Raw genomic sequence first — 55,140 nt, 5'->3', positions numbered from 1 at the left:
CTGGCTGTCGACGAGCGTCCCGTCGACGTCGAAGACGACGAGCTTCACGGGACCGTCCCGCATGGCCGCATCACGGCTGGCGCCCCTGCGGCGATTGCTGGGCCGGAACCTGTCCGGGCTTCTGGCGCTCGTAGCCGAGCTTGCAGCGGATCAGGAAGCGACGTCGCACGCCGCCGCGCAGGCCGCGCGCATGCGACAACCGATTACAGCTGGCATAGGACCGTCGCCTGCGGTCGCCCGCCCGCACCTGCGATCCATGGCGGCCTACGGAGGGAGGCGGCGGTGCCTGATTCTGCACCGCCGGAGCGGGAGCCGCTTTTGCCGCAGGACTCGGCGGATTCTGCTGTGGACCCGCCGCCTGCGCGACAGCCTCAGACGTCAGCGACGCTGATCCGAAGCACACGAACAGGCCGATCAGGGCGGTGCTGGCCATGGTCGCGAACGTCATCGGCATGGGTTCTCGCTGCAACGACGGGTGAGGTCGACCACAAGGATAAGGCATGGCGCCCGATTGCCAAGGCGCATCCGCGGATCCTCCCCGCCGATGCGGCCAAAGCGGATCACGCCTCCGGCGCCTCGACGATGGGATCGTAGCGCGAGGCGTCGAAGCCCAGCAGGTTCCAACTCTGCGCCATATGCGGCGGCAGCGGCGCCGTCACGTCCACCGGCTTCAGCGTGCGCGGATGCGGGATGACGATGCGGCGTGCCAGCAGGTGTAAGCGGTTCTGGATACCTCCCGGCAAGGCCCAGTTCTCGACGCTGAAATATTTCGGATCCCCGACGATGGGATGGCCGATATGCGCGGCATGGGCGCGGAGCTGATGCGTGCGCCCGGTCACGGGCTTCAGTGAAAGCCAGGACAGCTTCTGCGCCGCATTGTCGACCATGGCGTAATAGGTCAGCGCATGGGCGGCGCCGTCGTCGCCGTGCTGGGCTACCCGCATCCGGGCGTCGCCGTCGGGGGCTTCCTCCTTGGCAAGGTAGGTCGAGATCCGGCCCTGAGGCACGCGCGGGACACCGGCGGTGAGCGCCCAGTAGACCTTGCGGGCGGACCGCGATCGGAAGCTCTTGGCGAGGGTCGCCGCCGCCAGGCGTGTCTTGGCGACGATGAGGCAACCGGCGGTGTCCTTGTCGAGGCGGTGGACGAGGCGCGGCTTCTGCCCGTCCGGCCCGGTCAGGGCCTCCAGCAGCCCGTCCACGTGGCGCACGGTGCCGGAGCCGCCCTGGACCGCGAGGCCGAAGGGCTTGTTCAGCACCATCATGTCCGCATCCTCGTAGAGGATGAGCGAGCGCAGGAAGTCGGCGTCGGTGGCGTCACGCGCGACACTGCGCGGCCGTTCCGCCACCGGGTCGAGCTTGAGGGGCGGCACGCGCACGCTCATGCCCGGCAGGAGGCGGTCGTTCGGCTTGGCGCGCTTGCCGTCAACCCGCAGCTCGCCCTTGCGGACGATGCTCTGGACACGGGTGAAGGGCAGTTGCGGAAAACGCGTGGTCAGGAAGCGGTCGATCCGCATCTCAGCCTCGTCCTCCTCGACGATCAGCGTCTGCACGCCGGAGGCGAGGGTCGCGGAGGCGGCCGCGCGCTGCTCGCGCCGGGTCGGTCCCTCGACCGCCGGTTCCGGGGGCTTGGCGCCGGTACGGCGCGGACGCGGCGTGTCGAAGGCTTTCGCCGCGACCTCGTTACGGGGCGACCGCGTCCGAGGAGCGCGGGGAACCGAGGCTTGGTCGTCGTCCGGCGTCTCAGGGGCATCGCCGGGCCGCCAGGGCGCGCGCTTGTCGGCCTCGCCGCGCAACTGCGCCGCGCGATGGGCGGCGTCGAGGGCGCTCGTGCGCGGGCCGGTGCCTTCGCGGTCGGGCCTGCGGAACGCGCCGGGCTTGCCGGGACGGTAGGGCTTGCCGCCGCTGCCGGGCGGCCGGCCCTTGCCGGCGCCGGAACCTTTGCGTCCGGCATTGCCGCGTGATGGTGGTCTGGTGGTCATCGAGTGCTCGTAACACCCTCGCCCCTCTCGGCAAAGCGCTTCGAGAATGGGGCGCTGCATGAACCGGAGGTCAGGCCGCGCGGCGACCCGCCTCAATCGTGAGGCCCGTCCCGACGGAGCCGAACGTGTCGCCGTCGACGACGCGGGCGTTCGGCACGCCCGCCACCAAAGCGGCGCGGACATGCGGCAGACCCGTCGACCCGCCGGTGAGGAACAGGGCGTCGATGCCCTCCGCCGGCAATCCCGCCTGGTTCAGGCAACGACCGATTCTTTCGGCGATGCGCCGCGAGAGCTCCTCCGTCTGAGCCACGAGGCCGGCATGGTCGAGAGTGGCGGCGAGGCCCGGCTCGACCCAGCCGAGGGCCACGCCGCCCTGGCCCGCATCCGAGGCTGCGATCTTGGCGCCCTCCACCTCCATCGCGAGGGAATGCCCGCGCTCGGCCTCCACGACGGTGTAGAGCCGAGCGATCAGGTCCGGCCGACGCGCGTCGCGGCGGACTTCCTCGATCTCGCGCAAAGTCTTGGCGTTGTAGAGCCGATTGATGCTCGACCAGGTGGCGAGATCGTGGAAATAGCCGCTCGGCACGTCGAGATCGCCCCGGTTCATCGGGCTGCCGAGGCCAAACAGCGGCATCACCGTGCCAAGGCTGAGACGCCGGTCGAAGTCGGTGCCGCCGATGCGCACGCCGTCATTGGCGAGGATGTCGCCGGACCGGTCGACCTTGGCATGGCGCTCGGGGGAGAGCCGCACGATGGAGAAGTCCGACGTGCCGCCGCCGATATCGGCGATGAGCGCGATCTCCTCCCCCGTCACCTGCTGCTCGTAATCGAGCGCCGCCGCGATGGGCTCGTATTGGAACGAGACGTGGCGGAAGCCGATGCTCCGGGCGATCTCGCGCAGGGCATCCTCGGCACGGGCGTCGCCCTCCGGGTCGCCATCGACGAAATGGACCGGGCGGCCGTGGACCACTGTGTCGATGGCCGTTCCGGCCTGCGCCTCGGCCCGCGTCTTCACGGCGGAGAGATAACGGGCGATGACGTCGCGGAAGCGGATGCGCTCACGCCCCACCGGCGTCGTCTCCTCGAGCAGGGAGGAACCCAGCACCGATTTGAGGCTGCGCATCAGCCGGCCCGGCGTGCCCTCGACATACTCCGCCATGGCTGCGCGGCCGACGAGGGGCGTCCCCCCCGGTGGAAAAAAGATCGCGCTGGGAATCGTGACGTGGTCGCCCTCCAGCCGCAGCAGGGCCGGCCCTCGCTCGGTGACGAGGCCGAGCGTGGTGTTGGACGTGCCGAAATCGAGGCCACAGGCCGCCATGTAGGATCTCCGGACGGTCTGTCCGCTGGAAAGGGGGGGCCGCCGACCTACAGGCTGCGCTCCGCCGGGTCCACCGGTCTCAACGACCGAAATCGCCGGCCCGGCTCGCCTTCAACGCAGGGCTCCCACCGGTGAGCCGGCGCTTGAGCCGCACGATCGCTTCGCGCTGCAGCTCGCTCGCGGCCGAATGTGCGCTGGCGACTTGCGAGAGCATGTCGATGAAGTGCAGGCGCTCGGCCTCGGTCAGGTTGTCCCGCAGCAGGGGCAGCAATTCGTCGGCCACCAGCGAGAACGGCCGCCGGGCCTCGGTATAGGTCCAGGCTCGCTCGAACATGGCTGAGATCGAATCGATCTGAAGCGGAGAATCCATGAATTCCAGAATCTTGGTTTTCTCGGCGGCGGTGACGGGGCTGCCCGTGCGCACCAGCTGGATCATGAGGATCACTGCAGCGAGCCTGACGTCCCGCACTCGCTTCAGCGGCGTGCCGATGATCTCCTCCAGGGTCGACTTTGCCCGGCGCTGAAGTCCCTTCGTGTCGCGATTGACCTCCCTCAGCGCCGTCGCGGTGCCATGTGCGCGGATGATCCAGAACAGCACGGCACCCACGATCCCGATCACTGCGACGATGACGACCATGTAAACGCGCCTTTCCCCGGAGCCGGGCCGGTCGGATGGTTGAATCGGCCATGAGCATAGCGCCCTGGCTGCAGCGGCAAACCCCGAGGGACGTCCGACCCCGCGAAGGATCGCCACGCCGCAACCGATTCGCAACCAGCCGATGCGAGCGTTCAGCCTTCCCCGAGATAGCGGTGGCGCAGGTGGCGCATGTAATCCTCGGCACCCAGGGGCTTGCCGGTGGTGGCCACGAAGAGTTCGTCCGTCTCCAGGAAACTGCCGCGCTGGTGGACGTTCTCGCGCAGCCACCCGCGCAAGGCGGTGAAATCGCCTTGCGCCAGATCGGCGGGGATGCCGGGCAGACTTTCGCGGGCGGCGCGGAACAGCTGCGCCGCCGCCATAGCGCCGAGGGTGTAGGTCGGGAAATAGCCGAAGCTGCCGCCGGGCCAGTGGATATCCTGAAGGCAGCCGAGCCGGTCGCTCGGCACGACGATACCGAGCAAATCGCGCATGCCTTCGTCGAACGCGCCCGGCAGATCGGTGATGGCGAGGTCGCCGGAGATCATCGCCGTTTCGAGGTCGTAGCGCAGGAGGATGTGCGCCGGATACGTCACCTCGTCGGCATCGACCCGAATCAGGCCCGGCTCCACCCGCGTGTAGAGGCAGTGCAGGTTCTCCGCGTCCCAGGCGCTCCCCTCGCCTGCGAAAACATCGCGCAGACGAGGCGCAAGATAGGCACAGAACTCGGCGGAGCGGCAGGCTTGCATCTCGATCAGAAGCGACTGGCTCTCGTGCAGGCTCATCCCTCGGGCATTCCCCACGGGCTGGTGCAGCCACGTAGGCGGCCGGCCCTGCTCGTAGAGGGCGTGACCCGTCTCATGCAGCACGCCCATGAGAGCGCGGGTGGCGTCGGCCTCGTCGTAACGCGTGGTGATGCGCACGTCGTCGGTGGCCCCGCCGCAGAACGGGTGCAGGCTAATATCGAGCCGTCCGCGCTCGAAATCGAACCCGGCAGCGCGCATCAGCGTCAAACCCAGGGCCTTCTGCGCCTCCACCGGGAACGGTCCCGGCAATGGCATCGGCGCCGGCATCATCGCCTGTCGGTCGCGGATCGTCCCGATCAGGCCCGGCAGTGTCGCGCGAAGCTCCGAGAAGAGCGGGTCGATCACCGCCCGGCGCATGCCGGGATCGTAGCCGTCGAGGAGCGCGTCGTAGGGCGCGAGGCCCAGAGCGGCGCCCTTCGCCTCCCCGACCTGCCGTTGCAGGCGCAGGGTCTCGGCGAGATGAGGCGCCAGCATCGCGAAGTCGGATGTCGCCCGCGCTTCCCGCCAGACCATCTCGGAGCGGGACGAGGCCTTGGAACTCGCGGCGACGAGATCGCCCGGCACGGCCGAGGCATGAAGGTAGGCGCGGCGCATCTCACGCAGGTTGGCCCGCTCCCAGGCACCGAGGCCGGCCTCGTCGTCCGAGGCCTGTGCGATCAGGTCACCGGTCTCGGTGGCGGTGAGGATCTCGTGGGCAATGACCCGCAATTGGGCGAGCTGCTCGGCCCGGCCTTCCGCCGCGCCATTGGGCATCAGCGTCTGGGCGTCCCAACCGAGGATGCCTGCGGCGTCCTCGACGGCGCCGATGCGGGCAAAGCGGGTGGCGAGGCTACGATAGGCGCGCATGGTCGTGGGTGGCCTTCTGCATGACTGAGCGCCGCCCTATCACGGGATTTAGGAGCTGACGAAGAGATCAGCGCTCCTCGTCACGGCGTTGCTTCCTCAAGGCTTCCCAATGGTCGAGGCGGTCGCCGTAGCGGGTTTCCATGCCCCGGTCGGTGGGCTCGTAGAAACGCTGCCGGCCGAGCGCTTCGGGCCAGTAATCCTGGCCCGAGAACGCATCCGGCTCGTCGTGATCGTAGCGGTAGCCCTCGCCGTAGCCGATCTTGCGCATGAGCTTGGTCGAGCCGTTGAGGATGGTCCGGGGCGGCGGCAGCGAGCCGTGCTCCTTGGCCACCCGCGTCGCGGCCTTATAGGCATTGTAGACCGCGTTCGATTTCGGCGCGCAGGCGAGATAGACGGTGACCTGTGCCAGTGCGAGCTCACCCTCCGGCGAGCCGAGGAAGTCGAACGCATCCTTGGCGGCGGTGGCAACGACCAGGGCCTGCGGATCGGCGAGCCCGATATCCTCCACCGCCATGCGCACGAGACGCCTTGCGATGAACAGCCTGTCCTCCCCGCCGTCGAGCATGCGGCAGAGATAGTAGAGCGCCGCATCGGGGTCGGAACCGCGCACCGTCTTATGCAGGGCACTGATGAGGTTGTAGTGGCCTTCCTGGCTCTTGTCGTAGATCGGCGCCCGGCGCTGGACGATGTCCTGCAGGGTCGCGGCATCGAAGATTTCGTCGCGCTTGGCCGAGCGCCAGACCTCTTCCGCCAGGGTCAGGCAGGCGCGCCCATCGCCATCTGCCATGCGGACGAGGACGCCGCGCGCTTCTTCGTCGAGAGGCAGCGGCCGTTCGGTCAACGCCTCGGCGCGAACCAGGAGCTTGGCGATGGCCGCATCGTCGAGGGAGCGGAACAGCAGGACGCGGGCGCGCGAGAGCAGCGCGGCGTTGAGCTCGAAGGACGGGTTTTCGGTAGTGGCGCCGACGAGCGTCACGGTTCCATCTTCCATGACGGGAAGGAAAGCGTCGAGCTGCGCCCGGTTGAAGCGGTGGATCTCATCCACGAAGAGCAGCGTCCCCTGCCCCATCGTCCTGCGCTGGCGCGCCGCTTCGAAGACCTTCTTCAAGTCGGCGATACCGGAGAAGATCGCCGAGATCTGCTCGAACTTGAGATCGGTCTCGTGGGCCAGGAGACGCGCCACCGTGGTCTTGCCGGTGCCCGGCGGCCCCCAGAACACGAGCGAGCCGAAGGATTTTCCGCTGAGGAGCCGGGTCAGGGAGCCGTCCGGCCCGGTCAGGTGCTCCTGTCCCACCACCTCGGCGAGGGAGCGAGGGCGCAGTCGGTCGGCCAGCGGGCGCGGCGCATCGTTCTGTAGGCCGGCGGAAGCGAAGAGATCGGACATCGACGCATAGAAGACGTGGCCTGCGTCATCCCGCAATCCGCAAATGGCTCCGTCCCCGCGTTTCGGCGGGTCTACCCCGGTGCAGCGGGTGCTCCTTACCGTGGTCGAGGAGTGACCCGCCCGCCCCGTGGATGATGCATCTGGGCAGCCTTTTGGCTCACCATGAGAACAGGATGAACAGGGTTTGGTCGATGGTCAGGCGCGGCCATGCGACGGCATTATTGTCGTCTCCGTCCGCCATGAGTTCGGCATGAGCCAGGCCGGGACCTGAGCCGCCTGGCTCTCCGCGAGCGTATCCGGACGGGTGGCCCCGGATGCCGGCCGCGTGAACCCACGTCGGACCCTACCCTCCGAACACCGACGTCAGCACGGCGCCGCCCCGATTGATCGCGATCTCCCACATGCCCGAGCTTGACCGGGTCAGGCGCTCGAGGTCCTTGGTGGTGGTCACCGGGACGCCATTGATGGCGACGATCACGTCGCCGATCTGGAGGCCGGCGCGGGCCGCCATGGACCCTTCGTCGATGGACGAGACCGCGACGCCTTCGCTGGCGAAGTCCTTCTGCAACTCCTCGGCCACGGCCGGCGAGGTATTGACCAGGGTGGCCCCGAAGAAGGGCGAGCGCGTGCGCACCTTCACCGCGTCGCGTGGCCGCGTCTCGGGGGCGGAGGCAAGCTTGACCGAGACGGTGGAGCGGGTGGTGCCGCGTAGGATGCCGAACTTCGCGGTGCCGCTGATGCCTTTGAGGGCGAAGCGGTAGCCGAAGGCTTCCGGATCGTCGACGACCTTGTCGTCCACCGTGAGGATCAGGTCGCCGCGTTTCAGGCCGGCCTCTTCGGCCGGGCTCTTCGGCTGCAGGCTCGCAACCAGGACCCCGGTCGGATGGTCGAGGCCCATGCTCTCGGCGATGTCGGGCGTGACGTTCTGCACCCGTGCCCCAAGCCAGGGGCGACGCACGGTGGTGGCGCCACCCTTGGCCGTCTCGACCACGGCGCGGACCATGCTGGTGGGAATGGCGAAGCCGATGCCGTGACTCCCCCCCGATTGCGAATAGATCGCCGTGTTGATGCCGACGAGCCGACCCTTGAGATCGACGAGTGCACCGCCGGAATTTCCCGGATTGATCGCGGCATCGGTCTGGATGAAGAACTGATAGTCGGATGAACCGACCTGGGTGCGCGCCAGGGCCGAGACGATGCCCTGCGTCACCGTCTGGCCGACCCCGAACGGGTTGCCGATGGCCATGACGAAGTCGCCGACCTCGAGAGCTTCCGAATCGCCCATGGGCATCGGTACGAGCCCGCCGACGGGGCTCTTGATCTTGATCACGGCGAGATCGGTGCGCGGATCGCGCAGGACGATGCTCGCTTCGAACTCCCGCCGATCTGAGAGCGAGATACGAACTTCGTTCATGTTGTCGATGACGTGGTTGTTGGTGATGACGAGGCCGGACTCATCGACGATGACGCCGGAGCCGAGCGACTTCTGCGCCCGCTCGCCCGGCATGCCCTGGCCGCGGCCCGAGCCCTGCTCACCGAAGAACCGGCGCATGAATTCGTCCATGGCGCTGCGGGATGTGCCGCGCTGCTCCACATGCGAGGCGTAGACGTTCACCACCGAGGGTGCCGCCCGCTTCACCACCGGCGCGAAGGAGAGATCGACCTCGCCCTTCGAACTCGGCACGGCCTTGGCCGGTGCATGCGCCTCCGGTGTCTTCATCATCTGCGCCTGGGCAGTAGGCGAGACGGCGATGGTCGCGGTGACGAGGCAGGCGAGCAGCGGCCGATGAAACATCGCGATCTCCCGGATGGCAGGCGGCGGAGCCGCTGCAGAATCCGGGATATCTAGACGCGCCGGGGCGTCAGCGCGAGGGGTGTCACGGACGGCGGAGCGTTGCGGCGATGCGCCCTGCCCGGCGTGCGAGACTCGCGATGCAGCTCAACGAGGCATCGGCTGCCCGCTGCATCTCCGTAACTTGAAGGCGCAGGGCATCGGCCGGATTCTTCGCCGTCGACAGGGCTCGCCAATGCGCGAACGTGGCGATGCTCTCGTTGCGGACATAGGTCGTCAGCGTGTCGTTGGCGGCCGTGATCTCGGTAAACGCCGAGGCGGTGACGGCGACGGTGTTCGTCGGCGGCGAGGCGAGGTCCTGGGCCGAGGCGATGGCGCTTTCGATCTCGGCGGGCAGAAGGGAATCCTCGGCCGCCTCGCTCTCGCCTTGCGGGCTGTTGCCGGTAGGAGTGTGGCTCGTCGCCTCCTGCTCAGTGGCTGCGGTCACCACATCGGTGGCAGGTGGACTGTCCTGAGACGGGGCGTAGCCCGCGGGGGCGGTTTCCGGAGCGGCGTGAATGACGTCCGCCACACCCTGTCCGGTCAACAGCGCATCCGGTGACACGGTCTCCATCAAGGTCTCAGGCGCCCGCAAGGTCTCGCTCACGGGCAAGGCCTCAGGCTCGGTGGCAGCGACGTCGAGCGTGGATACTGAGACCGTCCCATCGTCCACAGCCAGGGTCTGCGAAACCGGCACCGAGTCGTCGGCGGTCGTGGTAGCCGTCTCAGCGTTTGAAAGTCGCGCCGATTGTCCGGCTTTGCTTCCCCCGCGACCGATCGAGCGTGCTTGTCGGCGTGTGGCCATGATTCGCGTCCCCTTCGTGCACAATCGACCGCGCATGGCCCGGCCTCGGCGTGCGCCCGTGTTCCAGGCACGTTACCGCGTCCATGCCATTTGCGCGAACCGGCACCGGGCCAGTCCGCGCGGAGGGGCTAGGATCAGCCGCTTTTGGCGGCGGACTGAGCCAGAGCGCCGAGATCCTTGACCTGAGATTGAAGCGTCGAAATCTGGCTGCGCAGGAACTCGCTCTGCAACTCGAATGCCTCTTTCAGATCGCGGGTGCGCACCAGCTTCTGGGCGAAGTCGAAGGTCGTGCTCGCATTGGTCTGAACCTGGTCGAGGCCCTTGGCGATCACGGATTGGATCGCCCCATGCGCCGTCGTCGACGAGGTCTGGAACTGTTCGGCGGATTTCACCACCGTGCCGAGCAGGTTGGTCACAGCGGTGCGGGCCTGATCGACGCTCTTTTCCGCGAAGTCGCGCAATTCGGCCGGGATCTCATAGGTCGGCGCGTTCATGTCGTTCCTCACTGAATCAACGGGAGCGACACGGAATGGCGCGCCGCACCATCGATATGTTGCGGCGCAATATAAGAGTCAAGACGGGTTTCGAGCAAGTGCCCGTCTGTAGCTGCGCAATCCGGGCTCTCGTTCGCAATCAAACGAGAAGACGATAGGATTTGAACGTGCAGTCTCGGCAAGCACAGCGAGGGCCGTCAAACGAAAGGCGCGTAGTAATGACACGCCGGCGGCTGTGTTGTGAATGCGGGCAAGCAGGATGATTCCGCGCGACGGAGTCCGGCCGCAAAGCACCACCGCGCGGGGCTTGGGCGACGGCAGCTATCCTGGTTTTCGGAGAACGTCGGTCGGTATGGGCGATACGTTTCGCGCGATCCTTCGATAAAGTTCGCCGAGCGCATCCGCATGGGCGTCGATGGACATGGGAGTGTCCCAGTAATGGGCGTGAGCGGCGCGCCCGAGCGTTTGCGCCTCGATCACGTCGAGATTCCGGAACGCGGTCGCGAGGGCTGCCCGCTCCGGCGCGACCACATAGCCGGTGACGCCGTCGATCACTTTCTCCGCGGCCCCGGACCTATCCGACGCGACTACCGGCAGCCCGACAGCCAGGGCCTCGTAGACAGTCAGAGGGCCGGTCTCGAACCACCGAGACGGCGCGGCCAGTGCCCTCGCCCGCCGAACGAGGATGGCCGATACCTCGTTCGGTGATCGCCATCCGAGCATTTCCACATGTGGCTGCGCCCGCAATTCCGCCTCCAGCGGGCCGGTGCCGATGAAGAGCGCCGGCATACCGGCATCCCGCGCCGCCTCGGCGACGAGATCTGCGCCTTTTTCGCGGGTCAAGCGGCCCACATAGGCGATGGCTTTCCCTGCCGCCGGATCGGCCCGCACTCCCGTCTCCACGCGCACGGGATTGTCGATACGATGATGGGTGACGGCCAGGGAGCCGAGAAGCCCACCCATGCGGCGGATACTGGCATCGCAGACATGAATCACGTGGAGATGGTGGTCATGCACGGCGCGGTTCTGGGCAATGCTCCGCCCGACCCGGACCGCTTTGTGGAAACGGCTTTTCGGATCGCAAGGAGCCGCGACGCAGGAGGCGGAGAGCGGCGTCAGCGTGCAAGGGCGATCCTGATCGAAGCGGTAATAAACGCCGTTGGGGCAGGCCAGGAAGTAATCGTGCAGGGTCACCACCAGCGGGATGCCGCTGTCGAGCAGGACGGGGAACACGCTTGGAGACAGGCTACGGGTCCATTGATGCAGGTGGACGATATCCGCCGGTTGCGGGAGGGCGCTGAGCACAGCGCGCAGACGAGCGGCGGAATTCCGGCTCCAGATGCCGGACAGTGCCGCCTCCAGGACCGGGCGGTTCCAGATGTCGGTGTTACCGAGGCAGACCCGCCGAATTTTCGGATGATCGAGGAGCGGATCCGCCGGTCCCTCGACCGCTTGGATGAAGGTGACGTCCATTCCCGCTCTGGCGAGGCCATGCGCGGATTCCACCGCGACCTTCTCGGCACCGCCGCTCGCCACGGCGAACTCTGCGAGGATCACGATATGCATGGCCTGCCCGGAACCTCGGCCGGCCTCGGGGCCCGTCATGCCCATGCCGCGAAAGCGACGCTAGGGGCTATCGCCTCACGTCCGGTAAACGCCACCGACGGAGCGGCAAGCCGCCATGACGGCGGCGACGGAAGGGATCGGGCATCGTCTCCTCGCGTTGGTCAAGGTGATTCCGCCGCCCCTGGCGGCGGTCAGGCGAGCCAGAGGAGGCACCCATGTCAGACCCCAAGCCAACATCCACGTCGGACACCGACGAGAACCGTCGTGTGGATCCGGCGCCCAGCAATGACAAGACGAATCCCGAAAATCATCAGGACGAAATGAGCCAGCGACTGGACGAGGCGCTGGAAGAGACCTTTCCGTCCAGCGACCCGGTCTCGGTGAAGATCACAAAGTAATCGGCCATAGGGACGAAAAATGCCAAAGCCGAGATGCGGGGCATCTCGGCTTTGGCATCAATGCGCTGTCATGAGGTCGCGCATCAGACTTCGCGCGACACCATCATCTTCTTGATCTCGGCGATGGCCTTTGCCGGGTTCAGGCTTTTGGGGCAGGCATTGGCGCAGTTCATGATCGTGTGGCAGCGGTAGAGCCGGAACGGATCGTGAAGGGCATCGAGGCGTTCGCCGGTATTCTCGTCACGGCTGTCGATGAGCCAGCGGTAGGCCTGCAACAGGGCCGCGGGGCCGAGGAAGCGGTCGCCGTTCCACCAGTAGCTCGGGCAGGACGTCGTGCAGCAGGCGCACAGAATGCACTCGTAGAGGCCGTCGAGCTGGGCCCGATCCTCCGGGGTCTGCTTCCATTCGCCTTCGGGCGCAGGCGTCTCGGTCTGGAGCCACGGTTCGACCGAGGCGTGCTGGGCGAAGAAGTTTGTGAGGTCGGGGACGAGATCCTTGAGGACCGGCATGTGCGGCAGCGGGTAGATCCGCACCGCGCCGGTCTTCTTGCCCTTCGCATGCTCCTGGCATTCGTCGATACCCATGGTGCAGGCGAGCGCATTCTGGCCCTCGATGTTCATGGCGCAAGAGCCGCAGATTCCCTCGCGGCAGGAGCGGCGGAACACCAGGGTCGAATCGACCTTGGCCTTGATCCATAGGAGAGCGTCGAGGACCATCGGCCCGCAATCGTCCCGGTCGACCTGATAGACGTCGACCCGCGGATTTGCGCCGTCATCCGGGTTCCAGCGGTAGATCCGGAATTCCTGGAGATTGTTGCCCCCCGTCGGCCGTGGCCAAGTCTTGCCTTCGGTGATCTGGGAGTTTTTGGGAAGGTTGAATTGGGCCATGGTTCGGGGTGCCTAAATCCGTCTCGTGAGTACCATCGTCGGGAGGAATTTCAGTCTTTTCCCTAGTAAACACGAGCCTTTGGTTCGATGTACTGAATTTCGTTTGACATTGTATACGTATGAACGGGGCGGTAATCGATATTCACCTGCTGGGACTTGTCGTCGAGCCACGAAAGGGTGTGCTTCATCCACTCCGTGTCGTCGCGATCGGGGAAGTCCTCGCGGGCATGCGCCCCGCGGCTTTCCTTGCGGTTGGCCGCCGATTCCATGGTGACGACGGCCTGACCGATCAGGTTGTCGAATTCCAGGGTCTCGAGCAGATCGGTGTTCCAGATCAGCGAGCGGTCGGTGATCTTGATATCGGCTTCTCCCTGCCAGACCTTGTGAATCAGAGCCTTGCCTTCTTCCAGCACTTCGCCGGTGCGGAAGACCGCGCAGTTGTTCTGCATGGTCTTCTGCATCTCGGCGCGCAGTTCCGCCGTCGGCGTGCCGCCATTCGCGTAACGGAAGCGGTCGAGGCGGGCGAGCGCCTTGTCGGCGGAATCCTTCGGCAGGTCCATCTGGCGGGCGCCGGGCTCGACGATCTCGGCACAGCGCAGGCCGGCGGCCCGGCCGAACACCACGAGGTCGATGAGCGAGTTCGAGCCGAGGCGGTTGGCGCCGTGCACGGAGACGCAAGCCGCTTCGCCCAAAGCCATCAGACCCGGCACCACCGTATCGGGATTGCCGTTCTTTAGGGTCAGCACCTCACCATGATAGTTCGTGGGGATGCCGCCCATGTTGTAATGGACTGTCGGCAGGACCGGGATCGGCTCCTTGGTGACGTCGACGCCCGCGAAGATCTTCGCCGATTCCGAGATGCCCGGCAGGCGCTGATGCAGAATCGCCGGATCGAGGTGGTCGAGGTGCAGGTAGATGTGGTCGCTCGTCTTGCCAACGCCGCGGCCGGCGCGGATCTCCATGGTCATCGAGCGCGAGACCACGTCGCGCGAGGCCAGATCCTTGGCGCTGGGAGCATAGCGCTCCATGAAGCGCTCCCCCTCGGAATTCGTCAGGTATCCGCCCTCACCGCGTGCGCCTTCGGTAATGAGGCAGCCGGCGCCGTAGATGCCGGTGGGATGGAACTGCACGAATTCCATGTCCTGCAGCGGCAGGCCGGCGCGCAGCACCATGGCGTTACCGTCGCCCGTGCAGGTATGGGCAGAGGTCGCCGAGAAGTAAGAGCGGCCGTAGCCGCCGGTGGCCAGGATCGTCATCTGGGCGCGGAAACGGTGGATCTCACCCGAGGCCTGATCGATGGCGATGACGCCCAGACAGCGGCCCTCCTCATCCATGATGAGGTCGAGGGCGAAGTATTCTATGAAGAAGTTGGTATGGTTCTTCACCGCCTGGCCATAGAGCGTGTGGAGCATGGCGTGGCCGGTGCGGTCAGCCGCCGCGCAGGTGCGCTGGGCGGTGCCCTTGCCGTAATCGGTGGTCATGCCGCCGAAGGGGCGCTGATAGATCTTGCCTTCCTCGGTGCGCGAGAACGGCACGCCCCAGTGTTCGAGCTCGTAAACCGCTGCGGGCGCATTGCGCACGAGGTACTCGATCGCGTCTTGGTCGCCGAGCCAGTCCGACCCCTTCACGGTGTCGTACATGTGCCAGCGCCAATCGTCGGGCCCCATATTGCCGAGGGAGGCCGAGATGCCGCCCTGCGCCGCCACGGTATGCGAGCGCGTCGGGAACACCTTCGAGATGCAGGCCGTACGCAGGCCGGCCTGCGAGCAGCCCACGGTGGCGCGCAGACCGGCGCCGCCGGCGCCGACGATCACAACGTCGAACGTATGGTCGATGATGGAATAGGCCGGCGCGCCGTTGCCGTTGGTTCCGTTGGTGGCCATGGGCAGATCCTTCGGGTTCTGGGGCGGGTCAGACGAGCTTGCCGAGGCTCACGCGCAGGATTGCGTAGAGGCAGGCAACGGCGACGACGACCGCGTAGGCATTGTTGGCGAACAGGCTGGCGAGCTTCAGCCCCTTGGCGTGGACGTAATCCTCGATGATGACCTGCATGCCGATCCTCATGTGGAGCGTGACCGAGATCACGGCGAGGATCAGGACGAGCGCGACGAGCGGGTGCGACATCAACGCGACCGCTTCCGGGTACGAGCGGTTGGCCATCATCGCGACGATGACGATGAAGGCGAGCATCAGTGGCGCGTTGGCGGCGGCGGTGAGGCGCTGCTGCCAGAAGTGACCGGCCCCGTGGCCGGAGGCACCGAGGCCTTTCACCCGGGCGCGTGGGGTCCGCATGGTCACGTTCGTGTTCTGACGGTTGTCTGCCATGGCGATCGCTCCTCAGCGTAAGATGAGGGCGAGCGCCCAGATCAGGACGGTCAGGATCACGGAGCCGATCAGAGTGGCGCGGGCGAGGCCCATGCGCTGCTCGCGGTCGAAGCCGTAGCCGAAATCCCAGATGAAATGGCGCAGGCCACCCAGCATGTGATGCATCAGGATCCAGGTGTAGACGAATAGGACTAGCTTCCCGATGATCGAGCCGAAAAACCACGCTACCCAGCCATAGGCCGCCGGACCGGAGGCGAGCGCCACGAGCCAGATCGCCACCAGGGCGGTGCCGCCATAGAGGGCGGTGCCGGTGATGCGGTGGAACACCGACATCGCCATGGTCCAGGTCCAGCGGTAGATCTGGAGATGAGGCGAGAGCGGCGGAGCGACCGTGGGTCTGACAGTAGGTGCCATTCTGCGAAAGTCCTCGGCGCTGTAGAGCCAATGCCAGCAGGGATGCTGCTCAGATTGGACCGTCTCTAAAGGGGTACGGCCCACGCGCCAATGCGCAAGCCGTATCGATGTGCATTGCGGTGTGACACACTCAACCGATCGTCATTCGGCTCGCGCTCATGGAAGACGGCCCAGAATGTTCCACCAGAGGTAGTCCAGCGGAGCGATGACGAAGAGTGAGGCGAGGCCAACCACGAGGGTCAGGATCGTCGCCGACCGGAGCGGTACCCGCCCCAGATCCATTGCCATCACGATGGGTGGGGCTTGGTAGGGCAGGAACAGGGTCGAGTATCCCACGACCTGGATCATCACCACGTTGGCGAGGTCCAGTCCGCTGGCGCGCGACATCTCGCCGGCCAAGGCCGTGTAGAGGGCCGGTGCGCCGTTGGCCGTGACGACGATCGCGAAGAGAGACGCGATGGCCGTCAGCACGCCGAAATTCTGGGCCGGCGCTCCGGGTTCCAGGGGCGCGACCGCGAGCAGAGCGTGGCCCAGCCTAGAGCCCAGACCCGTCTCGTTGACCACCGCCACCAGTCCCAGGAGCGCGGCCACATAGAAGCAGGTCCGCAGGTTCACCGCCCCGAAGGCTTCCGCAGGCAATACGCCGATGCGGGGAAGAAGGCAGATCACCGCCGCCGTCAACCCGACCCAGGCCGGGGCGATATGGTGGAGGCTGTCCGTCACCCAAAAGGCCAAGGTCAGACCAAGAATGATCGTGAGTCGCCGCTCCTCCGGCGAGAATGCCGGCGCGGGCTCGTCCGTATCCACGGCGGCGGCGCTCATCCGGTCCGGGAACAAGCGCACGATGGCTGCCACGAGGATCATGCCCTTCACGCCGGCGAGGACGGGTGCGTGGAGCAGAAAGTAGGGCAGATAGGCGAGGTGCAGGCCGTATTGGGTCTCTGCGGTGCCCGCCATGACGAGGTTGGGGACGTTGGCGGGCAGGATCGCCGCGGACAGCAGCGGCGTCGCCAGGGCTACCGCGAGAACCGCCCCGCTCCGGCCGGGGCGACCGGGCCCCAGGCCGAACGCGTCACAGAGCGCCAACACCACCGGGATCATCAGCGCAATGCGCCCGAGGTTCGAGGGCATCACGAAGGCAAGGGCAAAGGACAGGGCGACGACGGCGCCGATGAAGCCCGTGTAGGAGCCCGATAGCCGGCCGGCGAGGCTGCGCGCCAGGCGGGTGCCGAGGCCGGTCCGGGTGATCGCGAGGCCGACCACCATCCCGCTCAGTACGAGCCAGAAGGCCGACGAGGAGAAGCCGGAAAAGACAGTCGATGCAGGCGCGAGCTTCAGAAGCATCGCGGCGGCAAAGAACAGCATCGCCGTGACCACCTCTGCAACGATGCCGGTCGCCCACAGGCCCATGCAAACGACGAGCAGCATCCCGGTCACGAGAACCGTCTGTTCATCTGCGAGGATGGACGCCGCCTGCATCTGCGGGGAATGCTCCGCTGGAGCCGGGCAGAATGAGTCTCCCGTCTCACCGCGCGGACATTGATCTCGAAATGGAGTGGTTCGCAATTCGGATGTCGCCGACCGATCCTTCGCAAACGGCGAAGGATGGTCGATGCGTCGGGTGTCGAGAACGCGGTTCAGCGCACCCGTTTTTCCTGGTCCACGGCAAAGCGAATGAGATCGGCCAAGGTCCGGACGCCGAGCTTCTGACGCATGGCGGAACAGGTGTTGAGGACAGTGCGGTACTTGATCGACAATGTGTCGGCGATGCTCTGATACGAGGTCCCACGGCTGAGGAGGGAAAGGATCTCACGCTCTCGGTTGCTCAGATCCGCCAGGGGCGAGCGGCGGGCTCCGGCCTGCAGCACTGCGATCTCTACCGCGAGGTCGTGATCGAGGTAGCTTCGCCCGGCGCGTACCGCTTCGAAGGCCTTGAGGAATTCCGCTGTCCGAACATCCTTGAAGACGTAGCCGATGGCGCCGCTCTCCAGGGCGCGCGAAACGATCACCGGGTCGTTGTGCATGCTGAAGGCGAGGATGCGCGTCTCCCGCGCGAGGGTGTGGATCCGCCGGATCAGCGACAGGCCGGACAGCCCCTCCCCCTGCAGGCTGAGGTCGGCCACCACCATCGGCGGGCGCAGGCGGTGGAAGATCCGGTAGGCGGACATGATATCGGTGGCTTCGTGGATGGTCTCGACGCCGGCATCCTCCATGAGGCGCCGGAAGCCGCGCAGGACCACGGGATGATCGTCCACCACGAGAACGGCGGTCACGGCGAGACGCGTCCCTCGCCCTGGAGCGAATAGCGCTCCTTCAGCCTCGTGAGGGCGGTGGCCCGGTCGGCTCCCTGCTGGCGGGTGTTGTAGTAGTGCTGGCACATCTCGCCGAAGAGCTGCTTGCGATGGGTCGCGGCGGCGACCTCCTCCAGCCCGTCGAGAAGATCGGCATAGGGTTCGGGCTTTCCCGCCTCGGCCAGCATCTCGCCGAGCTGGACGATGCGGTTGGCCATCATGCGCGGATCCTCAATGAAGACCTCCTTGGCACGGGCGAGGCTGTGGCGGAGATGCTCGGTCTGCGAACCCACCTCCGCGGCGGGCCTGCCGATCTCGCGGCTCGCGAGCCACCGGGCCGGCTCGGTCGGGTCCGTATGCGAGAGCCAGGTCGGAACGTCGGCGTCGGATTTCGTGGCGACGAGGGCCTGATCGCCGGTGCTCGCGGCCTCGCTGCCGGCCTCGTCGCCCTTGTCGCAGGCCGCCAGGGCGAGGGGGAGGCACAGGATCGCGTGGCTGATCCGTTTCATCGCACCGCCTCCGAGTTCGAGCCGACGGCGAGGCTGCGTGGCCCTTCCGCCACGGGGATGCGGGCGGTTTCCGTCAGCGATTTCAGGTCGATGACCGAGACCGAATCCGAGAACCAGTTCGCCACATAGGCGAAGGCCCCATCGACCGCGATCCCTTCGGGGTAGCGCCCGACCGGGATCGTCGCCTTGAGGCCGAGGCTGCCCGAGTCGAGCACCGCGACGGTGCCGGCCTGCTGGTTGGTGACGAGGACGAGGCTGCCGTCCTCGCTAGTCGCGACGCCGTAGGGCATCCCGCCGATCCTCACCGTGGCCGTCACCGTCAGGCTGCCCGTGTCGACGACGCTGAGGTCGCCGCTGCGGACATTGGCCACGTAGAGCCTGTCTTCGGCGGGGCTCAGCCCGAGGGCGAACGGCCCCTCGCCCACCGGCACCGTCGCCACCCGCTCCATGCGCGCGGCGTCGATGACACTGACCTGCCGGCTCTCGCGGTCGGCGACGTAAAGCCGTCCCTTGCGGTCGAGGACGAGGCCGGCCGGGTCCTTGCCCACGGGGCAGTCGCCCTCGACGGCGCCCGTCGATGCGGAGAGGCGGACCACCCGTCCCCCGGCCCAGTCGCCGACGAAGAGGCTCAGCCCGTCCGCCGAGGCGGCGATGCCGAAGGCCTGTCCCGGAAACGGCAGGCGTTGCAGGACCACACGGGTTCGCCCGTCGACCACGTCGATCCCCGCGTGGTCCGGTTGACTCAGGTAGAGGCGGCCGTTCGGCCCGGCCGCCACCTGCGCGATCCCCTGCCCCACCGCGATGGTGGCCGCGACCGTGGTGGCCCCGGCCTCGATACGGCTCAGCGTCCCGGCTCCCTGGCTCGCCACATAGACGGGCCCGGCCTCCACCCGAGGGGTGGAGAGCGTCAGGACGAGACCGGCAAGGAGCATCGGGCGCAAAGGAGTCATCGCGCCGTCTTGCCCTCCAGGCGCGCCTTCAGACCCTTGAGCCCGTTGCTGAAATAGAGGTTCATCGCATCCTTACCGGCGGCGTCGCTGAGCTCCTCCGGTGGCTCGTTGCCGGTGTCGCCGCGATAGAAGCGGCCGAGCCACTCGACCTTCGAGCCCTCGCCCTCCGGCGTGACGGTGATCGTGGCCGAGTAGGACGAGACCGGCAGCGCCTTCAGGTCGGCATCGCCGAGGCGGTAGGAATAGCTGCGCTTGGCCGCGTCCCACTCGTCCAAGCCTTCGTCGAGGGTGCCGCCGTTCTTCAGGGTCAGCGTGCGACGACCGCCCGAGGCGTTGCCGCCGGTGCCGACGCTTTTCGCCACGTCCGGATGCCAGTTCGAGATGCCGGCGAAGTCGCCGACCACGGCCCAGACGGCATCGGGCTTTGCCGCGATGGCGATGGACTGATCCACCTTCTGCGGCGTCGGGCCGTGCGCGAGGGCCGTGGTTGCGAGGAAGGCGGTGGCTGCCAGGGGGGCGAGGAACGCGGACGGCAGGGCAAAACGCATCGATCAGACCTTCTTTACCAGGACAAAACGGCCGACCCCGAACAGAGGGGCGGCGAAGACGGCGAGGATCAGCGCGAGAGCGATCCCGCCGAAGACGGGGCGCAGGTCGAGGCTGCCGGGGAGCGGGCGCGGGGTCGCCGCGCGGACCAGCGCGGGGCCGAGCCCGGCAGGGCCGTCGAGATGGGCGTAGGTCAGGCCCGTCGCCTGAGCGAGAGTCTTGAGGTAGGGCTCGCGCACCGAGGAGAGATGCTCGGTGCCGGAGGCCGCCGCGGCGCCGAAGGGGGCGTTGCGCGGGTTGTAGCCCTCGCGGCTCTCGGCATCGGCGGGGGGCGGTCCGAACCGGTTCTCCTGCTGGACGTCGCCCGAGCCGTAGAACCCGGTCTCGCGGCCGCGATCGTTGTAGCGCGGGATCGGCGACAGGGCGTAGGCCCCCGCTCCGACGATGAGGCCACGCACGGCGCCCGGCTTGCCGTCGAAGGCGGGGCCACCTGTGCTCGGCAGGGGCGGCGCTTCCTGGCCATCGGTGATGAAGACGAGGTCGGTGCCGAGACTGGCGGCCATCTCCACCGAGCGGAACAGCCCGGCGGAGATGCGGCTGTCGCCTTCCCAGGCCATGCGCCAATCCAGGGCGCTCAGCGCCCCGTCGAGGGGGGCGAAATCGGCGCAGACTTCGATGGGGGTGAACAGGAGGAACGGCCGGCGCTCGGTGAACAGGCCCAGTGCCACCCGCGACCCGCAGGGCAGCGAGGTGACGAGTTCGCGCAAGGCCGCCTTCGCCGTCTCCAGACGACTTGCCGGTTTGCCGTCCGCCCCGACGTAGTCGCGGACGTTCATGCTGCCGGTGATGTCGAGGACCGCGAGGATCTCGACGCCGTTGCGGGTCAGCGGCAGGGGGCGAGCGACGAAAGTCAGCGCTACGAGAGCCAGTGCGCCGGCCAGGAGCTGGAACCGCCGGTCGCGCAGGTTTCGCCGGACCAAGCCGGGCGCGCTCACGGCTCGCCCCGCGGCTGGCCGGGGATCTCGGTCCAGATCTTCTTCGGTTCGGCCTTCAGCTCGTCGCCGGTCTTGCGGTCGAATTCGGGGAAGTCGCGGAGCAGGCGCGAGGCCACGTCGAGGTTGAACTTGGCGTCCCACAGGTCCGGCCGGCCCTGGAGCGCGCGCCGATAATCCTGACGGGCCAAGGTGATGAGCGGTCCGGCCGGATCGAGGTTGCTCCGTTCCAGATGGTCGAAGGCCTGGCGCAGGCGGGCATTGCCGAGCGCATAACGGGCGCGCGCGGAAAGTTCGGTCTCGCCCCGGCGGTCGAGGGATTCGATCAGCGGCTCGATCTCCTCGGTCACGCCGCGACGGGCGAGATGCTGAACCCGCGCCAGCAGGAGCTGAGCCGGGGCGTCGAGGGAGACCGGGACGTCCCGGCCGGCGGCGAGCGCCGCGATCGCGGCGTTGTCGCGCGCCGCCCGCCAGGCCGCCGCGCCGAAGCCGAGGGCGATGACGAGCAGAAATATGGGAAGTACGACAAGGAGATGCGGGCGGGCGCGGCGCAGGGCGTCGCCCAGTCCGGCACCGGCTCCCCCTCTCCCCTCTGCGGGAGAGGGTGGCCCTCGCGTCAGCGAGGGTCGGGAGAGGGGAGCGCGCTGTCCGGAGAGGTCGCCCCCTCTCCCGGTCGCTCCGCGCCAACCCTCCCCCGCAGAGGGGGGAGGGTTGGCGCGCTGCGGCGAGATTGGTTGTACAAACGCCTTCATGCGGCGAGCCTCTGGGGCTGGGGAGCCGGCGCGGCGGGGGCGGAAACCTCCGGCCGGCGCAGGCTGAGATCCGCCTCGGCGAGCTTGGCCGCGACGAGCAGGATCAGGCCTAACAGGCTGATTCCATAGGCCCATCCCGCGAGGTCGCGGCGCGGCCGTTGCTCGATATAGGGGATCGGGTCGCGCTCCAGGCGCTCGATCTGGCCGATGGCATCGGCCACCGCCTCGGCGCCCTCGGCCTCGAAGGCGCGGTAGGGTGTCCCGAGGCTCTTGAAGAACAGGTCGAGATGACGTTCGGGCGCCGCCTGAGGGGTGTCCTCGCCCGACGGTCTGTCGGAGATGGAAGGAGAGCCCTTGGTGCGCAGGAACAGCCAGTAGAGGTTCGGGCGAAGTCGCGCGAATTCGGCGCGCAACGTCCCCTGGACGCGGGGATCGATCACCGCCGCGCCGTCGGAGACGATGAGCAGGGCGCGCGAGACATTGGCGGTACTGGCGCCGAACTGCGAGAGCGCCATGCCGAGGCCGCGCGCCACGTTGGTGTAGTCGAGGCCCGGCCGGTCGATGGCGGCGATGGCCGCGCGGACCGCCTCGTGCCGATCGGTCATGGGCACCACCAGCATGGGGGCCGTGGAGAAGGCCGAGACGGCGAACTGGTCATGGGCGCGGCTGCCGACGAACTCGCCGAGCAGCCGGCGCGAGGCCGCCGCCTTCGATTCCTCGGCACCGGAGGGCTGCAATCCGGCGAAGGTCTCGTTCATGCTGCCCGAGCGATCGACGAGGATCGAGACCTGGGCGCCGATGCCCGTGCGGGTGATGGTCTCGCCCTGGCGATAGGGACCGGACAGGGCGACGACGAGGCCGCCGATGGCGAGGATTCCGGCCGCGCGCAGGCCCCAGCCGATGAGGCGCGACAGGCCGTCGACGGGGCTTGCCGCGATGCTGGATAGCGGGGTGACCCGCTGGCTCGACGCGGCGAGCGGCAGCAGCGCCAAAGGCAGCAGCCACAAGACCCAGGGAAAATCCGCCATCAGACCCATGCTTCGACCGCCATCGGACGGGTTTTCGGCCCGTTCATGATTCCCGCTCGATGGCGGTGAGTTTCCGGGTCAGGGCCACGATGTCGGCCAAGGGAAGACGCCGCATGGCCCCGGCCGGACCGGGACCGAAGAAGCTGTGACGCGAGGCGTCGAGGAAGGCGGCGAGGCCGGCCCGTTCCCGCGCATAGGCGGGATGGCGGGCGAGGAAGGCCGGCAGGTCGTCGGCCAGGACCCGGCGCCCGTCGGTCTCGTCCAGCGCCCGGTGGAGAGCGAGAAGCGCCGTCTCGTAGACCGCCTCGTCGTCTCCCCGTCCGGCCAGGGAGCGCAGCCGTCGCAGGCAGCCGGCGAAGGCCCTTCCTCCGCGTTTGGCGAAGGGCCACCATGTCCGGTCCCAGGCGAGACCCGCGAAGGCCAGCAGGGCCATGGCCATGAAGCCGGCGCTTCCGACCACGAGGGGTTGCGTGTCGAGGGACGCCACCCGCCCGTCCGGACGCAGGTAGTTCCTCGGGTCTTCGCGGGCCGGCGGCTGGACCTCGCGCAGGGGCGAGATGTTGAACGACCAGGGCGGGACCTGGGCCTTGGCCGTGGTCGCGCCCTTGTCCGTATCGCTCACGAAGGTGACGGTGAAGCCAGGGATCTCGAGGGCGCGCGCATCGAGGGCGGCGTAGAAGTTCTGATAGGTGAGATCGAGGCGCACCCGGCTGCCGCCGCCCTCGGATGCCTGCGTGACCGCGACGGTGCGAAGGTCGAGCCAATAGGTGATCGCGCCGGGCTGGGGCAGCGAGGCGGCCTGCAGGGCAAAGCCCGGCTCGACCACGATATCGACCTGGGCGCGGACGAGATCGCCGAGGAAGTAGCCGAACGGGCGCGGCGTGCGCACCTCGACGGTCCGCACCTGGGACTGGGCGGTGAGCGACGAGCAGAGCAGGAACAGGAGCGGGGCGAGGCGGCGCATGGGATGCCTCAACTCGCCAGGAGGTGGCGGCTAATCGCGTCCGGGTCGAAACGGCCCGCGAGGCGGAAGGGCGGACGACCAAAGGTGGACGCGATCCGGCGCAGGGTCTCGGCCCGCTCGGCTTCGCGCGCGATCCAGCGGCGGCGCAGGCCGGGGCGCATGAAGACCACGCGGCGGCCCGCACCTTCGAGATCGTCGAGTTCCATCAGGCCCCATTCGGGCAGGCCGTCCTCCTCGGCGGAATCGGCCAGGACCACCGGCACGAGGTCGTGGCGCGACAGGCTCGCGAAAGTCTCGGCGATGAGTGCCTCCGGCCAGCGGAAGTCGGAGATCAGGAACACGATCTTGGGACGGCCGACGAGGCGGCGCGCCGCCTGCTCCATCCCGTCCGTGCGGTTCCCCGTACAGGCGGCGCCCGCCAGCCGGGAGGCGACGTCGCCGGCAATGCTGCGGCGACGGCTCGCGGGCAGGAACACGTCCTCCCGCAGGGTGGCATCGCAGCCGATGAGGCCGAAAGCGTCGCCGATGCGCGTGGCCGAGGCGGCGAGGCAGCCGCAGAAGGACGAGACGAGCCCCATCCTGTCCGCCTCGCCGGAGAAGCGCATGGAGGCGGAGAGGTCGACCAGCGCCCAGACTTCGAGCGCCGTGCGGCTCTCGAAGCGCCGGACATAGGTGCCTTCGAACGGATCGCGCAGGGTGGCGCGGACGTCGATGCGGCGGGCATCCGGCATGCGCAGGAACGGCACCTGGTCGCGGAAGGTGCCGAGGCCGCCGGCATCGCGACCGCGATGGGCGCCCGCCACCGTGCCGGGCACGCGGCCGCGCGGGCGGTAGACGATGTCCGGCGTCGGCTCCTGGGGCGTTCTCTCGGGCGCCGTCACGGGGCGGGCACGGTGTCGAACACGGCGCGGCAGAGTTCCGGCACGATGGTGCTGCGGCGCATCTCGTAGATCGGCTCGAGGAAGACGCGGTGGGCCATCACCTCGGGAAAGATCGCCCGGATATCCTCGGGCACGAGCCAGTCGCGGCCCTCCAGCCAGGCGCGGACGCGGGCGGCGCGGACGAGGAAGGCGACGCCGCGCGGGGAGGCCCCGCCCTGGATCAGGGCCGACATGTCGATGCCGGGCAGGCGGATGCCGGCCTCGGCCGGGCGGACCAGGGCCTCCCACAGGCCGACCACGTAGGCCTCGATGGCCGGGCTCGCCTGGATGCCGTGCTGGATCGCCGCGCCGATCCCGGCCATGGCCGCGTGATCGAGGACGCCGCCGTCGATGCCGGCGATGAGGGCGTCGGTGTCGTGGAAGCGCGGATCGAAGACGAGGGCGCGGCGCGCCTCGGCGTCGCGCGGGGCTTCGAGGCCGATCTCCATCAGGAAGCGGTCGCGGGCGGCGGCCGGAAGCTCGAAGGTCTCCTCGCGCTCGACGCGGTTGCGGTCGGCGAAGACCTGGAGATTGGGGAAACGGTATTCGCGGTTGAACGCGGTGAGACTCCGCTCGGCCATGAGGCGGAGCAGGAGCGAATGGACCTGCGGACGCGCGCGGTTGATCTCGTTGAAGAAGAAGATCGAGAGGTCTTCGGATTGCCGCAGAACCGGCCCCGGCTCCACGCGCGGGCGACCGTCATCGGCGAGGTAGGTGTGATAGATGAGGTCGGACGGCATCATGTCCACCGTGCCCTCGATGCGCTCGTAGGCGCCTCCGAGCGCCCGCGCCACGGCGCGCAGCAGGGTGGTCTTGCCGACGCCGACATCGCCTTCGAGCAGCACGTGGCCCCGGGCGAAGAGCGCGATGGTGAGGAGCCGGATCGCCCGGTCCTGGCCCACCACGGCGCCGCGGACCGCGCGCTCGAAACGGCCGGCCGCCTCGCGCCAATCGGTGAGCATCGCGTCGCCGGAGCGGATGTCGTTCATGGGGTTTGCCTTTGAGGACAGCGGCCGCGATCCCCGGACGGAGCGGTCCAGGCGCCTGAGGGGATCGCGGTCACCGTGATGGCCGCCCAAAGCGATGGGCGGCGACGACGTCAGTTGGAGGAAATCTTGGTGACGTCGTATTCGAACTTGCCGGTCTTCTTGGCGGCTTCGATGCGCTTCTTGTTGCGCTCTTCCATCAGCCTGATCGACTCCGACTGCTTGTTCAGCTCTTTCGGATCGTGCTTGGGGTCGTATTTCGTGCCGGCGATCTTCTCGGGGAAGCCGGGCTTGGGCTGCCAACAATCGCCGGCGGCCTTGCACTTGGTGCCGTCATAGGCGAGCGCGGGAACGGCGAGCAGCGCGCCCGCACCGATTGCGAGAGCCGTGATGAGTGTCCGCATGGTCGTCTCCTCTGGTTTTGATTGCTACGGCGTCCGCCGCTTCTCGCTCACCGCGCGAGGCATCCCCGCGCGACGTGACTTCCCAAGACCGCTACTCCAGCGGTGGGCACTGGCCCGGAGCGTCCTTGGGGAAGGTCTCGCCCTGCTTGTAGGGCGTGTATTTCTTCTTCTGCTCGTCGTTGAGCCAGACGGCGTCCTTGACCGGGCCGGTATAGAGGTGCCGGATCCAGGCGATCGTCTGCAGCATCTCGTCGGGCGTCAGGTTCTCGTTGTGCGGACCCATCATGCCGTTGGCGCCGCCGAAGATGGTGGCGAACAGGCCGGTATCTTCGGTGTTGGACGGATAGGTCCAGTAATTGTCGTTGAGGCCGGGGCCGAGCTTGCCTTCGGCGAGATGCCCGTGACAGCCGGAGCACGAAGTCGCGAACAGCGACTCGCCGTTACGCAGGCAGGACTTGTCGTCGATGTAGAGGTTCTTGCCGGTCTGGAAGAACTCCTTGACGGCGGGAGTGTCGCGGCCACCCTCCTTGCCCTCGGAGGTGTTGAGTTCCTCACCGGTGACGGTGTTGCGGAAGGTCATCCCCGTTGACGGGCCCGCATTCGGCTGGGCCAGGGCCGCCACGCCGATGGAGGTAAATCCGAGGGCGAGGAAGGCGGCGAGGACACGGTTCGTGTGACGCATCGATTTGCTCTGTTTATCCCCGGACTTGCGGCCGAGGTGGGCGTACCGGTGCTCAGCGCACCGGCGACGCGGGACAGGGTTCGGAGGATCAGTTGGAGACGGGGGTGACGGGCACGCCGTCCTGGCGCAGGATCGCCTCGATCTGCGGGCGGGCCTTGGCGATCGCGGCATCGAGGGCCGCCTTCAGGGCCTGGTCGTCGCGGCGGACGCCCATGGACTGGTCGAAGCTCTGCGGCACCTTCTGGCCGTCGCTGCGCACCGTATCGTCCGGCACCGGATTCATGCGCAGGGGCTGGCTCGAATCCTTGACGTAGCGGGCGACGTCCGGCGCGAAGGCCACGGCCACGTCGGCCTTGTTGGCGACGACTTCGCTGACCATGCGGGCCGGGTCGATCTGCGTGTAGGTGTTGCGGGCCGCGCGGAAGTTCACCAGCGAGTAGAGGTAGGCCATGTCCTCCTCGTAGCGGCCGATATCCTTGAGCATCGCCTCGCCGGGCGTGCCGAAACCGACGACCATGTGGTCGATGGTCTTCAGGCGCGGGTCGGTCCAGGACTTGATGTCGAGGTCCCGGTCGGCGCGGGTGATGAAGACGTAGCCGCTGCGGTAATACGGCTTCGTGGCGAGCACGCGGGGGTCGTCGCTGTCGAGGCCGACCACCACGTCGCACAGCTTCTTGTCGAGGCTGTCGCGCACGAGATAGATCGCGGCCTTGTCGGACCAGACGAACTGCGCCTTGCGCCCCATGGCCTCGGCGACGGCGGAGGCGATGCGGTTCTCGAGCCCGGAGCCGTCCTTCATCGAGAGCGGCGGCTGGTTGGCCGCGCAGACCCGGAGGACGCTGTCGTCGGGCGCGGATTTCGTGTCGGCCTGCGCGAACGCGGCACCGCCCAAGGCGAGGACAGCCGCGACGGACAGACATCCTTTGGCGAAGGACATGAGAGCGTTTCCGTTGTTTTTTATGGGTCGGATTCGTTGGGATCGAGGCGGCGTGAGCGGAGCGCCGCTCTCCTCCCCAGCGGATCTCGGGCCTGCCCGAGATCCGTCGAGATTGCGGGGAGGAGTTGGGGTGGGGGTGGCTCCGCCGGCCTCCGCGGCCTGCGGGTCACCCAACCACCCCCACTCCTGACCTCTCCCCACAAGGGGGAGAGGGACGCGCTCGTTTCCCGATGCAGCCGTTACTTGGCTGCCGTCTGGTACTCGCCGACGCTCGGATCGTCGTACGGACCCTTGCCGTTGAGCGAGAACACCATCACGCCGCCGCCCATCTGGGTGTAGTTGGCGAGCTTCTTGAAGGCGCCCACCGCGCCGAGACCGGCCGTCGGATCCTGAAGGTCGAACACGAGGCCGACACCCGGCCAGCCGCCGACGCCGTAGTAGATGGCGACGTACTGATCACCCTTGTGGCTGTAGGTGATCGGGTAGCCGATGGCGCCCGACGGCATCTTGAACTTCCAGAGAAGGTCTCCGTTGTCCGAGTTGCGCGCCTTGATGTAGCCGTCCAGCGTTCCGTAGAACACGAGACCGCCGGCGGTCGCCGTCGTCCCGCCCCACACGGCGAAGCGCTCCATCTTCTCCCATTTGAACTCGCCGGTGATGGCGTTGTAGCCCTTGATCTGGCCCAGACCTTCGTAGTTCTGGCGATCGCCCTTCGGGCCGGGATACATGTTCAGAGTGGCGCCGACGAAGAACTGACCGGCACGGTAGGGAAGCATGAAGGGCTCCCAATCCATGCAGATGTGGTTGATGCCCATGAAGAAGAGCTTGCGCTCGGGATCGTAGGAATCGTGGCCCTGGTTGTGGTAGCCCATTGCCGAGGGACAGATGTCCTTGGCGAGGTGGTCCATGCGGGTGCCGTATTCGGGATCGCGCACCGGCTGGCCGGTCTTCAGGTCGACCGACTTGAACACGTTGACGGTGTCGTCGATCTTGTTGGCCGAGACGAGCGAGCCGTCCGTCCGGTCGAGCGTGTAGACGATGCCGTTCCGGTCCGGATGGGTCAGGAGCTTGCGGTCCTTGCCGTCCTTGTCCTTCTGGTTCGACAGCATCATCACGTTCACGCCGGCGTAATCCCACTCGTCGTGCGGGGTCTTCTGATAGCCGAACTTGGCTTCACCCGTATCGGCGTCGCGGCCGAAGATGGTCATCGTCCACTTGTTGTCGCCGGGACGCATGGTCTCGTTCCACGGCGCCGGATTGCCGGTGCCGAAGTAGATCAGGTTGGTGCCCGGATCGTAGGCGTACCAGCCCCAGTTGGTGCCGCCGCCGATCTTCCAGGCATCGCCCTCCCAGGTGGAGGTGCCGAGGTTCTTCTGGCCGTAATGGGGGTTCTTGATGTTGAAGTCCGCACCCAGCAGCAGGTCCTTGTCCGGGCCGGTGGCGTAGGCGCGCCAGACCTGGGAGCCGGTCTTCACGTCGTAGGCGGTGAGGTAGCCGCGCACGCCGAGCTCGGCGCCCGAGGAGCCGATGATGACCTTGTCCTTCACCACGTAGGGGGCGATGGTCAGGGTGGAGCCGACCTTGATGTCGGAATTCTCGACCTTCCACACCGTCTCGCCGGTCTCGGCGTTGAGCGCCATGACGTTGCCGTCGAGCAGGGTCTTGAGGATCAGCGCCGGGGTCTTTCCGTCGCCGGGCCAGTAGGCCAGACCGCGGTTCACGAGATCGCAGCAGGCGACGGCGCGGGCGGCCGGGTTCTGCTTGGGCTTGTCCTGCCAGAGGATCTTGCCCGGATCGTCGAGGGCGAGGGCGAACGTGTTGTTCGGGAAGGAGGTGTGGATGTACATCTTGTTGTCGACGACGACGGGCGCGCCCTCGTGGCCGTTGAGCAGGCCGGTCGAGAACGTCCAGGAGACCTTGAGGTCCTTCACGTTCGTCGTGTTGATCTGCTTGAGCTTGCTGTAGTTGTCCGAGTCGTAGTTCTTGCCCGGCATCACCCAGTTTTCATCGCTGTTCGACAGATCGATGAGCTTGTCGTTGGCTGAGGCGATCCCTGACAGTCCGATCGGTGCCAGGGCCAAGACGGCCAGCACCGAGACTGAATTCAGTAACCTGTTCATTCTGCGTCTCCTGCCCTTCTGCCGCGTGCTCGACCCCAGGGGATCGGCCGCAGCCATTGCTTTCGCCGGTTCAGCAAACAGTCAGTCGATCGATGTTATGAACGTATTTATAAGAATAACCTGACGCTGGCCGCTCTTATAAAAGACTTATTACTGATCCATCGGCTAGCTATATAATCATTTGCTTTGCCTGATGTCTTTAGCCACTTCAACCTTTTTTTACAGGACGATTTGGCAACTTGAACCATACCTTTGTGCAGCTGTTCCGGGTCGATCCGGAAGGCATCCGTCGATGCGCCACATGCGGGCGGGGCCGGTCTTTCCCTGCGGGTCGAAGGGCTTAGCCGGCTCGGCGATGGCGATCCGCGCGATGGGGCGATCCGGCGTCCGGCAGGGCATCATGCCTGGGCGCAGAGGCCCGGCGGTCATAATGCGCAAGATTTTTGCACCGTTCCGCGTCAGGAAAAGCGTCCTGTGCCCTCGAACCCACGCTTTACTCAAGGTGGACCGGCGCTAAACTAAGCCCGGGTAGGAAACAAAAACGAGACATGTCGATGATCAGAAGAACAACTGCGCTCGTGATTTGCCTGATTGTCCTGCCATCCATTGCCAATGCGGCACGGTTGACCATGGATGACAAGGTGTCGCGCTGGCCCCGTGCCTCCACGGACGAGAAGATCGATTTCGCCACGCGCATGGGCAAGGCCTTCTCCAGCCTCAACGCCGAGCTCGACAAGAACTACTTCATCCGCTGCCTGGAAGAGACCGCGAACATCGGCAATCCGGGCGAGATCAAGCTGGAATCGGCGGTGAAGATGTGCGTGTCCGTGAAGAAGGACCCGCCGGAATAGGCGGCCTTGGCGCAGGCCCGTGTTCAAGGCGCGAGGCCACGGATTCCGAACCGCCCTCCTCCCCGGATCGAGCGGCGATGGCGCAGCATCAGCATCGGTTCACATCGCAGATGACCCATGTCGCAGCCGACAACTCGATCCGCCGGAGGCACCGTGCCCGGTTCCGCCTGACACCCGGAGCGGCCCTGGCCGGCCTCGCGCTCATGGTGGCGGGGGCGGCGTCGGCGGAGGAAGGGCGCATGGCCGCTCTCTATCCGCATGACGGGCGCCGCGACCTGACCGGCGCCGACATCACACGCTATCCCGGCGCGGGCGTCCTCTTCTGCCATCGCCGGCCGGACGGCATCCCCCAGAAGGCGGCGGCGGCCTGGCTCGTGGGGTCGCCGCGTCTCGTGGTGATGAACGCGCACAATTTCCGCAACCGCCGCATGGAGGTGACGCGGGAGGTGGAGGATTGCTTCTTCCAGATCGGCGGGCGGAATTACGGCTTCGTGCCGGCGAGCCTGCGCCTCGGTGCGGCGCCCGACGCCAAGGCCCTGCACATCACCGACGATTGGGCCCTGCTCGATCTCACCGAGGCGGTGGTCGGCGCGCCGCCGCAGCCGGTCCCCGACGCGCCGATTCTGGCCACGGGCATCGCGGAGATCCCGGTGGTGATGGTCTCACCCGGCGGGCACGAGAACTATCGCGGGCCGAGCAGCACCGAGACCTGCGCGATCCACCAGATCGATCCGCCGACGGAGGACGACATCCGCCGCGCCCGGCACAATTGCAACGACGGGTTCGGCGGCTCGGGCTCCGGCCTGTTCGATCTGTCGGGCCGTCTCGTGGCGATGCAGAGCGCCTCGCTCTCCATGAACTCGCGGCGCCCCTTCGATCTCGAGTTCCATTACGGCTCCGCCCTGCTGTTCGAAGGCGCCCTCCTGGCGGCGATCCGGCAGGCCGTGACGGCGGAGGGCGAGGCCGCGAAGACCCGGTGAGGCGCGGGGGCGTCTCACCGCCTGAGTCCGTCGTTTTTCCAGGGCTTTACCTCATCCTGAGGTGCCGCGAAGCGGCCTCGAAGGAGGCTTCCAGGGATCGCTGTGGCGTCTGGAGGGCTCCTTCGAGGCCCGCTGACGCGGGCACCTCAGGATGAGGTGGTCCGCTGGGATGATCGGCTCCGGCATGAGCATCCGATTAAACCGGCGCTCAGTGCACGGTCGGCGCCGGCTCCTCCGGCGCGAGGGTGACGACTTCGGAGAACGGGAATTCGAGAACCGTTTCCCCGGCTTCGTCGGTGACCACCAGGATGGCTCCCATCAGGCGGGCCTGGGCCTCCGATTCGGCCATCGTCGCCTGGATCGTGTCGCGGGCGACCTCCCAGGCATGGTCGGCATCCCGCAATTCGGTGCCGGTGGGATCGGCGATGACCTCCCGGCCGATATGGGTGTGAAAGAAAAATCGGGGCATCGGCGCGTTCGATCCGCTCGAGGAACAGCTGCCATCACCTGTAAGCTGCGGCGCGGCGGCGCAAGGCCTGACGGCCCAACCTATAGGGCGAAACGATCGTCCGCGCCTCCTCAGCCCCGAGCCAATCGCGAATGGCGCTGGGAATAGGCGGCATAGATCACCAGGGCGGCGCCGATCCAGAGCGCGAAGAGCAGGTAGGTGTCCCGTGGCAGTGCCGCGATGAGCGCGAGGCAGCAGGCGAGGCTCGCGAGGGGCACGAGGGGGTAGAACGGCACGCGAAATCCCCGCGGCAGGTCGGGCCGCGTCCGGCGCAGGATGACGACGCCGAGGGAGACCGCCGTGAAGGCCACGAGGGTGCCCATGCTGGTGAGGTTGGCGAGCACGTCGAGGGGGACGAGGGCCGCCAGCGCGGCGACGAAGAGCGCCACCACCAGCGTGTTGGCGTTCGGGCTCCGGGTCCGCCGGTCCACCCGCTGGAACAGCGCCGGCAGCAGCCCGTCCCGGCTCATGGCGAAGAGGATGCGGGTCTGGCCGTACATCGTCACCAGGGTCACGGAGAAGATGGAGGCCACCGCCCCGATCGACAGGACGAGGGCCGGCCAGGCCGTCCCGGTGACATTGCGCAGGATCACCGCCAGCCCGGCATCCTGCCCGGCAAAGTGCGTCCAGGGCTGGGCTCCGATCCCCGCGAGGGCGACGAGGAGGTAGATCGCGGTGACGATGACCAGGGAGAGGAGGATGCCCAGGGGCAGCGTGCGGGCCGGGTCGCGCACCTCCTCGCTCGCCGTGGAGATCGTATCCAGGCCGATATAGGAGAAGAAGATCGTCGAGGCGGCGGTGCCGATGCCGGCAAGCCCCAGCGGCGCGAAGGGCGTGAGGTTCGCAGGCCGGAACGCCGTGAGGGCGACGACGGCGAAGAACACGAGGACCGCGAGCTTCAGGACCACGAGAACCGCGTTGATCGCGGTGGATTCGGCGGCACCCCGCAGGAGCAGCAGGGTGCACAGGCCGATGAGGACGATGGCCGGCAGGTTGACGTAGCCGCCCCGGCCGGGGGGCTGACTGATGGCATCCGGCATGGTCCAGCCGATGAGCGCACCGAAGACCTCGTTGAGATACTGGCCCCATCCGACGGCGATGGCGGAGGCGGCGACCGCGTATTCGAGGAGGAGGCAGGCCCCGACGAGGAAGGCCGCGAGTTCGCCCAGCGTCGCATAGGCATAGGAATAGGACGAGCCCGAAAGCGGAAGTGCCGAGGCCAGTTCGGCGTAGCAGAGCGCCGTCAGGCCCGCCGTGACGGCGGCCAGCACGAACGAGACCAGGATGCCGGGGCCGGCCTCCGGCACCGCCGCGCTCAGGATCACGAAGATGCCGGTGCCCACCGTGGCGCCGACCCCGAGCATGACGAGGCGGAACAGGCCGATGGAGCGTTCGAGGGGCCGGGCTCCGGCGTCGGTATCCTGTGCCGTGGGCGAGACGGGTTTCCGCCGCAGCACCGCCCGGCGCCAGTCGCTTCGTCCCTCGTCCGATCCGATCACCGACCCCATCGCTACACGACCTCACAGCGACCGGGACGAGGGGTGCCGATCTTGTTTCTTTGCTAACGGCAGCAAGCGCCATGCCGCCTCCCACGACTCCGAGGGCGTGATCGAACGGATGCCGAGACTGGTCCCGATCCTGCCACGCGACCGTGACCCCTCCTCACACGGGTGTCGTGCGCGGCCCCTATGCTGTCGGCGGACCGGAGAATGAACCCATGGACGAGAAACGCTGCATCCTCATCGGCGTGCCGGTCCAGGAGGGGACGAGCCGGCTGGGCTGCGACATGGGCCCGAGCGCCTACCGGGCCGCCGGTTTGTGCGGCGCCCTCACCGCCCTCGGCCTGGTGGTGGAGGATCGCGGGAACATCGCCCCTCCCCCCGGCGAGGCCGTCGCCCATCCCAATCCGAGCGTGACCAACCTCTCCGACTTCGCGCGCTGGACGTCGGCGCTCAGCGAGGCCGCCTATCGGGCCGGGGGCGAGGGCCTGCCGATCTTCCTCGGCGGCGATCACAGCCTCTCGGCCGGTACGATCTCGGGCATGAGCCGGCGGGCGGCCGAGGAGGGAAGCGAGTTGCACGTGCTCTGGCTCGACGCGCATCCCGATCTCCACACCCTGGAGACGACGACGAGCGGCAATCTCCACGGCGTGCCCATGGCCTATGCTCTCGGCCTCGCGGGGTTCGGTCCCTACCTGCCGCCGCCCGTGGCGCCGGTGAAGCCGCACAACGTCTGCATGATCGGCCTGCGCAGCGTCGATCCGGCGGAGCGGCGGACGATCCGCGAGGCCGGGATCACCGTGCACGACATGCGCGCCATCGACGAGTTCGGCATCGGCATCCTGCTCAAAGCCTTCCTCGAACGGGTGGCCGCCGCCGGCGGATGGCTGCATGTGAGCCTCGACGTGGATTTTCTCGATCCCGGCATCGCGCCGGGCGTCGGCACCACGGTTCCGGGCGGGGCGACCTTCCGCGAGGCGCATCTCGCCATGGAAATGCTGCACGACAGCGGCCTCGTCCGCAGCCTCGACCTCGTGGAGCTCAACCCCTTCCTCGACGAGCGCGGCCGCACCGCGATCCTGATGACGGATCTCGCCGCCAGCCTGATGGGACGCAGCGTCCTCGACCGGCCGACGCGGAGTTTTTGACCGACGGGGTTCACACCACTCCTCGGACAGGCGGAGCGCGTCCCTCTCCCCCTTGTGGGCTACTCGCTCTATCCAACCGGGGTTCGACATGAGGCGCGACGGGCTTCCTCTCCTTCCAGGAGAGGGGACCCGAGGTGCCCGCCAGATGGGTGAATATCGGCGGCCGATTTGGATCGGCGTCGCGCAGGGCGAACGAAACGGCGTTCAGAGCCGGTCGCGGGCGCCGGTCAGGAATGCGCGCAGGTCCTGCGCGGTGGGGAAGTAGATGTCGGCGTCCGTCTCCTTCCACAGCTGCTTCAGCGTCTCGTCGGACGCCTCGCAGAGGGCGCGGTCGATGAACTGCCGCAACCGGACGCGCTCCTCGCCGCGGAAGAGGTTGAGAACGAAATCGTACATCTCGTCGAGCGTCGGCGCGCCGCCACCGATGTCCAGCATGAACCAACGGCCGAAGGCCAGGAATTCCGGGGACGCCTGCATGTCAATCTCCGTCGTTGCGCCGGTGTGTCGGTGACATCGCTGCTCCCTGAGATCCTCCATCGCCCGTTTTGGCAATTGCACGACCGGGCGGGCTAGCGCCTCCGGTCTCGATCACGTCCGCGAAGCGCGAACAATGCGCTCAGAGCCGGTCGCGGGCGCCGGTCAGGAATGCGCGCAGATCCTGCGCGGTGGGGAAGTAGATGTCGGCTTCCGTCTTGTTCCAAAGTTGCTCCAACGTCGCGTCGGACGCCTCGCGGAGGGCACGGTCGATGAATTGCCGCAGCCGGACGCGCTCCTCGCCTTGAAAACGTCTGAGACCGAAGTCGTACATCTCCTCAAGCGTCGGCGCGATGCGATCGATGTCCTGTATGTACCAGCGTGCAAAGGTCAGAAATTCCGGGGAGGCCTGCATGTCAATCTCCGTCGTTTCGCGGATAAGCAGTATGGATGCGATATCCGCGGGGACTGCCCGGATCGTGAACGATATACATTCCGACACCGTAGGTCGTGCGCAGATACGGCTCGAGCTGCCCCGCCGTATAGGCTTCCCGCCCGGTTCTGTATCCGAAGCGGGATTTTATGAATGCATCGTCCCTTTTACCGGTCGCGACGTCGTCAACCTCCGAAGCATTCTGTTCCAAGGTGCGATTGACGAGATCGTTCGCAGTCTCAATGGATTCGAAAGAACCATCTCGCCGCAAGCCGTAGGTTACAACGGGGAATGTTCGTTTGCTGGCCTGGACGCGAGCTAGCAGTTGTGCATCTGTTTTACCGACATGCTCGCGAAGCGTATGGCCGCCGCGCACCTCTTCTTCGGAGATCTCGACCGTGTACCGACGGTTGAGGTCATCCGAGACGTAGACGATCCGCGCATCGTCACCGGAATCATATCCGTCGCCCGCACCGCCGTCCGTCCATTGGCCGCCGTCCGGATGTCCGGCCGGCACGCGGGGTTGATCGGCGTGCTACGCACGGAGCGACAGACGCAACCGCTGAAACGCGACCTGAACACGGCACGACCTGATCAGCCATCTCGCCCGCAGAAGGGCCGTTGCGCTCGACGACATCGGATTCACCCCCTAGATCAAGCTATTATACCTATAAGGGAATAATAGCTTGATCTTGATCACGAAACAGGGGCGCTGAGACGCGAAACGCCGGAGCCCCTGTCGAGGCCCCGGCGTCGCGCATTGTCCGAAAGGCCGGGCGAGTCGCCCGGCCGGCCTGCTTTCAGAGCGAGTAGTACATCGTGAATTCGACCGGATGCGGGGTCATCTCGTAGCGCATCACTTCCGTCATCTTCAGTTCGATGAAGGAGTCGATCTGGTCGTCCGAGAACACGCCGCCGGCCTTGAGGAAGGCGCGGTCGCGGTCGAGGTTGGTGAGCGCCTCACGCAGGCTGCCGCAGACGGTGGGGATCTTCTTCAGCTCGCGCGGGGGCAGGTCGTAGAGATCCTTGTCCATGGCCGGGCCCGGATCGATCTTGTTGATGATGCCGTCCAGGCCGGCCATCAGCAGGGCCGAGAAGGCGAGGTAGGGGTTCGCCATCGGGTCGGGGAAGCGGACCTCGACGCGCTTGGCCTTCGGGTTCGTCGTCCACGGAATACGACAGGAGGCCGAGCGGTTGCGGGCCGAGTAGGCCAGCAGCACGGGGGCCTCGTAGCCGGGCACCAGGCGCTTGTAGGAGTTGGTGGACGGGTTGGTGAAGGCGTTCAGCGCCTTGGCGTGCTTGATGATGCCGCCGATGTACCAGAGGCATTCCTGGCTGAGATCGGCATACTTGTCGCCGGCGAAGATCGGCTTGCCGTCCTTCCAGATCGACTGGTGCACGTGCATGCCCGAGCCGTTGTCGCCGAAGACGGGCTTGGGCATGAAGGTCGCGGTCTTGCCGTAGCTCTGGGCCACGTTGTGGATCGCGTATTTGTAGATCTGCATATGGTCGGCGAGCAGGGTCAGCGTGTCGAACTTCATGCCGAGCTCGTGCTGGGCGCTCGCCACCTCGTGGTGGTGCTTCTCGACCTTGACGCCCATGGACTGCATGGCGGCCAGCATCTCGCCGCGCATGTCCTGCGCCGAATCCTGCGGCGGCACCGGGAAATAGCCGCCCTTGGTGGCGACGCGGTGGCCGAGGTTGCCGCCCTCGTAATCGGTGAAGCCGTTGGTGGGCAGTTCCACCGAATCGAGCTGGAAGCCGGTATGGTACGGGTCGGAGCCGAACTTCACGTCGTCGAACACGAAGAACTCGGCCTCGGGGCCGACATAGATCGTGTCGCCGATGCCGGTGGACTTGAGGAACGCCTCGGCGAGCTTGGCGGTGCTGCGCGGATCGCGCGAATACGGCAGGCCGGACGAGGGCTCGAGCACGTCGCAGACGATCGACATGGTGGAGGCCGAGAAGAACGGGTCCATGCAGGCCGTCGCCGGGTCGGGCATCAGCAGCATGTCGGATTCGTTGATCGCCTTCCAGCCGGCGATCGACGAACCGTCGAACATCGTGCCTTCGGCAAAGATTTCCTCATCGACGAGGGACACGTCGAACGTGACGTGCTGCCACTTGCCCCGGGGATCGGTGAAGCGGAAATCGACGTACTTGACGTCGTTGTCCTTGATTTCCTTGAGGACCTGATCGGCGGTCTTTGCCATCCCTGTGTCTCCTTCGAGGCTCGGCCTGTTTCGGCCGTGGTTTTGCCGCACCACGCGGTGGCGTGCCGCGGATTGGGAAGGGGCGTGCGCGAAGGGACTTAGCTTCTGGTGCGGCGCGAGGCTAGAGCCGTGCGCCACCGTATCGTGACAGGTCGACGCCTTCGCACCCCGTCATGCCGTCGGATCCTTGCCGTCAGATCCTTGCCGTCCGACCATCGCCGCCGGCCGGCCGATGCCGTGCCGGGAGGACGCGTCAGATGGCGTCGGTGCCGGTCTCGCCGGTGCGGATGCGGATGGCTTCCTCGATGGTCGAGACGAAGATCTTGCCGTCGCCGATGCGTCCGGTCTGGGCCGACTTGCGGATGGCTTCCACGGCACCCTCCACCAGGGCGTCGGAGAGGACGATCTCGAGCTTCACCTTGGGCAGGAAGTCGACCACGTATTCGGCGCCGCGATAGAGCTCGGTATGGCCCTTCTGCCGGCCGAACCCCTTGGCTTCGATCACGGTGATGCCCTGAAGGCCGACCTCTTGCAGGGCCTCCTTCACCTCGTCCAGCTTGAATGGCTTGATGATCGCTTCGATCTTCTTCATGCCGAACGGGCCTGACCTGAATGCTGCTCCGGGTCCTTTTCCTACCATCGCGGCTCGGCCTTCGCCACGCCGTTTTCCCGGAGACGGGTGTTAAATTGCCTATTCGGTAGGCATTGAATGCAAATCGTTTCAGCCACGACCGCTTTGCGCCTGAAATAGCGGCGCGGCATGAGCGGTGCGCAGGCATGGTCACACGAGACAAGGCGAAAGTTCGCAATGCCGTCACACCGTCTCATCACCGTCGACGCGATGCGCAGGATGGATGCCGCCGCCATAGCGGCGGGCGTTCCGGGAATCGAGCTGATGCGCCGGGCGGGCGCCGCCGTGGCCGCCAGGGCCGCCGCGATGGTGGCCGCGCCCTCCCGCATCCTCGTCCTCTGCGGACCCGGCAACAACGGTGGGGACGGTCTCGTCGCCGCCCGTCTCCTCGAACGGAACGGCTACGCGGTCGACCTCGTCTGCACCGTGCCGGTGGACAGCCTGACGGGTGATGCCGCCCTGGCGGCGGCGGAATGGCAGGGGGTGGTGCTCACCGAGGCCGATCCGGCGGGCGCCGCCCTCGTCATCGACGCCCTGTTCGGGGCGGGCCTGTCCCGCGACCTCGACGGCGCGGCGAAGACCCTGGTCGAGCGGGTCGCCGCCACAGACGTCCCGGTCCTCGCCGTCGACATTCCGAGCGGGATCGACGGCGATACGGGCGCTTTACGCGGGGTGGCGCTGAGGGCGCGCGAGACGGTGACCTTCGTCGCGCTCAAGCCCGGCCACCTGCTGCAGCCGGGCCGCGACCATTGCGGCCATCTCCATGTGGCCGATATCGGCATCGGCGATCCCGCCCTCGAACAGGGGCTGGCCGGCACGCCGAGGGTCTGGCGCAACGGACCCGATCTCTGGGGGCACGACTTCCCGAGGCTCGACGCCGTCAGCCACAAATACACCAGGGGGCATGTGCTGGCCCTGTCCGGTCCCGCCTTCAAGACGGGGGCGATCCGCCTCGCCGCGCGGGCGGCGTTGCGGGTCGGGGCCGGCCTCGTCACCATCGCCTCCCCCACCGCCGCGATGCCCGAGAACGCCGCGCATCTCACCGCGATCATGCTGACCCCGTGCGAGACCGCCGACGACCTCGACGATCTCCTCGTGGACGAGCGCCTCAACGTCATCCTCGCCGGCCCCGGCATGGGGAGCGGCGAGGCGACCCGCGAGCGTGTCGCCGTGGCGGCCGGAATCGGGCGAAGCCTCGTCCTCGATGCCGACGCGCTCACGAGCTTCAAGGGCCATGTCGACCAATTGGCGAGCCTCATCGCGGATGGCGGGGGCCAAGCGGTGCTGACCCCGCATGCCGGGGAGTTCGGCCGCCTCTTTGCGGTCACGGACGCCGTCGATCCGAAGGCGAGCAAGCTCGAACGGGCGCAGAGGGCGGCCTCCCTCGCTGGGGCGGTGGTGGTGCTGAAGGGCGCCGATACCATCGTCGCCGCGCCCGACGGACGCGCCGCCATCAACGACCACGCCACGCCCTATCTCGGCACCGCCGGCTCCGGCGACGTCCTCGCCGGCCTCGTCGCCGGCCTGCTGGCGCAGGGCATGCCGCCCTTCGAGGCCGCCTGCGCGGCGGTCTGGCTCCACGGCGATGCCGGGCTGCGGCACGGGCCGGGCCTCATCGCCGAGGATCTGCCGGAGATGATGCCGAAGGTGCTCGCCGGCCTGCTGTGACGGCGGAGCGACTTGGCAAGGGGGGCGATCCCGCTCGTCCGGATCGACGACCCCCTTTGTCCCTCTGCGGACGGACCGCTCGGGGGCGAAAGGGCTTTATCAATGAATCTAAAATAAATAGGGCGGGGGCGCAGCTCTTACCCTTTGGAAATGCCGCATGTCGACCTTTTATTTTACGTATAATGGCGATTATAATCCTCTAGATAAAGTAGATATACTGCAGGATGGGTCTTCCGCGACGGATGGACCAAGCGGCGTTCATGCTTTTGGACCCGAAGATGGATTCAACTTCATCTTCAATAATACTTCTAACCTTGTTAGCGGTGGAAATTTATTTATCGATGCTAACAGAATGAGTGGAGATAGCGTTGGATACGTGATGGGCGGGACCGAATACTCTGTCTCGGCCGATATGTCCGACAACACGGCGTCGGTCTATCTTGAGGGCGGTAGTTTCGGCGACATCCTGCGGTCAGGCTCCGGTGCCGATACCCTGAAGGGCGGAAGTGGAAACGACGTGCTGGAAGGCGGCGCGGGCGCCGATACGATCCGAGGCGACCTGGGTATCGATACGGCGAGCTACGAGCATGCCACCGGCAGGGTCTACGCCAGCCTGGAAGCGCAGATGGGTTATGAAGGCGATGCCAGCCAGGACACACTCATCGACATCGAAAACCTGACCGGGAGTACCTTCGACGATTCGCTGGTCGGAGACGACAACGACAACACCCTTCGCGGCAATGGCGGCGAGGACGACATCGCCGGTCGGGGTGGTGACGACCGGATCGTCCTGTCTTCGACGCCCCTCTCCATCAGCGGTGGCGACGACAAGGACGTGCTCATCGTAACGGGCGGCGGCACCGTCAGTCTCATCGAGAGAACGTTCTCCGGCATCGAGACCGTGTATGTCCGCAACGACACCCATCTCGATATGACCAACGTGCTGGCCGGGAGCAAAATCGTCTCGCAATCGACGTCGGATCACGACGTGAGGATCGTCGGCACGTCGGGCAACGACACGATCAAGGGCGGCAAGGGTGGTGACACGATCGACGGCGGCCTAGGCAACGACACGATCAGGGCCGGCACGGGTGGTGACACGATCGACGGTGGTATCGGCAGCGATAAGCTCTTCGCGGGCACGGGTGCCGACAGCTTCCGGTTCCAGGCCGGCTTCGGCCGCGACAACCTCTACGGCCTGGACCTGAACGCCGATCACATCGTGGTCGACATCGCCGGTGTCGATGCCACCGATATCCTGCTTCGCCCCATGAGCGGCGGTCGCCATACGCTGGTGACGTTCGAGGGCGTGGAGGCCGGCAACAAGATCATCCTGCACGACATGAACGTCGACGATGTCCGTGACGTTCAGAGCGAGCTGTTCCTGTTCGGCGCCTGAGGGGCTGTGGATTGGAAGTCTCGGCGCGCAGCCGCTCATCCCAGCAGACCACCTCCGGATGAGGTGACGTCTTGGGGAAACCACTCGGACAGGCTCCGAGCAGGTCGGCGGAGGCCGTAAAAGGCGGCCCTTCGTCCCTCAGGTCACCTCGAAGCTCGTCCACAGCCCGGTGTCGAACCGCTCCAGCACCGTGGAGCCGATGACCCAGCGGCCCGGATTGTCCGCCTTGAAGGCGATCCGGGCCGTGCGTCCCTCGAGCAGCTGGAACGTGTCGAGCCAATAGGGCTCCCAGCCGTCGTCCAGGGGGTGAAGCAGCCGGAAGGCGTGGCCGTGAAGGTGCAGGGCCTGCGGGAAGGCGGTGTCGTTCCGGATGGCGAGCACCACCACCTGGCCGCGCTTCACCGTGAAGGAGGGAGCCACGCCGGAGGCGCCCGTGATGCCGTTGATGGCCCAGACCCGGTTCGGGTCACCCGAATAGGCCGGTTCGGCGCCGGGCTTGTCCTTGTCGAGCTTGGCCCCGCCGGTGATCGCCATGTCGCGGCGGACGGCGTTCTGGAGCTTGACCTCGGCGGGCAGGAGCTTGTTCTCGCCGACAGGCGCGATCGGCGGGCGCTTCTCCGTCGCCGGCTGGCCCTTGGCGGTCAGCGTCGCCAGGACGAGGCCGTTGCCGACCAGGGCGTTGACGGTGACGCTGGCGCCGGCCTCCGCCGGCATGTCGAGCATCAGGTCGTAGCGGGTGCCGGGGGGAAAGGGCAGCGTGGCGCGCAGGGGCTCGAATGTGTCGGTGGGCTGGCCGTCCACCGCCACCACGTAGACCTTGGCGCCCTCGAACCGGATGCGGGTTCCGCGCGCGTTGCAGACATTGCCCAGCCGCAGGCGGATCCGCGATCCCGGACGGACCTCGATCGCCTCCGGCACCGGCTTGCCGTTGATGGTGACGAGGTTGCCCAGGCGCCCGGAGGCCGCGGCGAAGGCGGCCTGCCCGAACGGCATCAGCGCACCGTTCTCCTCCAGCCGCCAATCCTGCATCAGCAGCGCGAGGTCCTGGTCGAGGGAGGGCGGCGCGGTCTCCTCGACGATCAATGCACCGGCGAGGCCCCGCCCCGAGGGTTCGCTCGAACCGCCCACGACGAGGGGCCGGATCAGGAACGTGCCCGCATCCGGCGGGACGAAGGAGTAGGTGAAGTCCGCCCCCGGAGCGATGGGCGGCTGGGTCACGCCGCCGACGCCGTCCATGGCGTTCTGGTTGCGGACCCCGTGCCAGTGGAGGGAGAGCGGCTTGTCCGTCTTGTTCTCGACGCGCAGGCGGACGGTCTCGCCGAGCTTCGCCCGGATGACGGGGAGGCTCGCCTTGCCGTCGAAGGTCCAGACCGGCGTCTCGGCGGCGGGCTCGGGCTTCAGGCGGTTCGCCCCCGGCCCGGCGACGAGCGCGCGCGGCTCTGCTAACGGTTCCATCGGCTTTGCCGGTGCGGGCGCCGGCTTGGGTGCGGCTTTCCCCGGCCCCGTCTGCGCCTCCGCGACCGTGATGAAAGCCGGTCCGGCAAGGCCGAGGGCCGCCGCCCGGCCGATCAGGGACCGGCGGGACAGGCCGCCGGTCTCCGAGGGGGAACGGCCATTCTTCGGGTCGGAACTCGGCATGTCACCTCGGACGGAAGTCGATGGACGGGCGGGCGCAGCCGCCCCGCCGGCATGCTTGTAGACGGCGCTCCCGCGCGGCGCCAACCGCCGCCGCGCGCCCGATGGACCACGTCTTATTTTTTTGCTGCGGACTTGCGCGCGCATGCTATAGGACCGCGCTCTGGCGGCTGAAAAGGCGCGCCGGGCGTTGGCGCTTGCGGGCGTGGCGGAACTGGTAGACGCGCTGGATTTAGGTTCCAGTGTCGCAAGACGTGGGGGTTCGAGCCCCTCCGCCCGCACCAGCCTCCGCCGTCGGGAACGGATTGGCTCACAGCGATGGCCGGCCCGCTCTGCCGCTCGGAGTCGGCCTCCGGTCGGGCGCGCTTCGTCAAACGCCGCCTGTGGTGTCACGCCCTGACGGCGGTGCCACGCGAGAATTTTTGACCGATCACACGGACGACAGCGGGAAGACGACGATGCAGGTGACCGAGACACTCTCCCAGGGTCTGAAGCGCGAGTTCCAGGTGCTTCTGGCCGCCAAGGAGCTCGAAGAGCGCCTGACGACCGAGCTGTCCACCCTCAAGGACAAGGCCCAGATCAAGGGCTTCCGCCCCGGCAAGGTGCCGGTAGCCCATCTGCGCAAGCTCTACGGCCGCTCGGTGATGGCCGACGTGCTGCAGAACGCGGTCAACGAGGCCAACCAGAAGATCGTCACCGACAACAACCTGAAGCTCGCCCTCGAGCCGAAGATCGAATTCCCCGGCGAGGCCTCGATCGTCGACCGGGCGCTCGAAGCCAAGGACGACGTCTCCTTCAACGTCGCCCTCGAAGTGCTGCCGAGCTTCGAGCTCGCCGACCTGTCCGACGTCACCCTGACGAAGCAGGTGGCCAAGCCCAGCGACGAGGAAGTCGACGAGGCCATCACCCGCATGGCCTCCTCCAACCGCGCCTTCACCCCGAAGGACGAGGGCGCCGAGGCCGCCACCGGCGACCGCGTCACCATCGATTTCGTCGGCAAGATCGACGGCGTCGAGTTCGACGGCGGCAAGGGCGAGGGTGTCGATCTGGAGCTTGGCTCGGGCTCGTTCATCCCCGGCTTCGAGGACCAGCTGGTCGGCGCCAAGGTCGGCCAGTCCCTGGTCGTGAAGTCGACCTTCCCCGAGGCCTACGGTGCCGAGCACCTGGCCGGCAAGGACGCCGAGTTCGACGTGACCGTCACGGCGATCCAGGCTCCGGGCGAGACAAAGATCGACGACGAGCTCGCCAAGGGCTTCGGCATGGAATCGCTGGAGAAGCTGAAGGAGGCCGTCGCCGGCGCCCTCGGCGGCGATTTCGAAGCCCAGTCGCGCCGCAAGCTCAAGAAGGAGCTTCTCGACGCCCTGGACGGCAAATACGCCTTCGAGCTGCCCCCGAGCCTCGTCCACCAGGAATTCGCCGCCGTTTGGGCACAGGTCGAGCAGGATCTGAAGACCCGCGGCAAGACCTTCGAGGACGAGGGAACCACCGAGGAAAAGGCCACCGCCGAGTACCGCAAGATCGCCGAGCGGCGCGTCCGTCTCGGCTTGGTGCTTGCGCAGGTGGGCGAGACCGCCGATATCAAGGTCAGCGACGACGAGGTGAACCAGGCCCTGATCGCCCGTGTCCGGCAGTATCCCGGGCAGGAGCAGCAGGTCTGGGACTTCTACCGGAAGAACGCACAGGCCCTGGCCGAGCTTCGCGCACCCCTGTTCGAGGAGAAGGTCGTCGACCATGTCCTCGCCCAGGTGAAGCTGGTCGAAGAGCCCGTCTCGAAGGATGCTTTGTTCGCCGACGAGGATGCCGATGCGGCCAGCGCCGAATCGACCGAGTCGAAGGCGGACGAATCCCAGGCTCCTTCGGGCGACGATCTGCCGGCCGTCGCCAAGGTCGATTGAGCTCGAGGCTCCCAAAAGGGCGGCGGGCTTGGATGTAAAGGCGGCGTTCACCGCCGCCGTAGTTCGCTGACACGTCCGGCCCGCGCCCTGATTCGCGCGGCCGGACCCCTTGAAGCCTGGGGCACGAGAATGATGAGAGATCCGGTCGACTATTATAACAGCGCACTCGTTCCCATGGTGGTCGAGCAGTCGAGCCGCGGCGAGCGCGCGTTCGACATCTATTCTCGCCTGCTGCGTGAGCGGATCATCTTCCTCACCGGCCCGGTCGAGGATTACGGCGCCTCGCTGATCGTGGCGCAGCTGCTGTTCCTCGAAGCCGAGAACCCGAAGAAGGAAATTTCCTTCTACATCAACTCGCCCGGTGGCGTGGTGACCTCGGGCCTGTCGATCTACGACACGATGCAGTTCATCCGCTGCCCGGTGACGACCCTCTGCGTCGGCCAGGCCGCCTCGATGGGCTCGCTGCTGCTCACCGCTGGCGAGCCCGGCCATCGCTTCGCCCTGCCGAACGCCCGCATCATGGTCCACCAGCCCTCCGGCGGGTTCCAGGGCCAGGCGACGGACATCCTGATCCATGCCCGCGAGATCGAAGCGCTGAAGAAGCGCCTCAACGAGATCTACGTGAAGCATACCGGGCGCGACTACGACACCATCGTCCAGGCGCTCGAGCGCGACAATTTCATGACCGCCGACGCGGCCAAGGAATTCGGCCTGATCGACGAAGTGATCCAGAAGCGTCCCGAGCCGGCCGCCGCCTGATTTCGACCGCGCCGTGGCCGCCTGGCGGCCCCGGCGCGTCCTTTAGAGGCGGGCCGCGCGTGCGGCTTTGCCTTGATCCCGTCGCGGCAGCATGCTTGCATCGCGAGTCTGACCTACCGGCAGAAGGCGCGCAGGTGACTGTTTCTTTAGGCGGGCGCCCTTAGATCTTAAAAGATGCGCGTGCGCCCCGGGGCTGGCGTCGCACCCGCGAACGGAGACCGACATGAGCAAGACTGGCGGCAACGACTCGAAGAGCACGCTGTACTGCTCGTTTTGCGGCAAGAGCCAGCACGAGGTCCGCAAGCTGATCGCGGGCCCGACGGTGTTCATCTGCGACGAGTGTGTCGAACTGTGCATGGACATCATCCGCGAGGAATCGAAGTCCTCCCTGGTGAAATCGCGCGACGGCGTGCCCACGCCGAAGGAGATCCGCCGCGTCTTGGACGATTACGTCATCGGCCAGGATTTCGCGAAGAAGGTTCTCTCCGTCGCGGTCCACAACCATTACAAGCGCCTCGCCCACGCCTCGAAGCACAACGACGTCGAGCTGGCGAAGTCCAACATCATGCTGATCGGGCCGACCGGTTCGGGCAAGACCCTGCTCGCGCAGACCCTGGCCCGCATCCTCGACGTGCCCTTCACCATGGCCGACGCGACGACGCTGACCGAGGCCGGCTATGTCGGCGAGGACGTCGAGAACATCATCCTCAAGCTGCTCCAGGCCTCCGACTACAACGTCGAGCGGGCGCAGCGCGGCATCGTCTACATCGACGAGATCGACAAGATCTCTCGCAAGTCCGACAACCCGTCGATCACCCGCGACGTGTCGGGCGAAGGCGTGCAGCAGGCCCTCCTCAAGATCATGGAAGGCACCGTCGCCTCCGTGCCTCCGCAGGGCGGCCGCAAGCACCCGCAGCAGGAATTCCTGCAGGTCGACACCACCAACATCCTCTTCATCTGCGGCGGCGCCTTCGCCGGGCTGGAGCGGATCATCTCGGCGCGCGGCAAGGGCACCTCGATCGGCTTCGGCGCCACCGTCCAGGCTCCGGACGACCGCCGTACCGGCGAGATCTTCCGCAATGTCGAGCCCGAGGACCTGTTGAAGTTCGGCCTGATCCCGGAATTCGTCGGCCGTCTGCCCGTGCTGGCGACGCTTGAGGACCTCGACGAGACCGCGCTCAAGCGCATCCTGCAGGAGCCGAAGAACGCGCTCGTCAAGCAGTACCAGCGCCTGTTCGAGATGGAGAATGTCGACCTCACCTTCCAGGACGAGGCGCTCTCCATGGTGGCCCGCAAGGCCATCGAGCGGAAGACCGGCGCCCGTGGTCTGCGCTCGATCCTCGAGACCATCCTGCTCGAGACGATGTACGACCTGCCCGGCCTCGAATCCGTGGAGCAGGTGGTGATCGGTCCGGAAGTGGTGGAGGGCAAGTCGCGCCCCCTCTACATCCACGGCGACCGCAACAAGGACGTTCCGGCGAGCGTCAGCGCCTGAGGGTGCGACTCGGCGGCCGAGGTTAGCCGCCGAAACGGTCCGGGGAGAATTCTTGAAAAAGTCCTCCCCGGCTTCCATCTGAATTGTCAGACGCGACGGCCGCACGCTCACCTTCTGAGGTGCGGTGTCCGCCTCCAGCCTCACAGTTCAACGATGTCCCCGACCCCGCGATGCGGCCTGGTCGGCCCGTGGCAGGATGCTTGCTCATTTCGAGGAGCTAGAGCCCGGAGTCCATCAAGAGGAAGTCCGACATGTCCCAATCGAAATCTCGCCAGCCGGTCGTTCCGGGTTCGACGGGCTCCTACGCCGTTCTGCCCTTGCGCGACATCGTCGTCTTCCCGCACATGATCGTGCCGCTCTTCGTCGGCCGCGAGAAGTCGATTCGCGCCCTCGAAGAGGCCGTCCGCACCGACCGCCACATCCTGCTGGCCACCCAGATCAATGCCAGCGACGACGATCCGTCCACCGATGCGATCTACAAGATCGGCACGCTGGCCAGCGTCCTGCAGCTGCTGAAGCTGCCCGACGGCACCGTGAAGGTGCTCGTCGAAGGCGCCGGTCGCGCCAGGATCACCAACTTCAACAAGTCGGATTCGTTCTACGAGGCCGAGGTCGAGACGCTCACCGACGAGCTCGGAGACCCCGTCGAGGCCGAGGCGCTCGCCCGCTCGGTCATCTCCGAGTTCGAGAACTACGTGAAGCTCAACAAGAAGATCTCGCCCGAGGTCGTCTCCGCCGTCACCCAGATCGACGAGCCCTCGAAGCTCGCCGATACCGTCGGCTCGCATCTCGCGGTCAAGATCGCCGACAAGCAGGCGATCCTCGAAATCCCCACGGTGGCCGAGCGCCTCGAGCGCGTCCTGTCGCTGATGGAGAGCGAGATCTCCGTGCTCCAGGTGGAAAAGCGCATCCGGACCCGCGTGAAGCGGCAGATGGAGAAGACCCAGCGCGAGTACTACCTGAACGAGCAGATGAAGGCGATCCAGAAGGAGCTGGGCGATTCCGAGGACGGCAAGGACGAACTCGCCGAGATCGAGGAGAAGATCGAGAAGACCAAGTTCTCGAAGGAGGCCCGCGAGAAGGCGACGGCCGAGCTGAAGAAGCTCCGCCAGATGTCGCCGATGTCCGCCGAGGCCACCGTCGTGCGCAACTACCTCGACTGGATGCTCGGCATCCCGTGGTCGAAGCGGTCGCGGATCAAGAAGGATCTGCTGGGCGCCCAGACCATGCTCGACCAGGACCATTTCGGTCTGGAGAAGGTCAAGGAGCGCATCGTCGAGTATCTCGCCGTGCAGCAGCGCGCCAACAAGCTCACCGGCCCGATCTTGTGCCTCGTCGGACCTCCCGGCGTCGGCAAGACCTCGCTCGGCAAGTCCATCGCCAAGGCGACCGGCCGCGAATTCGTGCGGATGTCGCTGGGCGGCGTGCGTGACGAGGCCGAGATCCGCGGTCACCGTCGGACCTATATCGGTTCGATGCCCGGCAAGATCGTCCAGTCGATGCGCAAGGCCAAGACCTCGAACCCGCTCATCCTGCTCGACGAGATCGACAAGATGGGCCAGGATTTCCGCGGCGATCCGTCCGCGGCGCTCCTCGAGGTGCTCGACCCGGAGCAGAACGGCACGTTCAACGATCACTACCTCGAGGTCGATTACGACCTCTCGGACGTGATGTTCGTGACCACGGCGAACACGCTCAACATCCCTGCGCCCCTGATGGACCGCATGGAGGTGATCCGTATCGCCGGCTACACCGAGGAAGAGAAGCTTCAGATCGCGCGCAAGCACCTTATCCCGGGGGCGGTGAAGAAGCACGGCCTCACGGTCAAGGAATGGGAGATCGACGATTCGGGCGTTCTCATGCTCATCCGCCGTTACACGCGGGAAGCGGGCGTGCGTAACCTGGAGCGCGAGATCTCGAACCTGATCCGTAAGGCGGTGAAGGAGATCCTCATCACCAAGGTGAAGGCCGTCGCCGTCACCGAGGAGAACCTGCCGAATTTCCTCGGTGCGCCGAAGTTCCGCTACGGCGAGATCGACGAGGAGGATCAGGTCGGTGTGGTGACGGGGCTCGCCTGGACCGAGGTCGGCGGCGAGTTGCTGACGATCGAAGGCGTCATGATGCCCGGCAAGGGCAAGATGACGGTCACGGGTAACCTGCGTGACGTGATGAAGGAGTCGATCTCGGCTGCGGCGAGCTATGTCCGCTCCCGGGCCGTCGACTTCGGCATCGAGCCTCCGCTGTTCGAGCGTCGCGACATCCACGTCCACGTTCCCGAAGGGGCGACCCCGAAGGACGGTCCGTCTGCCGGTATCGGCATGGCCACCGCCATCATCTCCACCCTCACCGGCATCCCGGTGAGGAAGGATGTGGCGATGACCGGAGAGGTCACCCTGCGTGGCCGCATCCTGCCCATCGGCGGCCTCAAGGAGAAGTTGCTCGCGGCTCTGCGCGGCGGGATCAAGACCGTCCTCATCCCCGAGGAAAACGCCAAGGACATCGCCGAGGTGCCCGACAGCGTGAAGAACGGGATGGAGATCATCCCGGTCTCGCGGATGGATCAGGTGCTGAAGCACGCCCTCGTGCGGCAGCCGGTGCCGATCGAGTGGGAGGAGCCCCTCCCCTCGCCGCGCCGTCCCGTCGTCGGCGAGGACGAGCCCGCCACCGTCATCGCCCATTAGGCGACAGGTGCTTTGAAAATGGAAAGGCCCCGGAGTACGCTCCGGGGCCTTTTCTTTGTGGCCCGCTGAGGGTTGCCATCCCGACGATGCTTGGATTAACGATGCGGCGCGCATCGGGCGGTTAGCTCAGTTGGTAGAGCGTCTCCTTTACACGGAGAGGGTCGGCGGTTCGAGCCCGTCACCGCCCACCACGCCTCTTCCCGTTCCCTTGCCCCTCCCCGGCTACAGAGACCAGCGATGACCGCGCGCGGCTTCCCCACACCCTGGCTCGTCGTCGAGAAAGTCGAGAGTTTCTGTATCGAGGATGCGGACGGGGCCGCCGTGGCCTGGACCTACTTTTCCGACGAGGCGGAGAAGCGGGAGGCGACCGGCCTCATGACCCGCGAGGAGGCTTTGCGGATCGCCAGGGCCATCGCGATGATCCCCGAGATGCGCACGATCATCCGCAGCATCCAGGACGGGTTGACCGAGTCGGATCAGCTCACGGATTGAGCCGCGCTGCGAGGACGGACGCGCTTCAGTTTCCGGCGAGGACCAGGGCCCAGAAGCGCTTGTAGCGCGTACCCGGTGCATCGACGCGGGCGATGCCGATCCGCTTCAGCTGAGGCATCAGCATGTTCTTGTTGTGCTCGGACGAATTTTTCCAGCGAGCGAGCACCTCGTCGAAGGTGTTGGAGCCGGCGCTGAGGTTCTCGGCCGCGAAGGAGCGGCCGAATCCCGCCCGCGCCATGCGCGACTCGAAGGTGCCGCCGATCTCGTGGCTGAGCCTCCCGGCCTTGGCATTGGATTCCGCCTGGTAGGAGGCCGCCCGGATCAGGCTGGAATCCAGCACCACAGGGCCGAGGCCGTGCGACGCCCTGTAGCGGGAGATCGCCGCGGCGGCGGCACCCTCGTCGAGGATCACCGGGCTGGTGAGGTTGTCGGCCTCGGGCAGGATCGTCGGCCCGCCGCAGCCGCCGAGCGTCAGCAGGCTCCCCACGAGGACGACGGCGCATAGCCGCGACAGAATGGGAGACATGGAAAAGGGGATCATCGCTCGGTGCCGGTTCGCTGCGCTGCGGTGTCGTCGGCTCCGCCATCCCGGTCCGATGGGGCGAAATCGCGGCGGCGGGACGAACCGGGTCGTTGGACGGGCGGGTGTATCCGATCCGCCACGCGTGGTGTTTGTGCGGATGGATTCAGGCGAAGCTCGAACCCGGCGCCGATCCCGTCAGATCCGCGTTCCGAGCTCCCGGGGCGGCGAACCGCAGCGCCACGCTGTGATACGGTAGTCGGGATGGGTGTCGATCCACCGCGCCAACTGCGGCTGTGCCACGCGGATGCAGCCCCTCGCATCGGCGACATCGAGCGGCAGCCGCTTCGATTCGCAGGTTTCCGGCGCATTCGCCATGCAGGCGGTGAAATACAGGAAGAAGAAGCCTGCCATGGTTCGGACAGCCCATTTCGCGAGTTGCGCTCGGGAAAAGGCTAGGGCGCGAACGTCCCGTGTCGAGGGGCATCCCTCGGCGCGACCCGTATCGAGGCTGCACGTTCGGTGATTTGGGTTGTGTGAATGGCGCGGGCGACGGGACTCGAACCCGCGACCTCCGGCGTGACAGGCCGGCACTCTAACCAACTGAGCTACGCCCGCGTATCTGGGTAGCTTGGCATTCGGATCGTCCCGCATGAGGCAGGTCGATGATGGACGTGGCGCGGGCGACGGGACTCGAACCCGCGACCTCCGGCGTGACAGGCCGGCACTCTAACCAACTGAGCTACGCCCGCACGGCGTCCCGCCCCGTTTCCGGCGGTTTCGGGGGTCTAGTTTCCGCACCCCGGCCTGTCAAGCAACCGGACGCCGCATTTCCATGGAAAATCCGGTCACCGTCGTTTCGAGGCGGGATCGCGCGAACGGGGCGGCGGCTCGACGAGCACGGCCGCCATTGAAACCACGTCTCTTTTCTGTCATACGCCCCCTCGCGTTGAACCGCCCGGCCGATAGGGCTGCCGTGGCGGTTCGTGCTGCTCCATCAGAAGCATCAACCGAGCGCACGCCTTCGACCTGTCCCAGGGTCGGAGGGCATGCGCGTTCAGGAGAGCCAAATGCCCAAGCTGAAAACCAAGTCGGGCGCGAAGAAGCGCTTCAAGATCACCGGCACCGGCAAGGTCATGTATGCCCAGGCCGGCAAGCGCCACGGAATGATCAAGCGGACGACGAAGCAGATCCGCAACCTGCGCGGCACCACCACCCTGTTCGAGGGCGATGCTGCCAACGTGAAGAAGTATTTCCTGCCCAACAGCCGGTAATCCTTCGCCGCAGCCGATACTGTTTTCGTAATCCAGGAGAGAACCCATGGCCCGCGTCAAGCGCGGCGTGACCAGTCACGCAAAGCACAAGAAAGTCCTCAAGGCCGCCCGTGGCTATTACGGCCGGCGCAAGAATACGATCCGGATCGCCAAGCAGGCGGTCGAGAAGGGCATGCAGTATGCCTACCGCGATCGTAAGAACAAGAAGCGCACGTTCCGCGCTCTCTGGATCCAGCGCCTCAACGCCGCTGTCCGCGAGCACGGCCTGACCTATTCGCGCTTCATCAACGGTCTCGCGAAGTCCGGCATCGAGGTGGACCGCAAGGCCCTGTCCGAGCTCGCCATTCACGAGCCGGCCAGCTTCGCGGTGGTGGTGGAGAAGGCCAAGGCCGCTCTCCCGGACCTCGCCAAGGCTGCCTGATCCGTAAGGCTGCCTGAGGCGCGTTCACACGCCCTCTCATTCGTCGATGCGAAAGGCGCGGACCGAAAGGTGCCGCGCCTTCGTTTTTCGCAAAGGATCGTCGGCAGGCGCGCTTGCATTGGCGGCGCTTACCCGCAAAACCGCTCGCGGGGGCCGCACACGATCCGAAGGCCAGATGCCAACCGGTGGTTTGAACCGATGACCGATCTCGAAACCCTCGAAGGCGATCTGCTCGGACAGGTCGGGAGCGCGTCCGACGAGGCCTCCCTCGATGCCGTGCGCGTCGCGGCGCTCGGTAAGAAGGGCTCGATCTCCGACCTGCTGAAGACCCTCGGCAGCATGACGCCGGACGAGCGCAAGGAGCGCGGTCCGCTCATCAACGGCCTGCGCGACAGGGTCCAGGGCGCCATCGCCACGCGGCGCGAGGCACTGGCCGAAGCAGCCCTCGAAGCCCGCCTCGCGGCGGAGCGGATCGACGTGACCCTGCCGGTGCGCGAGGCGCCGGAAGCGCGCGGGCGCATCCATCCGATCAGCCAGGTCATGGACGAGATCACCGCGATCTTCGCCGATATGGGCTTCTCGGTGGCCGAAGGCCCGGACATCGAGACCGACGATTACAACTTCACCGCCCTCAACTTCCCGCCCGGCCATCCGGCGCGCGAGATGCACGACACGTTCTTCCTGGCGCCCGACCGCAACGGCCAGCGCAAGGTGCTGCGCACCCATACGTCTCCGGTCCAGATCCGCACCATGCGGTCCCAGGAGCCGCCGATCCGCGTGATCTGCCCCGGCCGCACCTATCGCCACGATTCCGACCAGACCCACACCCCGATGTTCCATCAGGTCGAGGGGCTGGTGATCGACAAGAGCGCCACCATCGCCAACCTGAAATGGGTGCTGGAGGAGTTCTGCCGCACCTTCTTCGAGGTCGATGCGGTGAAGATGCGGTTCCGGCCGTCCTTCTTCCCCTTCACCGAGCCGTCGGCGGAGGTCGATATCCAGTGTTCGCGCAAAGGCGGCGAGATCCGCTTCGGCGAGGGCACCGACTGGCTCGAAATCCTCGGCTGCGGCATGGTCCATCCGAACGTGCTCAGGAATTGCGGCTACGACCCGGATTTCGTCCAGGGCTTCGCCTTCGGCATGGGCATCGACCGGATCGCGATGCTGAAATACGGCACGCCCGACCTGCGCCCGTTCTTCGAGGCGGATGTGCGATGGCTGGAGCATTACGGCTTCCGCCCGTTGGACATCCCGAGCTTGGTGGCCGGGCTGACGAGCTAAGCAGGTTCGCATGGGCAAGCCAACGCTTCGCCTCGCTTAGGTCTTTGATATATCGCAGGTTTTGAGCGCAAGACCAGTGACCGCTTTTGCTAAACCTGCTTAGGATACCGAGGGAGGGATCGCGCATGACCGAGCAGGAGATCCGCCAGGTCGCCAACGAGGTGCTGCGGGAAACGCTCGGACCACACGGGTTCGAGAGTGCCGATGTCCGCCCTGCTCCAGACTTCGACGGTGAGCCCTCTCTCCATGTGACGGCGCATTTCAGGCCGAAGGCAGGGGTGACCAGCGGAGACGCTTCGACCAGGGCCCTGTCGGCCCTACGGAAGCGGCTGCTCGATAAGGGCGAGGAGCGATTTCCCTACATTCGCTACGATTATCCGGACGACGAAGTGCTCGGCGACGACCCATCGGAACCCATGCCGGACCGGCACTGATGCCGAGGCTCGGCAATCCGCTCGTCTACGATCTGCTCGAGACGTCCCGCGCGCTGGCAGACACGCGCGGCCGGGTAAACCTTCGTAAAGCGGCAATGCGCCGGGCAGTCAGCGGGGCCTACTATTCTGTCTTTCACGCTCTTTGCTTCATTTGCGCGAGCGAGTTGATCGGGTGGACCCAGGAGAACGACATCGTCGAACCGATCTACCGCCTGCTCGATCATGGAACGGCAAAGAAGCGTCTCAACAGCCGGGATGCGAACCTGATCGGACCGACCGTTACCGATATCGGCAATAACTTCCTGAGTTTGCAGGAAGCTCGAAACGCCGCCGACTATTCGCCGCCTACTCTGAAGGTTCGTCATGACGAGACGTTGCGCTACATCGAGCTTGCGGAACAGACCGTGACATTGATCGAATCTCTCACGACCCTCGACCGCAAGAAGCTTGCGGTTCTCCTGATCGCCAGAACCCGGCCCCTCTGAGCCGAAGAGACGAACTCATGAAATTCACCCTCTCCTGGCTCAAGGAGCACCTCGACACCGACTCGTCTCTGGAGAACATCTCCGAGACGCTGACTCGGATCGGCCTCGAAGTCGAAGGCATCGAGGACAAGGCGGCGGCGCTCGCGCCTTTTGTCGTCGCCCATGTGCTCACGGCCGAACAGCACCCCAATGCCGA

General features: G+C 66.7%; 57 protein-coding genes and 4 tRNA genes (2 of these 61 cut by a window edge). 19 read left to right on the top strand and 42 right to left on the bottom strand.

Features of this window, described 5'->3' with window-relative positions:
- The 11 genes from ASF08_RS14075 to ASF08_RS14025 all read right to left on the bottom strand — a co-directional run.
- Positions 1–63 carry the 5' end (the start) of an HAD-IA family hydrolase gene (locus ASF08_RS14075; RefSeq protein ID WP_056146321.1) on the bottom strand. The gene continues 651 nt to the left of window position 1, outside the view, so 63 of the gene's 714 nt are visible here — the first part of the coding sequence; its start codon is at positions 61–63; its stop codon lies beyond the left edge, outside the window.
- A 7-nt stretch (positions 64–70) separates the two neighbouring features.
- Entirely contained in the window at positions 71–454 is a 384-nt protein-coding gene (locus tag ASF08_RS14070; protein WP_056146318.1) for a hypothetical protein, read from the bottom strand.
- A gap of 106 nt (positions 455–560) precedes the next feature.
- Positions 561–1,979, bottom strand: a complete 1,419-nt coding sequence (locus ASF08_RS14065; RefSeq protein ID WP_056146315.1) for an RluA family pseudouridine synthase — start codon at positions 1,977–1,979, stop codon at positions 561–563.
- A 70-nt stretch (positions 1,980–2,049) separates the two neighbouring features.
- Entirely contained in the window at positions 2,050–3,297 is a 1,248-nt protein-coding gene (locus tag ASF08_RS14060; protein WP_056146312.1) for an Hsp70 family protein, read from the bottom strand.
- 79 nt (positions 3,298–3,376) lie between these two features.
- Positions 3,377–3,934, bottom strand: coding sequence for a tellurite resistance TerB family protein (locus tag ASF08_RS14055; RefSeq protein WP_056146310.1), 558 nt, complete (start codon positions 3,932–3,934; stop codon positions 3,377–3,379).
- A 152-nt stretch (positions 3,935–4,086) separates the two neighbouring features.
- Positions 4,087–5,583 carry a carboxypeptidase M32 gene (locus ASF08_RS14050; protein ID WP_056146307.1) on the bottom strand — a complete coding sequence of 499 codons (1,497 nt, stop codon included), beginning with the start codon at positions 5,581–5,583 and terminating at the stop codon, positions 4,087–4,089.
- Positions 5,584–5,650: 67 nt separating this feature from the next.
- On the bottom strand, positions 5,651–6,967 hold the full coding sequence (locus tag ASF08_RS14045; RefSeq protein WP_056146593.1) for a replication-associated recombination protein A: 1,317 nt from the start codon (positions 6,965–6,967) through the stop codon (positions 5,651–5,653).
- A gap of 343 nt (positions 6,968–7,310) precedes the next feature.
- The gene (locus ASF08_RS14040; protein WP_056146305.1) at positions 7,311–8,762 is read right to left on the bottom strand and encodes a DegQ family serine endoprotease; all 1,452 of its coding nucleotides are present in this window, start codon (positions 8,760–8,762) and stop codon (positions 7,311–7,313) included.
- Between the two features lie 82 nt (positions 8,763–8,844).
- Positions 8,845–9,495, bottom strand: coding sequence for a hypothetical protein (locus ASF08_RS14035; protein ID WP_147832736.1), 651 nt, complete (start codon positions 9,493–9,495; stop codon positions 8,845–8,847).
- Between the two features lie 242 nt (positions 9,496–9,737).
- The gene (locus ASF08_RS14030) at positions 9,738–10,097 is read right to left on the bottom strand and encodes a phasin (protein ID WP_056146297.1); all 360 of its coding nucleotides are present in this window, start codon (positions 10,095–10,097) and stop codon (positions 9,738–9,740) included.
- Positions 10,098–10,418: 321 nt separating this feature from the next.
- The gene (locus tag ASF08_RS14025; RefSeq protein WP_244474531.1) at positions 10,419–11,663 is read right to left on the bottom strand and encodes a glycosyltransferase; all 1,245 of its coding nucleotides are present in this window, start codon (positions 11,661–11,663) and stop codon (positions 10,419–10,421) included.
- Positions 11,664–11,878: 215 nt separating this feature from the next.
- Between ASF08_RS14025 and ASF08_RS24870 the strand changes: the two genes are divergently transcribed.
- A complete protein-coding gene (locus ASF08_RS24870) occupies positions 11,879–12,061 on the top strand; it encodes a hypothetical protein (RefSeq protein ID WP_056146291.1) in 183 nt (60 codons plus the stop codon).
- Between the two features lie 83 nt (positions 12,062–12,144).
- On the opposite strand, the gene ASF08_RS14015 is transcribed toward ASF08_RS24870, so the two are convergent.
- The 19 genes from ASF08_RS14015 to ASF08_RS13925 form a co-directional block, all read right to left on the bottom strand.
- Entirely contained in the window at positions 12,145–12,948 is an 804-nt protein-coding gene (locus ASF08_RS14015; protein WP_018044517.1) for a succinate dehydrogenase iron-sulfur subunit, read from the bottom strand.
- Positions 12,949–13,010: 62 nt separating this feature from the next.
- The gene (sdhA, locus tag ASF08_RS14010) at positions 13,011–14,831 is read right to left on the bottom strand and encodes a succinate dehydrogenase flavoprotein subunit (protein ID WP_056146288.1); all 1,821 of its coding nucleotides are present in this window, start codon (positions 14,829–14,831) and stop codon (positions 13,011–13,013) included.
- 28 nt (positions 14,832–14,859) lie between these two features.
- A complete protein-coding gene (gene sdhD / locus ASF08_RS14005; protein WP_056146284.1) occupies positions 14,860–15,273 on the bottom strand; it encodes a succinate dehydrogenase, hydrophobic membrane anchor protein in 414 nt (137 codons plus the stop codon).
- Between the two features lie 12 nt (positions 15,274–15,285).
- Complete coding sequence (sdhC, locus tag ASF08_RS14000; protein ID WP_056146279.1) at positions 15,286–15,687, bottom strand: succinate dehydrogenase, cytochrome b556 subunit; 402 nt, start codon at positions 15,685–15,687, stop codon at positions 15,286–15,288.
- A 156-nt stretch (positions 15,688–15,843) separates the two neighbouring features.
- The gene (locus tag ASF08_RS13995) at positions 15,844–17,166 is read right to left on the bottom strand and encodes an SLC13 family permease (protein ID WP_056146275.1); all 1,323 of its coding nucleotides are present in this window, start codon (positions 17,164–17,166) and stop codon (positions 15,844–15,846) included.
- A 158-nt stretch (positions 17,167–17,324) separates the two neighbouring features.
- Positions 17,325–17,960, bottom strand: coding sequence for a response regulator transcription factor (locus ASF08_RS13990; protein ID WP_056146272.1), 636 nt, complete (start codon positions 17,958–17,960; stop codon positions 17,325–17,327).
- Positions 17,957–18,487 carry a hypothetical protein gene (locus tag ASF08_RS13985; protein ID WP_018044523.1) on the bottom strand — a complete coding sequence of 177 codons (531 nt, stop codon included), beginning with the start codon at positions 18,485–18,487 and terminating at the stop codon, positions 17,957–17,959. The genes ASF08_RS13990 and ASF08_RS13985 overlap by 4 nt, the downstream gene beginning before the upstream one ends.
- Positions 18,484–19,437 carry a YncE family protein gene (locus ASF08_RS13980; RefSeq protein ID WP_056146268.1) on the bottom strand — a complete coding sequence of 318 codons (954 nt, stop codon included), beginning with the start codon at positions 19,435–19,437 and terminating at the stop codon, positions 18,484–18,486. The genes ASF08_RS13985 and ASF08_RS13980 overlap by 4 nt, the downstream gene beginning before the upstream one ends.
- Positions 19,434–19,985: an SRPBCC family protein gene (locus ASF08_RS13975; protein WP_056146265.1), complete on the bottom strand. Its 552-nt coding sequence runs from the start codon at positions 19,983–19,985 to the stop codon at positions 19,434–19,436. The genes ASF08_RS13980 and ASF08_RS13975 overlap by 4 nt, the downstream gene beginning before the upstream one ends.
- Before the next feature lie 3 nt (positions 19,986–19,988).
- Positions 19,989–20,978, bottom strand: a complete 990-nt coding sequence (locus ASF08_RS13970) for a vWA domain-containing protein (protein WP_056146263.1) — start codon at positions 20,976–20,978, stop codon at positions 19,989–19,991.
- Positions 20,975–21,541 (bottom strand): MxaK protein, encoded by a 567-nt coding sequence (locus ASF08_RS13965; protein ID WP_200931862.1) that lies wholly within the window; start codon positions 21,539–21,541, stop codon positions 20,975–20,977. Before ASF08_RS13965 ends, ASF08_RS13970 begins: the two co-directional genes overlap by 4 nt.
- Positions 21,542–21,723: 182 nt before the next feature.
- Complete coding sequence (locus tag ASF08_RS13960) at positions 21,724–22,764, bottom strand: vWA domain-containing protein (RefSeq protein ID WP_056146258.1); 1,041 nt, start codon at positions 22,762–22,764, stop codon at positions 21,724–21,726.
- Between the two features lie 34 nt (positions 22,765–22,798).
- Positions 22,799–23,719: a hypothetical protein gene (locus ASF08_RS13955; RefSeq protein WP_056146255.1), complete on the bottom strand. Its 921-nt coding sequence runs from the start codon at positions 23,717–23,719 to the stop codon at positions 22,799–22,801.
- Between the two features lie 8 nt (positions 23,720–23,727).
- The gene (locus tag ASF08_RS13950; protein ID WP_056146252.1) at positions 23,728–24,600 is read right to left on the bottom strand and encodes a DUF58 domain-containing protein; all 873 of its coding nucleotides are present in this window, start codon (positions 24,598–24,600) and stop codon (positions 23,728–23,730) included.
- Complete coding sequence (locus tag ASF08_RS13945) at positions 24,597–25,628, bottom strand: AAA family ATPase (protein ID WP_056146249.1); 1,032 nt, start codon at positions 25,626–25,628, stop codon at positions 24,597–24,599. The genes ASF08_RS13950 and ASF08_RS13945 overlap by 4 nt, the downstream gene beginning before the upstream one ends.
- 110 nt (positions 25,629–25,738) lie before the next feature.
- A complete protein-coding gene (locus ASF08_RS13940) occupies positions 25,739–26,029 on the bottom strand; it encodes a methanol dehydrogenase [cytochrome c] subunit (RefSeq protein WP_018044532.1) in 291 nt (96 codons plus the stop codon).
- A gap of 91 nt (positions 26,030–26,120) precedes the next feature.
- The gene (gene moxG, locus ASF08_RS13935; RefSeq protein WP_018044533.1) at positions 26,121–26,711 is read right to left on the bottom strand and encodes a cytochrome c(L), periplasmic; all 591 of its coding nucleotides are present in this window, start codon (positions 26,709–26,711) and stop codon (positions 26,121–26,123) included.
- 88 nt (positions 26,712–26,799) lie between these two features.
- Complete coding sequence (moxJ, locus tag ASF08_RS13930) at positions 26,800–27,648, bottom strand: methanol oxidation system protein MoxJ (RefSeq protein WP_018044534.1); 849 nt, start codon at positions 27,646–27,648, stop codon at positions 26,800–26,802.
- Positions 27,649–27,887: 239 nt separating this feature from the next.
- Positions 27,888–29,768 (bottom strand): methanol/ethanol family PQQ-dependent dehydrogenase, encoded by a 1,881-nt coding sequence (locus ASF08_RS13925; RefSeq protein ID WP_056146245.1) that lies wholly within the window; start codon positions 29,766–29,768, stop codon positions 27,888–27,890.
- Between the two features lie 548 nt (positions 29,769–30,316).
- On the opposite strand from ASF08_RS13925, the gene ASF08_RS13915 reads away from it, so the two are divergent.
- Positions 30,317–30,619 (top strand): hypothetical protein, encoded by a 303-nt coding sequence (locus ASF08_RS13915; protein ID WP_244474529.1) that lies wholly within the window; start codon positions 30,317–30,319, stop codon positions 30,617–30,619.
- 77 nt (positions 30,620–30,696) lie between these two features.
- A complete protein-coding gene (locus ASF08_RS13910) occupies positions 30,697–31,599 on the top strand; it encodes a serine protease (RefSeq protein ID WP_156629587.1) in 903 nt (300 codons plus the stop codon).
- 208 nt (positions 31,600–31,807) lie between these two features.
- Here ASF08_RS13910 and ASF08_RS13905 read toward each other — a convergent pair whose 3' ends face one another.
- Both ASF08_RS13905 and ASF08_RS13900 read right to left on the bottom strand, forming a co-directional pair.
- Positions 31,808–32,068 carry a DUF6894 family protein gene (locus tag ASF08_RS13905; protein WP_018044538.1) on the bottom strand — a complete coding sequence of 87 codons (261 nt, stop codon included), beginning with the start codon at positions 32,066–32,068 and terminating at the stop codon, positions 31,808–31,810.
- A gap of 110 nt (positions 32,069–32,178) precedes the next feature.
- Positions 32,179–33,615: an amino acid permease gene (locus ASF08_RS13900; protein ID WP_056146241.1), complete on the bottom strand. Its 1,437-nt coding sequence runs from the start codon at positions 33,613–33,615 to the stop codon at positions 32,179–32,181.
- A gap of 209 nt (positions 33,616–33,824) precedes the next feature.
- On the opposite strand from ASF08_RS13900, the gene rocF reads away from it, so the two are divergent.
- Positions 33,825–34,754, top strand: a complete 930-nt coding sequence (gene rocF, locus ASF08_RS13895) for an arginase (RefSeq protein WP_056146238.1) — start codon at positions 33,825–33,827, stop codon at positions 34,752–34,754.
- Positions 34,755–34,958: 204 nt separating this feature from the next.
- Here rocF and ASF08_RS13890 read toward each other — a convergent pair whose 3' ends face one another.
- The 5 genes from ASF08_RS13890 to ASF08_RS13870 all read right to left on the bottom strand — a co-directional run bounded on the left by ASF08_RS13890 (position 34,959) and on the right by ASF08_RS13870 (position 38,466).
- A complete protein-coding gene (locus ASF08_RS13890) occupies positions 34,959–35,231 on the bottom strand; it encodes a hypothetical protein (protein WP_056146235.1) in 273 nt (90 codons plus the stop codon).
- Positions 35,232–35,370: 139 nt separating this feature from the next.
- Positions 35,371–35,643: a hypothetical protein gene (locus ASF08_RS13885; protein WP_056146232.1), complete on the bottom strand. Its 273-nt coding sequence runs from the start codon at positions 35,641–35,643 to the stop codon at positions 35,371–35,373.
- Between the two features lies 1 nt (position 35,644).
- Positions 35,645–36,178, bottom strand: a complete 534-nt coding sequence (locus tag ASF08_RS13880; RefSeq protein WP_244474528.1) for an RNase A-like domain-containing protein — start codon at positions 36,176–36,178, stop codon at positions 35,645–35,647.
- Between the two features lie 283 nt (positions 36,179–36,461).
- Positions 36,462–37,874, bottom strand: a complete 1,413-nt coding sequence (gene glnA / locus ASF08_RS13875) for a type I glutamate--ammonia ligase (protein WP_056146229.1) — start codon at positions 37,872–37,874, stop codon at positions 36,462–36,464.
- 253 nt (positions 37,875–38,127) lie between these two features.
- Positions 38,128–38,466 (bottom strand): P-II family nitrogen regulator, encoded by a 339-nt coding sequence (locus ASF08_RS13870; protein ID WP_003600526.1) that lies wholly within the window; start codon positions 38,464–38,466, stop codon positions 38,128–38,130.
- A 216-nt stretch (positions 38,467–38,682) separates the two neighbouring features.
- Here ASF08_RS13870 and ASF08_RS13865 point away from each other — a divergent pair, with 216 nt between their 5' ends.
- Positions 38,683–40,173, top strand: coding sequence for a bifunctional ADP-dependent NAD(P)H-hydrate dehydratase/NAD(P)H-hydrate epimerase (locus tag ASF08_RS13865; RefSeq protein ID WP_056146224.1), 1,491 nt, complete (start codon positions 38,683–38,685; stop codon positions 40,171–40,173).
- A 157-nt stretch (positions 40,174–40,330) separates the two neighbouring features.
- Positions 40,331–41,572: a calcium-binding protein gene (locus ASF08_RS26035; protein WP_056146220.1), complete on the top strand. Its 1,242-nt coding sequence runs from the start codon at positions 40,331–40,333 to the stop codon at positions 41,570–41,572.
- 138 nt (positions 41,573–41,710) lie between these two features.
- Here ASF08_RS26035 and ASF08_RS13855 read toward each other — a convergent pair whose 3' ends face one another.
- Positions 41,711–43,210, bottom strand: coding sequence for a multicopper oxidase family protein (locus ASF08_RS13855; protein ID WP_056146217.1), 1,500 nt, complete (start codon positions 43,208–43,210; stop codon positions 41,711–41,713).
- A gap of 196 nt (positions 43,211–43,406) precedes the next feature.
- On the opposite strand from ASF08_RS13855, the gene ASF08_RS13850 reads away from it, so the two are divergent.
- The 7 genes from ASF08_RS13850 (at position 43,407) to ASF08_RS13820 (ending at position 50,529) form a co-directional block, all read left to right on the top strand.
- Positions 43,407–43,491 (top strand) — tRNA-Leu (locus ASF08_RS13850).
- A gap of 174 nt (positions 43,492–43,665) precedes the next feature.
- The gene (tig, locus tag ASF08_RS13845; protein WP_056146585.1) at positions 43,666–45,102 is read left to right on the top strand and encodes a trigger factor; all 1,437 of its coding nucleotides are present in this window, start codon (positions 43,666–43,668) and stop codon (positions 45,100–45,102) included.
- A gap of 132 nt (positions 45,103–45,234) precedes the next feature.
- On the top strand, positions 45,235–45,861 hold the full coding sequence (locus ASF08_RS13840; RefSeq protein WP_026176059.1) for an ATP-dependent Clp protease proteolytic subunit: 627 nt from the start codon (positions 45,235–45,237) through the stop codon (positions 45,859–45,861).
- 223 nt (positions 45,862–46,084) lie between these two features.
- Positions 46,085–47,356 carry an ATP-dependent Clp protease ATP-binding subunit ClpX gene (gene clpX / locus ASF08_RS13835; protein ID WP_018044550.1) on the top strand — a complete coding sequence of 424 codons (1,272 nt, stop codon included), beginning with the start codon at positions 46,085–46,087 and terminating at the stop codon, positions 47,354–47,356.
- Positions 47,357–47,607: 251 nt separating this feature from the next.
- The gene (lon, locus tag ASF08_RS13830) at positions 47,608–50,037 is read left to right on the top strand and encodes an endopeptidase La (RefSeq protein ID WP_018044551.1); all 2,430 of its coding nucleotides are present in this window, start codon (positions 47,608–47,610) and stop codon (positions 50,035–50,037) included.
- Positions 50,038–50,152: 115 nt separating this feature from the next.
- Positions 50,153–50,228: transfer RNA gene (locus ASF08_RS13825), tRNA-Val, on the top strand.
- 46 nt (positions 50,229–50,274) lie between these two features.
- Positions 50,275–50,529, top strand: coding sequence for a hypothetical protein (locus ASF08_RS13820; RefSeq protein WP_056146214.1), 255 nt, complete (start codon positions 50,275–50,277; stop codon positions 50,527–50,529).
- A gap of 25 nt (positions 50,530–50,554) precedes the next feature.
- Here the strand turns inward: ASF08_RS13820 and ASF08_RS13815 are convergent, their stop codons facing one another.
- The 4 genes from ASF08_RS13815 to ASF08_RS13800 all read right to left on the bottom strand — a co-directional run bounded on the left by ASF08_RS13815 (position 50,555) and on the right by ASF08_RS13800 (position 51,801).
- Positions 50,555–51,055 (bottom strand): CAP domain-containing protein, encoded by a 501-nt coding sequence (locus ASF08_RS13815; RefSeq protein WP_056146582.1) that lies wholly within the window; start codon positions 51,053–51,055, stop codon positions 50,555–50,557.
- A gap of 192 nt (positions 51,056–51,247) precedes the next feature.
- Positions 51,248–51,463: a hypothetical protein gene (locus ASF08_RS13810; protein ID WP_056146211.1), complete on the bottom strand. Its 216-nt coding sequence runs from the start codon at positions 51,461–51,463 to the stop codon at positions 51,248–51,250.
- A gap of 127 nt (positions 51,464–51,590) precedes the next feature.
- Positions 51,591–51,667: transfer RNA gene (locus tag ASF08_RS13805), tRNA-Asp, on the bottom strand.
- 57 nt (positions 51,668–51,724) lie between these two features.
- A tRNA-Asp gene (locus ASF08_RS13800) sits at positions 51,725–51,801 on the bottom strand.
- 318 nt (positions 51,802–52,119) lie between these two features.
- Between ASF08_RS13800 and rpmI the strand changes: the two genes are divergently transcribed.
- The 6 genes from rpmI to pheT form a co-directional block, all read left to right on the top strand.
- Positions 52,120–52,323 (top strand): 50S ribosomal protein L35, encoded by a 204-nt coding sequence (gene rpmI / locus ASF08_RS13795; protein WP_018044555.1) that lies wholly within the window; start codon positions 52,120–52,122, stop codon positions 52,321–52,323.
- A gap of 46 nt (positions 52,324–52,369) precedes the next feature.
- Entirely contained in the window at positions 52,370–52,744 is a 375-nt protein-coding gene (rplT, locus tag ASF08_RS13790) for a 50S ribosomal protein L20 (RefSeq protein ID WP_018044556.1), read from the top strand.
- Positions 52,745–52,942: 198 nt separating this feature from the next.
- Positions 52,943–54,025 carry a phenylalanine--tRNA ligase subunit alpha gene (gene pheS / locus ASF08_RS13785; protein ID WP_018044557.1) on the top strand — a complete coding sequence of 361 codons (1,083 nt, stop codon included), beginning with the start codon at positions 52,943–52,945 and terminating at the stop codon, positions 54,023–54,025.
- Positions 54,026–54,150: 125 nt separating this feature from the next.
- Entirely contained in the window at positions 54,151–54,459 is a 309-nt protein-coding gene (locus tag ASF08_RS13780; protein WP_056146206.1) for a hypothetical protein, read from the top strand.
- The gene (locus tag ASF08_RS13775) at positions 54,459–54,944 is read left to right on the top strand and encodes a hypothetical protein (RefSeq protein WP_018044559.1); all 486 of its coding nucleotides are present in this window, start codon (positions 54,459–54,461) and stop codon (positions 54,942–54,944) included. The genes ASF08_RS13780 and ASF08_RS13775 overlap by 1 nt, the downstream gene beginning before the upstream one ends.
- A gap of 17 nt (positions 54,945–54,961) precedes the next feature.
- A protein-coding gene (pheT, locus tag ASF08_RS13770; protein ID WP_056146202.1) for a phenylalanine--tRNA ligase subunit beta crosses the window boundary here: on the top strand, positions 54,962–55,140 show its start. It continues 2,245 nt past the right edge of the window; the window shows 179 of its 2,424 coding nt (coding positions 1–179); its start codon is at positions 54,962–54,964; its stop codon lies beyond the right edge, outside the window.

The organism is Methylobacterium sp. Leaf85, assembly GCF_001422125.1.
In the GTDB taxonomy this organism is placed as follows: Bacteria; Pseudomonadota; Alphaproteobacteria; order Rhizobiales; family Beijerinckiaceae; genus Methylobacterium; species Methylobacterium bullatum.
The sequence above is the reverse complement of the archived record's forward strand: the minus strand, read 5'-3'. Positions and strand labels throughout refer to the sequence as shown.

What these genes read in the sequence shown, in the direction of transcription:
- ASF08_RS14070 (WP_056146318.1), bottom strand. Translation starts at nt 454, where the DNA reads ATGCCGATGACGTTCGCGACCATGGCCAGCACCGCCCTGATCGGCCTG.
- ASF08_RS14065 (WP_056146315.1), bottom strand. Translation starts at nt 1,979, where the DNA reads ATGACCACCAGACCACCATCACGCGGCAATGCCGGACGCAAAGGTTCC.
- ASF08_RS14060 (WP_056146312.1), bottom strand. Translation starts at nt 3,297, where the DNA reads ATGGCGGCCTGTGGCCTCGATTTCGGCACGTCCAACACCACGCTCGGC.
- ASF08_RS14055 (WP_056146310.1), bottom strand. Translation starts at nt 3,934, where the DNA reads ATGGTCGTCATCGTCGCAGTGATCGGGATCGTGGGTGCCGTGCTGTTC.
- ASF08_RS14050 (WP_056146307.1), bottom strand. Translation starts at nt 5,583, where the DNA reads ATGCGCGCCTATCGTAGCCTCGCCACCCGCTTTGCCCGCATCGGCGCC.
- ASF08_RS14045 (WP_056146593.1), bottom strand. Translation starts at nt 6,967, where the DNA reads ATGTCCGATCTCTTCGCTTCCGCCGGCCTACAGAACGATGCGCCGCGC.
- ASF08_RS14040 (WP_056146305.1), bottom strand. Translation starts at nt 8,762, where the DNA reads ATGTTTCATCGGCCGCTGCTCGCCTGCCTCGTCACCGCGACCATCGCC.
- ASF08_RS14030 (WP_056146297.1), bottom strand. Translation starts at nt 10,097, where the DNA reads ATGAACGCGCCGACCTATGAGATCCCGGCCGAATTGCGCGACTTCGCG.
- ASF08_RS14025 (WP_244474531.1), bottom strand. Translation starts at nt 11,663, where the DNA reads ATGCATATCGTGATCCTCGCAGAGTTCGCCGTGGCGAGCGGCGGTGCC.
- ASF08_RS24870 (WP_056146291.1), top strand. Translation starts at nt 11,879, where the DNA reads ATGTCAGACCCCAAGCCAACATCCACGTCGGACACCGACGAGAACCGT.
- ASF08_RS14015 (WP_018044517.1), bottom strand. Translation starts at nt 12,948, where the DNA reads ATGGCCCAATTCAACCTTCCCAAAAACTCCCAGATCACCGAAGGCAAG.
- sdhA (WP_056146288.1), bottom strand. Translation starts at nt 14,831, where the DNA reads ATGGCCACCAACGGAACCAACGGCAACGGCGCGCCGGCCTATTCCATC.
- sdhD (WP_056146284.1), bottom strand. Translation starts at nt 15,273, where the DNA reads ATGGCAGACAACCGTCAGAACACGAACGTGACCATGCGGACCCCACGC.
- sdhC (WP_056146279.1), bottom strand. Translation starts at nt 15,687, where the DNA reads ATGGCACCTACTGTCAGACCCACGGTCGCTCCGCCGCTCTCGCCTCAT.
- ASF08_RS13995 (WP_056146275.1), bottom strand. Translation starts at nt 17,166, where the DNA reads ATGCAGGCGGCGTCCATCCTCGCAGATGAACAGACGGTTCTCGTGACC.
- ASF08_RS13985 (WP_018044523.1), bottom strand. Translation starts at nt 18,487, where the DNA reads ATGAAACGGATCAGCCACGCGATCCTGTGCCTCCCCCTCGCCCTGGCG.
- ASF08_RS13980 (WP_056146268.1), bottom strand. Translation starts at nt 19,437, where the DNA reads ATGACTCCTTTGCGCCCGATGCTCCTTGCCGGTCTCGTCCTGACGCTC.
- ASF08_RS13975 (WP_056146265.1), bottom strand. Translation starts at nt 19,985, where the DNA reads ATGCGTTTTGCCCTGCCGTCCGCGTTCCTCGCCCCCCTGGCAGCCACC.
- ASF08_RS13960 (WP_056146258.1), bottom strand. Translation starts at nt 22,764, where the DNA reads ATGGGTCTGATGGCGGATTTTCCCTGGGTCTTGTGGCTGCTGCCTTTG.
- ASF08_RS13955 (WP_056146255.1), bottom strand. Translation starts at nt 23,719, where the DNA reads ATGCGCCGCCTCGCCCCGCTCCTGTTCCTGCTCTGCTCGTCGCTCACC.
- ASF08_RS13945 (WP_056146249.1), bottom strand. Translation starts at nt 25,628, where the DNA reads ATGAACGACATCCGCTCCGGCGACGCGATGCTCACCGATTGGCGCGAG.
- ASF08_RS13940 (WP_018044532.1), bottom strand. Translation starts at nt 26,029, where the DNA reads ATGCGGACACTCATCACGGCTCTCGCAATCGGTGCGGGCGCGCTGCTC.
- moxG (WP_018044533.1), bottom strand. Translation starts at nt 26,711, where the DNA reads ATGCGTCACACGAACCGTGTCCTCGCCGCCTTCCTCGCCCTCGGATTT.
- moxJ (WP_018044534.1), bottom strand. Translation starts at nt 27,648, where the DNA reads ATGTCCTTCGCCAAAGGATGTCTGTCCGTCGCGGCTGTCCTCGCCTTG.
- ASF08_RS13925 (WP_056146245.1), bottom strand. Translation starts at nt 29,768, where the DNA reads ATGAACAGGTTACTGAATTCAGTCTCGGTGCTGGCCGTCTTGGCCCTG.
- ASF08_RS13915 (WP_244474529.1), top strand. Translation starts at nt 30,317, where the DNA reads ATGTCGATGATCAGAAGAACAACTGCGCTCGTGATTTGCCTGATTGTC.
- ASF08_RS13910 (WP_156629587.1), top strand. Translation starts at nt 30,697, where the DNA reads ATGGCGCAGCATCAGCATCGGTTCACATCGCAGATGACCCATGTCGCA.
- ASF08_RS13905 (WP_018044538.1), bottom strand. Translation starts at nt 32,068, where the DNA reads ATGCCCCGATTTTTCTTTCACACCCATATCGGCCGGGAGGTCATCGCC.
- ASF08_RS13900 (WP_056146241.1), bottom strand. Translation starts at nt 33,615, where the DNA reads ATGGGGTCGGTGATCGGATCGGACGAGGGACGAAGCGACTGGCGCCGG.
- rocF (WP_056146238.1), top strand. Translation starts at nt 33,825, where the DNA reads ATGGACGAGAAACGCTGCATCCTCATCGGCGTGCCGGTCCAGGAGGGG.
- ASF08_RS13890 (WP_056146235.1), bottom strand. Translation starts at nt 35,231, where the DNA reads ATGCAGGCGTCCCCGGAATTCCTGGCCTTCGGCCGTTGGTTCATGCTG.
- ASF08_RS13885 (WP_056146232.1), bottom strand. Translation starts at nt 35,643, where the DNA reads ATGCAGGCCTCCCCGGAATTTCTGACCTTTGCACGCTGGTACATACAG.
- glnA (WP_056146229.1), bottom strand. Translation starts at nt 37,874, where the DNA reads ATGGCAAAGACCGCCGATCAGGTCCTCAAGGAAATCAAGGACAACGAC.
- ASF08_RS13870 (WP_003600526.1), bottom strand. Translation starts at nt 38,466, where the DNA reads ATGAAGAAGATCGAAGCGATCATCAAGCCATTCAAGCTGGACGAGGTG.
- ASF08_RS13865 (WP_056146224.1), top strand. Translation starts at nt 38,683, where the DNA reads ATGCCGTCACACCGTCTCATCACCGTCGACGCGATGCGCAGGATGGAT.
- ASF08_RS26035 (WP_056146220.1), top strand. Translation starts at nt 40,331, where the DNA reads ATGTCGACCTTTTATTTTACGTATAATGGCGATTATAATCCTCTAGAT.
- ASF08_RS13855 (WP_056146217.1), bottom strand. Translation starts at nt 43,210, where the DNA reads ATGCCGAGTTCCGACCCGAAGAATGGCCGTTCCCCCTCGGAGACCGGC.
- tig (WP_056146585.1), top strand. Translation starts at nt 43,666, where the DNA reads ATGCAGGTGACCGAGACACTCTCCCAGGGTCTGAAGCGCGAGTTCCAG.
- ASF08_RS13840 (WP_026176059.1), top strand. Translation starts at nt 45,235, where the DNA reads ATGAGAGATCCGGTCGACTATTATAACAGCGCACTCGTTCCCATGGTG.
- clpX (WP_018044550.1), top strand. Translation starts at nt 46,085, where the DNA reads ATGAGCAAGACTGGCGGCAACGACTCGAAGAGCACGCTGTACTGCTCG.
- lon (WP_018044551.1), top strand. Translation starts at nt 47,608, where the DNA reads ATGTCCCAATCGAAATCTCGCCAGCCGGTCGTTCCGGGTTCGACGGGC.
- ASF08_RS13820 (WP_056146214.1), top strand. Translation starts at nt 50,275, where the DNA reads ATGACCGCGCGCGGCTTCCCCACACCCTGGCTCGTCGTCGAGAAAGTC.
- ASF08_RS13815 (WP_056146582.1), bottom strand. Translation starts at nt 51,055, where the DNA reads ATGTCTCCCATTCTGTCGCGGCTATGCGCCGTCGTCCTCGTGGGGAGC.
- ASF08_RS13810 (WP_056146211.1), bottom strand. Translation starts at nt 51,463, where the DNA reads ATGGCAGGCTTCTTCTTCCTGTATTTCACCGCCTGCATGGCGAATGCG.
- rpmI (WP_018044555.1), top strand. Translation starts at nt 52,120, where the DNA reads ATGCCCAAGCTGAAAACCAAGTCGGGCGCGAAGAAGCGCTTCAAGATC.
- rplT (WP_018044556.1), top strand. Translation starts at nt 52,370, where the DNA reads ATGGCCCGCGTCAAGCGCGGCGTGACCAGTCACGCAAAGCACAAGAAA.
- pheS (WP_018044557.1), top strand. Translation starts at nt 52,943, where the DNA reads ATGACCGATCTCGAAACCCTCGAAGGCGATCTGCTCGGACAGGTCGGG.
- ASF08_RS13780 (WP_056146206.1), top strand. Translation starts at nt 54,151, where the DNA reads ATGACCGAGCAGGAGATCCGCCAGGTCGCCAACGAGGTGCTGCGGGAA.
- ASF08_RS13775 (WP_018044559.1), top strand. Translation starts at nt 54,459, where the DNA reads ATGCCGAGGCTCGGCAATCCGCTCGTCTACGATCTGCTCGAGACGTCC.